This window comes from Flavobacterium sp. JLP, assembly GCF_015350755.1.
GTDB lineage: Bacteria > Bacteroidota > Bacteroidia > Flavobacteriales > Flavobacteriaceae > Flavobacterium.
The window spans coordinates 115,343-173,013 of record NZ_JADKPS010000001.1; the positions used below are offsets into that span (position 1 = coordinate 115,343).

Annotated in this window: 52 protein-coding genes and 1 pseudogene (2 of these 53 running past the window's edge); 15 read left to right on the plus strand and 38 right to left on the minus strand. The window is 32.5% G+C overall.

Features of this window, described 5'->3' with window-relative positions; genetic code table 11:
• Window positions 1–1,444, plus strand: the 3' portion of a protein-coding gene (locus IRZ83_RS00540) for a CheR family methyltransferase (RefSeq protein WP_194566074.1). 1,922 nt of this gene lie to the left of the window's left edge; 1,444 of the gene's 3,366 nt are visible here — the last part of the coding sequence; the start codon falls outside the window, past its left edge; the stop codon is at window positions 1,442–1,444.
• Here the strand turns inward: IRZ83_RS00540 and IRZ83_RS00545 are convergent.
• The 6 genes from IRZ83_RS00545 to IRZ83_RS00570 all read right to left on the minus strand — a co-directional run bounded on the left by IRZ83_RS00545 (window position 1,439) and on the right by IRZ83_RS00570 (window position 4,898).
• A complete protein-coding gene (locus IRZ83_RS00545) occupies window positions 1,439–1,888 on the minus strand; it encodes a GNAT family N-acetyltransferase (RefSeq protein WP_194566076.1) in 450 nt (149 codons plus the stop codon). The genes IRZ83_RS00540 and IRZ83_RS00545 overlap by 6 nt on opposite strands.
• A gap of 104 nt (window positions 1,889–1,992) precedes the next feature.
• Window positions 1,993–2,730, minus strand: a complete 738-nt coding sequence (locus IRZ83_RS00550; RefSeq protein ID WP_194566078.1) for an SDR family NAD(P)-dependent oxidoreductase — start codon at window positions 2,728–2,730, stop codon at window positions 1,993–1,995.
• Window positions 2,731–2,807: 77 nt separating this feature from the next.
• A complete protein-coding gene (locus tag IRZ83_RS00555; RefSeq protein ID WP_194566080.1) occupies window positions 2,808–3,377 on the minus strand; it encodes a Crp/Fnr family transcriptional regulator in 570 nt (189 codons plus the stop codon).
• A gap of 66 nt (window positions 3,378–3,443) precedes the next feature.
• Complete coding sequence (locus IRZ83_RS00560) at window positions 3,444–3,905, minus strand: SRPBCC family protein (RefSeq protein WP_194566082.1); 462 nt, start codon at window positions 3,903–3,905, stop codon at window positions 3,444–3,446.
• Between the two features lie 20 nt (window positions 3,906–3,925).
• Window positions 3,926–4,417 carry a hypothetical protein gene (locus IRZ83_RS00565; RefSeq protein WP_157494969.1) on the minus strand — a complete coding sequence of 164 codons (492 nt, stop codon included), beginning with the start codon at window positions 4,415–4,417 and terminating at the stop codon, window positions 3,926–3,928.
• 16 nt (window positions 4,418–4,433) lie between these two features.
• A complete protein-coding gene (locus tag IRZ83_RS00570; protein ID WP_029270300.1) occupies window positions 4,434–4,898 on the minus strand; it encodes a GNAT family N-acetyltransferase in 465 nt (154 codons plus the stop codon).
• 140 nt (window positions 4,899–5,038) lie between these two features.
• Here IRZ83_RS00570 and IRZ83_RS00575 point away from each other — a divergent pair, with 140 nt between their 5' ends.
• Together IRZ83_RS00575 and IRZ83_RS00580 are read left to right on the plus strand one after the other, a co-directional pair.
• A complete protein-coding gene (locus IRZ83_RS00575) occupies window positions 5,039–5,473 on the plus strand; it encodes a PepSY-like domain-containing protein (RefSeq protein WP_194566084.1) in 435 nt (144 codons plus the stop codon).
• Window positions 5,474–5,734: 261 nt separating this feature from the next.
• Entirely contained in the window at window positions 5,735–7,201 is a 1,467-nt protein-coding gene (locus IRZ83_RS00580) for a glycosyltransferase (protein WP_194566086.1), read from the plus strand.
• An 89-nt stretch (window positions 7,202–7,290) separates the two neighbouring features.
• Here the strand turns inward: IRZ83_RS00580 and IRZ83_RS00585 are convergent, their stop codons facing one another.
• From IRZ83_RS00585 to IRZ83_RS00615, 7 genes are all read right to left on the minus strand, one after another.
• Window positions 7,291–7,659: a hypothetical protein gene (locus IRZ83_RS00585; RefSeq protein WP_029270295.1), complete on the minus strand. Its 369-nt coding sequence runs from the start codon at window positions 7,657–7,659 to the stop codon at window positions 7,291–7,293.
• Window positions 7,660–7,857: 198 nt separating this feature from the next.
• Complete coding sequence (locus tag IRZ83_RS00590; RefSeq protein ID WP_194566088.1) at window positions 7,858–8,790, minus strand: transglutaminase; 933 nt, start codon at window positions 8,788–8,790, stop codon at window positions 7,858–7,860.
• A gap of 18 nt (window positions 8,791–8,808) precedes the next feature.
• A complete protein-coding gene (locus IRZ83_RS00595) occupies window positions 8,809–9,660 on the minus strand; it encodes a substrate-binding domain-containing protein (RefSeq protein WP_194566090.1) in 852 nt (283 codons plus the stop codon).
• 54 nt (window positions 9,661–9,714) lie between these two features.
• On the minus strand, window positions 9,715–10,191 hold the full coding sequence (locus IRZ83_RS00600; RefSeq protein WP_194566092.1) for a DUF4265 domain-containing protein: 477 nt from the start codon (window positions 10,189–10,191) through the stop codon (window positions 9,715–9,717).
• 7 nt (window positions 10,192–10,198) lie between these two features.
• On the minus strand, window positions 10,199–11,068 hold the full coding sequence (locus IRZ83_RS00605) for a nucleoside phosphorylase (RefSeq protein WP_194566094.1): 870 nt from the start codon (window positions 11,066–11,068) through the stop codon (window positions 10,199–10,201).
• A gap of 93 nt (window positions 11,069–11,161) precedes the next feature.
• Entirely contained in the window at window positions 11,162–11,494 is a 333-nt protein-coding gene (locus tag IRZ83_RS00610; protein ID WP_029270285.1) for a translation initiation factor, read from the minus strand.
• Between the two features lie 116 nt (window positions 11,495–11,610).
• A complete protein-coding gene (locus tag IRZ83_RS00615; RefSeq protein WP_029270283.1) occupies window positions 11,611–12,561 on the minus strand; it encodes an isopenicillin N synthase family dioxygenase in 951 nt (316 codons plus the stop codon).
• Window positions 12,562–12,733: 172 nt separating this feature from the next.
• On the opposite strand from IRZ83_RS00615, the gene IRZ83_RS00620 reads away from it, so the two are divergent.
• Together IRZ83_RS00620 and IRZ83_RS00625 are read left to right on the plus strand one after the other, a co-directional pair.
• On the plus strand, window positions 12,734–14,710 hold the full coding sequence (locus tag IRZ83_RS00620; RefSeq protein ID WP_194566096.1) for a thiamine pyrophosphate-dependent enzyme: 1,977 nt from the start codon (window positions 12,734–12,736) through the stop codon (window positions 14,708–14,710).
• A gap of 68 nt (window positions 14,711–14,778) precedes the next feature.
• A complete protein-coding gene (locus IRZ83_RS00625; RefSeq protein ID WP_194566098.1) occupies window positions 14,779–16,521 on the plus strand; it encodes a DUF885 domain-containing protein in 1,743 nt (580 codons plus the stop codon).
• 63 nt (window positions 16,522–16,584) lie between these two features.
• Here IRZ83_RS00625 and IRZ83_RS00630 read toward each other — a convergent pair whose 3' ends face one another.
• From IRZ83_RS00630 to IRZ83_RS00650, 5 genes are all read right to left on the minus strand, one after another.
• On the minus strand, window positions 16,585–17,556 hold the full coding sequence (locus tag IRZ83_RS00630) for a zinc-binding alcohol dehydrogenase family protein (RefSeq protein WP_194566100.1): 972 nt from the start codon (window positions 17,554–17,556) through the stop codon (window positions 16,585–16,587).
• Window positions 17,557–17,634: 78 nt separating this feature from the next.
• Window positions 17,635–18,210 carry a Crp/Fnr family transcriptional regulator gene (locus IRZ83_RS00635; RefSeq protein ID WP_194566102.1) on the minus strand — a complete coding sequence of 192 codons (576 nt, stop codon included), beginning with the start codon at window positions 18,208–18,210 and terminating at the stop codon, window positions 17,635–17,637.
• A gap of 27 nt (window positions 18,211–18,237) precedes the next feature.
• Window positions 18,238–18,645 carry a hypothetical protein gene (locus tag IRZ83_RS00640; RefSeq protein WP_029270274.1) on the minus strand — a complete coding sequence of 136 codons (408 nt, stop codon included), beginning with the start codon at window positions 18,643–18,645 and terminating at the stop codon, window positions 18,238–18,240.
• A 192-nt stretch (window positions 18,646–18,837) separates the two neighbouring features.
• The gene (locus tag IRZ83_RS00645; protein WP_194566104.1) at window positions 18,838–20,094 is read right to left on the minus strand and encodes a mechanosensitive ion channel family protein; all 1,257 of its coding nucleotides are present in this window, start codon (window positions 20,092–20,094) and stop codon (window positions 18,838–18,840) included.
• Entirely contained in the window at window positions 20,087–20,374 is a 288-nt protein-coding gene (locus IRZ83_RS00650; RefSeq protein WP_029270270.1) for a DUF3817 domain-containing protein, read from the minus strand. Before IRZ83_RS00650 ends, IRZ83_RS00645 begins: the two co-directional genes overlap by 8 nt.
• A gap of 103 nt (window positions 20,375–20,477) precedes the next feature.
• Between IRZ83_RS00650 and IRZ83_RS00655 the strand changes: the two genes are divergently transcribed.
• The 4 genes from IRZ83_RS00655 (at window position 20,478) to IRZ83_RS00670 (ending at window position 25,443) form a co-directional block, all read left to right on the plus strand.
• Complete coding sequence (locus tag IRZ83_RS00655; protein WP_029270268.1) at window positions 20,478–21,011, plus strand: DUF6155 family protein; 534 nt, start codon at window positions 20,478–20,480, stop codon at window positions 21,009–21,011.
• Window positions 21,012–21,119: 108 nt separating this feature from the next.
• Complete coding sequence (locus tag IRZ83_RS00660) at window positions 21,120–22,661, plus strand: DEAD/DEAH box helicase (protein WP_029270266.1); 1,542 nt, start codon at window positions 21,120–21,122, stop codon at window positions 22,659–22,661.
• Window positions 22,662–22,764: 103 nt separating this feature from the next.
• Window positions 22,765–24,099 (plus strand): DEAD/DEAH box helicase, encoded by a 1,335-nt coding sequence (locus IRZ83_RS00665; RefSeq protein WP_194566106.1) that lies wholly within the window; start codon window positions 22,765–22,767, stop codon window positions 24,097–24,099.
• A gap of 84 nt (window positions 24,100–24,183) precedes the next feature.
• Window positions 24,184–25,443 (plus strand): NAD(P)/FAD-dependent oxidoreductase, encoded by a 1,260-nt coding sequence (locus IRZ83_RS00670; protein ID WP_194566108.1) that lies wholly within the window; start codon window positions 24,184–24,186, stop codon window positions 25,441–25,443.
• Window positions 25,444–25,519: 76 nt separating this feature from the next.
• On the opposite strand, the gene IRZ83_RS00675 is transcribed toward IRZ83_RS00670, so the two are convergent.
• Entirely contained in the window at window positions 25,520–26,749 is a 1,230-nt protein-coding gene (locus tag IRZ83_RS00675; RefSeq protein WP_194566110.1) for a multidrug effflux MFS transporter, read from the minus strand.
• A gap of 144 nt (window positions 26,750–26,893) precedes the next feature.
• On the opposite strand from IRZ83_RS00675, the gene IRZ83_RS00680 reads away from it, so the two are divergent.
• From IRZ83_RS00680 to IRZ83_RS00690, 3 genes are all read left to right on the plus strand, one after another.
• Window positions 26,894–27,310 (plus strand): hypothetical protein, encoded by a 417-nt coding sequence (locus tag IRZ83_RS00680; protein WP_029270259.1) that lies wholly within the window; start codon window positions 26,894–26,896, stop codon window positions 27,308–27,310.
• 481 nt (window positions 27,311–27,791) lie between these two features.
• The gene (locus IRZ83_RS00685) at window positions 27,792–29,708 is read left to right on the plus strand and encodes a DUF294 nucleotidyltransferase-like domain-containing protein (RefSeq protein ID WP_194566118.1); all 1,917 of its coding nucleotides are present in this window, start codon (window positions 27,792–27,794) and stop codon (window positions 29,706–29,708) included.
• Window positions 29,709–29,710: 2 nt separating this feature from the next.
• Window positions 29,711–30,307: a PolC-type DNA polymerase III gene (locus IRZ83_RS00690; RefSeq protein WP_194566120.1), complete on the plus strand. Its 597-nt coding sequence runs from the start codon at window positions 29,711–29,713 to the stop codon at window positions 30,305–30,307.
• A 135-nt stretch (window positions 30,308–30,442) separates the two neighbouring features.
• Here the strand turns inward: IRZ83_RS00690 and acs are convergent, their stop codons facing one another.
• From acs to IRZ83_RS00725, 7 genes are all read right to left on the minus strand, one after another.
• Window positions 30,443–32,509 (minus strand): acetate--CoA ligase, encoded by a 2,067-nt coding sequence (acs, locus tag IRZ83_RS00695; protein ID WP_255526393.1) that lies wholly within the window; start codon window positions 32,507–32,509, stop codon window positions 30,443–30,445.
• A 342-nt stretch (window positions 32,510–32,851) separates the two neighbouring features.
• Window positions 32,852–34,321 (minus strand): ketol-acid reductoisomerase, encoded by a 1,470-nt coding sequence (gene ilvC, locus IRZ83_RS00700; RefSeq protein WP_194566124.1) that lies wholly within the window; start codon window positions 34,319–34,321, stop codon window positions 32,852–32,854.
• Window positions 34,322–34,384: 63 nt separating this feature from the next.
• Window positions 34,385–34,906 (minus strand): acetolactate synthase small subunit, encoded by a 522-nt coding sequence (gene ilvN / locus IRZ83_RS00705; protein WP_029270249.1) that lies wholly within the window; start codon window positions 34,904–34,906, stop codon window positions 34,385–34,387.
• A gap of 90 nt (window positions 34,907–34,996) precedes the next feature.
• Entirely contained in the window at window positions 34,997–36,685 is a 1,689-nt protein-coding gene (gene ilvB, locus IRZ83_RS00710; RefSeq protein WP_194566126.1) for a biosynthetic-type acetolactate synthase large subunit, read from the minus strand.
• Between the two features lie 73 nt (window positions 36,686–36,758).
• Window positions 36,759–38,432 (minus strand): dihydroxy-acid dehydratase, encoded by a 1,674-nt coding sequence (ilvD, locus tag IRZ83_RS00715; RefSeq protein WP_194566128.1) that lies wholly within the window; start codon window positions 38,430–38,432, stop codon window positions 36,759–36,761.
• Window positions 38,433–38,699: 267 nt separating this feature from the next.
• Window positions 38,700–39,818: a 3-isopropylmalate dehydrogenase gene (gene leuB / locus IRZ83_RS00720; RefSeq protein ID WP_194566130.1), complete on the minus strand. Its 1,119-nt coding sequence runs from the start codon at window positions 39,816–39,818 to the stop codon at window positions 38,700–38,702.
• Window positions 39,819–39,891: 73 nt separating this feature from the next.
• Window positions 39,892–41,067 carry a 2-isopropylmalate synthase gene (locus tag IRZ83_RS00725; RefSeq protein ID WP_082447139.1) on the minus strand — a complete coding sequence of 392 codons (1,176 nt, stop codon included), beginning with the start codon at window positions 41,065–41,067 and terminating at the stop codon, window positions 39,892–39,894.
• Window positions 41,068–41,222: 155 nt separating this feature from the next.
• Here IRZ83_RS00725 and IRZ83_RS00730 point away from each other — a divergent pair, with 155 nt between their 5' ends.
• A complete protein-coding gene (locus IRZ83_RS00730; RefSeq protein WP_029270240.1) occupies window positions 41,223–42,767 on the plus strand; it encodes a hypothetical protein in 1,545 nt (514 codons plus the stop codon).
• Window positions 42,768–43,014: 247 nt separating this feature from the next.
• Here IRZ83_RS00730 and IRZ83_RS00735 read toward each other — a convergent pair whose 3' ends face one another.
• Window positions 43,015–44,670 (minus strand): M1 family metallopeptidase, encoded by a 1,656-nt coding sequence (locus IRZ83_RS00735; RefSeq protein WP_194566132.1) that lies wholly within the window; start codon window positions 44,668–44,670, stop codon window positions 43,015–43,017.
• A 261-nt stretch (window positions 44,671–44,931) separates the two neighbouring features.
• Here IRZ83_RS00735 and IRZ83_RS00740 point away from each other — a divergent pair, with 261 nt between their 5' ends.
• Complete coding sequence (locus IRZ83_RS00740) at window positions 44,932–45,561, plus strand: carbohydrate-binding family 9-like protein (protein ID WP_228520640.1); 630 nt, start codon at window positions 44,932–44,934, stop codon at window positions 45,559–45,561.
• Window positions 45,562–45,670: 109 nt separating this feature from the next.
• Here IRZ83_RS00740 and hisIE read toward each other — a convergent pair.
• The 11 genes and pseudogenes from hisIE to IRZ83_RS00795 all read right to left on the minus strand — a co-directional run.
• Window positions 45,671–46,288 (minus strand): annotated as a pseudogene (gene hisIE / locus IRZ83_RS00745) (bifunctional phosphoribosyl-AMP cyclohydrolase/phosphoribosyl-ATP diphosphatase HisIE); the annotation flags it as partial.
• Between the two features lie 62 nt (window positions 46,289–46,350).
• Window positions 46,351–47,106 carry an imidazole glycerol phosphate synthase subunit HisF gene (gene hisF / locus IRZ83_RS00750; RefSeq protein WP_029270232.1) on the minus strand — a complete coding sequence of 252 codons (756 nt, stop codon included), beginning with the start codon at window positions 47,104–47,106 and terminating at the stop codon, window positions 46,351–46,353.
• Between the two features lie 108 nt (window positions 47,107–47,214).
• A complete protein-coding gene (locus tag IRZ83_RS00755; protein ID WP_194566138.1) occupies window positions 47,215–47,526 on the minus strand; it encodes an NIPSNAP family protein in 312 nt (103 codons plus the stop codon).
• Window positions 47,527–47,608: 82 nt separating this feature from the next.
• Entirely contained in the window at window positions 47,609–48,334 is a 726-nt protein-coding gene (hisA, locus tag IRZ83_RS00760; RefSeq protein ID WP_194566140.1) for a 1-(5-phosphoribosyl)-5-[(5-phosphoribosylamino)methylideneamino]imidazole-4-carboxamide isomerase, read from the minus strand.
• Between the two features lie 72 nt (window positions 48,335–48,406).
• Complete coding sequence (gene hisH / locus IRZ83_RS00765) at window positions 48,407–48,994, minus strand: imidazole glycerol phosphate synthase subunit HisH (protein ID WP_194566142.1); 588 nt, start codon at window positions 48,992–48,994, stop codon at window positions 48,407–48,409.
• Between the two features lie 91 nt (window positions 48,995–49,085).
• Complete coding sequence (gene hisB / locus IRZ83_RS00770; RefSeq protein ID WP_194566144.1) at window positions 49,086–50,222, minus strand: bifunctional histidinol-phosphatase/imidazoleglycerol-phosphate dehydratase HisB; 1,137 nt, start codon at window positions 50,220–50,222, stop codon at window positions 49,086–49,088.
• A 55-nt stretch (window positions 50,223–50,277) separates the two neighbouring features.
• Window positions 50,278–51,321: a histidinol-phosphate transaminase gene (gene hisC, locus IRZ83_RS00775; RefSeq protein WP_194566146.1), complete on the minus strand. Its 1,044-nt coding sequence runs from the start codon at window positions 51,319–51,321 to the stop codon at window positions 50,278–50,280.
• A gap of 95 nt (window positions 51,322–51,416) precedes the next feature.
• Window positions 51,417–52,700, minus strand: coding sequence for a histidinol dehydrogenase (hisD, locus tag IRZ83_RS00780; RefSeq protein WP_194566148.1), 1,284 nt, complete (start codon window positions 52,698–52,700; stop codon window positions 51,417–51,419).
• Between the two features lie 68 nt (window positions 52,701–52,768).
• A complete protein-coding gene (gene hisG / locus IRZ83_RS00785) occupies window positions 52,769–53,626 on the minus strand; it encodes an ATP phosphoribosyltransferase (protein WP_194566150.1) in 858 nt (285 codons plus the stop codon).
• A gap of 307 nt (window positions 53,627–53,933) precedes the next feature.
• Entirely contained in the window at window positions 53,934–55,334 is a 1,401-nt protein-coding gene (locus tag IRZ83_RS00790) for a sensor histidine kinase (RefSeq protein ID WP_194566152.1), read from the minus strand.
• The gene (locus IRZ83_RS00795; RefSeq protein ID WP_029270212.1) at window positions 55,335–56,000 is read right to left on the minus strand and encodes a response regulator transcription factor; all 666 of its coding nucleotides are present in this window, start codon (window positions 55,998–56,000) and stop codon (window positions 55,335–55,337) included. It abuts the gene before it with no gap.
• A gap of 203 nt (window positions 56,001–56,203) precedes the next feature.
• Between IRZ83_RS00795 and IRZ83_RS00800 the strand changes: the two genes are divergently transcribed.
• On the plus strand, window positions 56,204–57,671 hold the 5' portion of the coding sequence (locus tag IRZ83_RS00800; protein WP_194566154.1) for an LTA synthase family protein. It continues 623 nt past the right edge of the window; 1,468 of the gene's 2,091 nt are visible here — the first part of the coding sequence; it begins with the start codon at window positions 56,204–56,206; the stop codon falls past the right edge of the window.

Here is a 57,671-nt window from a genome sequence, read left to right on the forward strand (position 1 = left end):
TCTCCTAAAGATTGCAAAACTGGAAAAAGAGTTGGCAAAAATACATGCTGATGTTAATGCTATCAGCGAAGAGCAGGAAGCCTCAAACGAAGAACTTCAGAGTGCCAACGAAGAATTGTTGAGTGGTAGTGAAGAGCTGCAAAGTCTTAACGAAGAACTGGAAACTTCTAAAGAAGAATTACAATCCAGCAACGAAGAACTTTTGCAGATTAATCAGGAACTTTTAAACAAACAGCAGGAAATTAATATTTCTAAAAATTACACAGAAGCAATTGTAGCTACTCTTAGAGAGCCTATTGTCGTGTTAGATACTGATTTAAGAATTAAAAATATAAATCGCGCATTCTCAAAAAAATATAATATTGCAAAAGAGGAGGCGACCGGCAAACTAATTTATGAAATTCAAAATCATCTTTTTGATAATATTTCCATGCGCGAAATGCTTGAAAAGGTGCTTAAAGAAAAAACACAGCTGGATGATTATCAAATAGCTGTAAATCTATTGCCGTATGGCGAAAGTATTATGTTGTTAAACGTAAGACAAGTAACTAATGAAGCTAGTAAGAAACAATTGATTCTGCTGGCAATCGAAGATATTACTGAAAGAAGAATAGCCGAAAATAAGCTGAAAGTATTATCAGACGGTTTTGAAGCAAAAGTTCTTGAACGCACTTCAGATTTGCTTACTTCTAATAAAGAATTGGAAAGTTCTATTAAAAAATTGCATACTGCCAATGTTCAATTGCAAGAGTATGCATATGTAGCAAGCCATGATTTGCAGGAACCTTTGCGCAAAATATTAATGTTTATAAGCCGACTCGTTGGCATGGAGGAGAATATATCTGATGAAGCACATATCTTGATCCAAAAAATCAGTAAATCCTCTAAAAGGATGACAACACTTATTAAAGATTTACTAGCTTATTCTTCTTTAGATGATCCTGAAAAACAATTTGTAAATACAGATTTAAACTTAGTTTTAGCAAATATCCTAATTGATTTTGAGCTTTTGATTGAAGAACATAATGTTAAAATAACTACGGAAGAACTCCCTACTATTAATGCTATTCCGTTGCAAATGAACCAGCTTTTTTATAACCTAATCAGCAACGCTCTTAAGTTTTATAAAAATGACGGTTCTGTTTCTAAAGTAAAGATAAGTTCAAAGAAACTTTCATCTAAACAAGTTCAAAAATACTCCACTTTAGATCCAAATCTTGATTATTGTGAAATTATAGTAAAAGATAACGGAATAGGTTTTGACAAACAATATGAGAGTAAAATTTTCACTATTTTTCAAAGACTTCATAATAGTGAAATGTACACAGGAACCGGAATCGGATTATCGATTGGTAAAAAAATTGTTGAAAATCACAAGGGTATTATTTTTTCTAAAGCAGAAGAAAATATTGGAGCTGAATTTCATATCATTTTGCCACTATAATTTACTGTAAACATTAGGGTTAAATAACTCCATATAGATTTCTGGTTTAGGTAATTTATTAAATCCATATTTTTCATAAAGCCAATCTGCGGTTGATGTCAGCAAAATCCATCTTCTAAGGCCTTGCAGGTTTGAATGGGCTATAACTGTGTCCATCATTTTTTTTGAAAGTCCTTTTCCGCGGTAATTTTCTAAAACATAAATATCGCCTAAATAAGCAATTGTAGAAAAATCTGAAATTACTCTCGCAAATCCAATTTGTTTGCTGTTGTGAAATATTCCAAAGTTCAATGAATTTTCAATAGAAATTTTTACCTTCTCAAACGGAATATTATCACTCCATCCTGAATATTTTGATAAAAAATCATGAATTGCGACAACATCCATTTTGTTTTTGTCTGTCGTAATAAAGTATTCATCAAAACTAAATTCAACTAATTCCATGTGATTTGATTTATATCCGTAATTTAAATGTTGATCATTAACGAATATAAGAAAAAAAAAGCCCATTATTTCTAACGGAGCTTTTATGTTATTTTTTAGCTTATTTACCACGGACTTACTTCAGTTTCATCTTCAATATCATTACTGAAAAACTTTCCTGTTGGTCCATTTTGATGTATATAAGTATGCTTAATGATAAATGTTGCAGCACTTTCTACCGTTCCTGGCCCGCTGTGATGGTTAAAATCTGTAGCTGTATAACCTGGATCGATTGCATTGACATTGAATGGCAAATCTTTCAGTTCGTATGCTAACGCAATTGTGTAAGCGTTTAAGGCTGCTTTTGATGTGGCGTAGCTTGCAGGTTTAATATCAAAATATTTCCAAGTAGAATCGCTGTGAAGTGTTAAAGAACCAAGTCCAGAAGTAATGTTGCTGATTCTTGGGCTTTCTGATTTTTTCAGCAAGTCTAAAAATGCTTGTGTAACACTGATAACACCAAAGAAATTTGTATCAAACACAGTTTGAATGTCGCTAATTGCAGTAGTCGAAGCATTCTGAGGAAAATCTCCGCTGATTCCCGCGTTATTTATCAGAATATCTAATTTGCCCTTCTCTTTTTCAATTGTGTTTTTTGCAGCTAAAATTGAATCAGGTTTTGTAACGTCGATTTGAATAGCTTGGATATTTTCAAATCCATTTTCCTTAAGCTCTTTTACTATCGCATTTCCTTTTTCAAGATCTCGTGTTCCTAAATAAACAAATAATCCTTTTTTAGAAAGTTGTTTTGTTGTTTCTAATCCAATACTTCTGTTGGCACCAGTTATTAATACAGTTTTCATTTTATGTGTTTTTAAATTATTGAAGCAAAGGTCTTTCGTTTAAAAACAAAATCATTTGTCATTTGGCAAAAAGCGATTTACTGTATATTTTTTCTAATTCGGCTTAAAGATGATTGTGTAATGCCTAAATAAGACGCCACATAAGAAAGTGGAATACGGTTGACAACATTCGGATAGATTTTTAAAAACATCAAATAGCGCGTCGTTGCGTCTTCAGTAACTAACGGACTTCTTCGTTCTACTTTTTGTCTTAATGCTCTGGAGATAATTTTGTTTACGATTGCTTCCCACGGAATAATAGTATCTAAAAGTTCTTGCCAATCTTTTTTAGAAAAAACCAGCATCTTACAATCTGTGATTGCCTGTACATAAGCATTTGAACAAATTTCATTGTCAAAACTCTCTAAATCGACTACCAAATTATTTTCATCAATAAAATATTTGGTAATTTCTTCGCCTTTATTATTGTAATAGCAAACTCGTACAATTCCGTCTAGAATAAACCCAACTTCTTGTGCAATTTTGCCCGCTTCAGAAAAATATTCATCTTTGGGCAACAATCTTTCGGTAGCTTTTTTTGAAATTAAATCAAGCTGCTGCTGATTTAAATCTCCAAACTGCAGTATAAAATCTATAAATGCTTTCATATGCGAAAGGTAAGTAAAGTTTTTTATGGAGAATTTGTCATATGACAAAAAGAAAAAAAATAGATTTTATAACGTCATTTTTTTTAGTTCCTCTTCAAGACGGTCAAAGTTTTCTTCATTTTTATCTACCACAAAAGGTCTTAATTTGTTTGATTCTTCTGGCGTTTCAAAAACCATTCTAAAAACGATTTTAGTTTGATTGCTCGAGAGTGCATCAAAAGTTGCAACGACATTAAACAAAGGCTTAGAAATGCGTATCCAAGCAATTTCAGCAGGTTTTTCAATTTTTACAAATTCGCATTCATTCTGAAAATTTCCTTGTTCTGGAGCGTGCATTACAAATTTCCATTTCCCGCCCGGACGCAAGTCAAATTCACTAAAAGTATTAGTAAATCCTTTTGGCCCCCACCAATTCTTTAAATGATTTGGATTTGTCCAAGCTTCAAAAACAAGTTCTTGCGATGCGTTCACGATTCTGCTGCTAACAATTTCGCAGTCTGGAGTTGTCGGGAAGGTTACAGCTTTCATTTTATAAATCTTTTAAATAATTATTTTGAAATTTTAAAATCTCGTATTCGTATCATGTTGATCATATAAGGCCACATCTCGTTTCCTATTGCGCCTGGATAAGCGCCAACATTTGAGGTTTCTTTAAATTCTTCTTCTTCATTCAATTGAATTTCAGAAAAATACTTCAATGAAAGTTTTGTTCTGTTTTTAAAAAGAAGTAAAACCTTCATGTTTTTATTTTTTTCTGCTTCTGTATCGCCATTCGATCCAAGGCAGAAATAAAAGTCAATTGTTCCTTCTTCACCATCTTTTTCAAATAAATCATCATGATCAAAACTATCAATTATTTCGGTAAATTGTTCAAATTTTATAATAGAATAGGTAATATTTTCAGGATCAGCTGTATTTAATTTAATGGTAAACTTCGCACCAATTGGAAATTCAAAGCCTGATTCATAAGGGCTTGGCAATTCTTGTGCAAAACTGGTTAGGCTTAAAAAGAAAGTTAGAAAGGCTATTATTGGTTTCATTTTCATAATTATATTTTTAAATTCGATTTTCATTTAATTGCAATTGCATTATCGGTAAAAACCTGTCCTTAATTGAGGTTTCAATTTCTCCTATTTTCACAAAACCAAATTTGGTATAGAATAATGCAGCATTTGGTTCAGCGTTCAATACTATTTTATTTATTGGTTGGCTTTTCAATATTCTTAAAAAATCATTCATTAGCTTTTTTCCAAAACCTTTTCCGATGTATGTTGGCAGAATAAATAAATTATCAAGTTTTACAGTTGTTTTATCTTGATAAACGAATGAATAATAGCCTATTATATGATTTTCCAGAACCAATTTATAAACTGAATTGGTTTCGATATATTCTTTAGTGACAGTTAAAAATTCAGACCATATTTCAATTTGTTCATCAGAATATCCCCAATACGCTTTAGATTTTTTCGTTATTGCGGTTAAAACTTCATGATCGGAGCTATCTGCTTTTTGAATTATCATTCTTAAAATTAGTCAAAATATTAGATTAAATATAGCTAAAAAAGCTCTAGTTAAAAAACTAAAGGTTTCTTAAATTGATTTGAATGCAAGTTTAGTTGTTGTAAATTAGCTAGATACGATAATTTTTAAATTTACAGACCATGAAAAAGAAGATCATATTTGTCGCCTTGCTGCTCGGTTTTGTAATATCAGCCAGTGCTCAAAAGAAGATTGAAATTTCTGAACTGCCAAAACCAGCTCAGGAATTTTTGAAAAAATATTTCAGCAATACATCAGTTGAGATTGCTAAAAAAGATGCCGAACACGGAGAAAAAGGCTTTGAAGTCATATTGAAAGACGGCACAGAAGTCGAATTCTGGAAAGACGGTTCGTATCGAGAAGTTGATGGAGACGGAAAACCTATTCCGACTGGTTTTATACCGAAAGTAATTAATGATTATGTGGCACAGCATTATCCAAACGAAAAAATCACACACATTGATTACGGACATAAAGATCTGGATGTCGATTTAACGAACAAAATTGATTTAGAATTTACCAAAGAAGGTCAAATTTTAAAAGACAAAAAAGAATAGTCGATGACATTGCATTTTATTTTTAAACCTTAAAAATAGTTGGTTTTTTGGAGGTTTTTTTTATAATATCCAAGTATAAACTTTTTACAAGTGTGTAAACTTTATACAGATTTGTTTTTATCAGAAATAGATAAAGGCCTCACTTTCAAATTGAAAACTTTATGGCACGGGCATTGTAAAATGGGGTAGTATCCATTTGTGTATACAAATTAAATTACATTAAAATAAAAGCCATACAGATAAAAAAATCAATAGCCCGATATGAAAAGTGAAACAATTATTTCAGACCAATTTTATTCATCAAACAGCGATACCATTAACAAGGAACTTTCTTTAAACAGTTCTCTTTTTCGTGTAAATAGCAAATCAGCAAAAAAAGAAAATCAAACTTCAAATTCATTAGGTACAATAGTGCTTGTAGGTACTTTTATCTTAATGCTTACTGGTGCATTTTTAGTTTATAAATTACAGCCCGACTTTGATCAGTTTCAAATCGAAAGGATAAATTCTTCATGGGGTTTTCCTTTTCTAATTGTTGCAGCTGCATTATTCTTCTTTCAGACAGGTTCTTTCTTCTATAATTTGTATCTGTATTTTAAATACAAACCAATTGAGTCTGTTTCAGATGAATTATTGCCAACATGTACTGTAATTGTTCCCGCATACAACGAAGGAAAATTAGTTTGGGATACCCTATTAAGTCTTGCAGAAAGCGACTTTCCTGAACAAAAACTGCAAATACTTGCTGTTGACGATGGAAGTAAAGATGATACTTGGTATTGGATGCAGCAGGCAAAAATTAAATTAGGAGATCGTTTATCGATATACCAACAGCCAGAAAACAAAGGAAAACGCCATGCTTTATACCGCGGATTCGAGCTTGGAACGGGTGAAATTTTTGTAACAGTCGACAGTGATTCAATTGTAAAAAAAGATACTTTGCGAAATCTTGTAAGTCCGTTTGTAGTTAATAAAAAATGTGGGGCCGTAGCTGGAAATGTTCACGTTTTAAATAATAAAAAAGCGTTGCTTCCTAAAATGCTAAATGTAAGTTTTGTAATGAGTTTCGAATTTATGCGTTCAGCAGAAAGCATGTTAGGATCTGTTCTTTGTACTCCGGGCGCTGCAGCTGCATATCGCAGCGATGCTGTCTTTGCTTGTCTACCAGAATGGATCGATCAAAAATTCATGGGGCAGCCATCAGACATTGGCGAGGACCGCGCCATGACGAATATGATTTTAAAACAAGGATTTCATGTCTTATTTCAAAGAAATGCATACGTTTTAACGAATGTTCCTGAAGAGTATACAGGTTTATATAAAATGTTTATCAGATGGGGAAGAAGCAATGTACGTGAGAATATCATGATGGCGCAATATGTATTTAAAGATTTTAGAAAAGAATCTAAATTTGGCGCAAGACTTTTATTTCTAAATCAGTCATTAAAAATCATTATGGCATATCCGTTCTTACTATTTATGTTGCTTTTTATTGCTGTGCATCCTCTATTATTTGTTAGTTCTACGCTTTTAAGTATATTGATTGTATCGAGTTTTTCGGTTTTATTCTATGCAAAAAGATACAGTTTTTCAGATGCTTTTTGGGCTTATTCCTATAGTATTTTTTACACTTTCAGCTTATTCTGGATTACACCTTATGCAATTGCTACAGCTAACAAGAGAGGTTGGCTGACACGTGGTTTGACTGAAGCTAAGCAGCAGGTATAAATTATAAAGTTAAAAGCTCCTAAAAATTAATTTTAGGAGCTTTTTTTATTGTTGTGGTTATGTATTTAATTGAGATAGAATAATTAAGATTATATTTTAGTAAGTGTAACTTTCATTTCTTTTAAGTCTAATATCAGTTTATCATCTGTTATAGTACTTTCGCAAGGATACGGAGTTCCTGTTTCATCTTTTATTACTAAACTTTTTCCTCCTTTTGTCAATGCATAAGTTCCATCTGTTATTGGTCGCTGTAGATATCCTGTTACATGTCCGTCTTTTGTAAAGGTTAGATTTCCTGATGTAAGGATTACATGTTTAGCCGAATCTGAAAGTGGCATTTTAGCTTCTACAGCAGTGATTTTCCAAGAGTTTACCAATTTGTTTCTTTTGCTGTGACATGAAATCATTAATACTGCTAATAATGCAACTCCGAAGATAAATAATTTAGATTTTTTCATGATTATTTGATTAAGAATTAGTTATGAAAAGTTACGAAAAAAAATAATATGTAAAATATTTATAATCAAATATTTACATATTAGCTATTTTAGCTGTAAATCTTGGATAAGAATTGGATCTTTTAGTAAAATCTTGCCTTAAGTGAATATTTTTTTGTCCAAAGCAACAACTAATAACTTAAAACTGAGACTGAAAACTTAGTTAAGCGTCAATTCTCCTAAAATCTCCTCGTATAAAAACGGACCGCCTGGGTAGGTGGCTGTATAGTCAAGGTTCATCCAAACCTGGCCTCGCTCATCAATATGATAGTGAATTTTTTTACCCTGACTTTCTTTTACAAAAAGAACGTTTTTTATCAGGTAGTTGACTTTTTCCAAGTCGATTAATGAACCAATTAAAATTTCTGGATAAATATGGCCTTTTGTATGAATAAGGCGAGGAGTACCGCCGATTGAACGAATTGCTGCAGCCATTAAAATAGAATGGTCATCGCAATCGCCAGAAAAGTATTCTAACGATTCACTTGCAGTTGCTATATAATCACCTTCTTTAGGATCATTTACATAATTCCAGTGACTGTTTATTTCTTTAAAAACAGCAAAACATTGAACCGTAGTTCTATAATCTGAATATCCTTTTATACCTTTAAAATGCTTTGTAGTAGCCATAATGGCAAAATTTCGAACCTTTGGATTCTGATATTCTATGGCATTTATGATTTTTGATTTATTTGGAAAAGGAAGAAGCTTTGCTACAATAATGTCTTGCGGAAAAGGATTGTCAGACATTGTATAAATCATTGAATTATAATCTTCAGAAATCTCACTAAAACCATAATTTCCGATAACACTTCCGTAGAATAAAATCAATAAATAAACAGCGATACATAAAATAATTATGGTTCGCAAAAGCATTAAAAGAAAGAAAATTGCAATAAAAACGAATATAAAGATAAATACACGGTCTAAATTGAAAGCCCAATTTAAATCGCGTAAATTTTGATGCAGAATGATAAAAATCGGAATGGTAATCAAAAGACTCAATAACGAAATAATAACCCTATCCCAAGGTGATTTCACCTGTAATTTGGATTTTAATCGCGGAAAGTCAATTTTAGGGAATTTCATCATAAGAATTAAAAGCAGTTTTTACAGCGCTTTTACCGTTTCAACAAAAGTACTTTTTTTATCAATAATTCCCAGATCAAATAGTTGATTTTGAATTTTAATAAATGCTTTTTCACTCAAATGTTTTTGAGACCATTGTGTAAGCTTCAGCCATTCCTGAATATCTTCAATTTTTTGATTGAAAAGTTCTGCCAAAGTTTTGTCTATATCTGGAATTTGAGCAAAATCATGTGTAGTTTTATTAATGATTTCAAGGATTTTCTCTACAATTTTTGGATTCTTTTTCAAAAACTCGTCACGAACCGTAATTACAAAAGAAGGCCAAGGAGTAGGGCAGTCACCAACACGTCTAAAAATACCTTTGTCGACTAGAGGTTTGGTCATAAAACGTTCCCACATAAAATAATCAGCATTTCCGTTGGTTAAAGCTTCAACAGCTCCGTCAATCGTATTTATAATTTCAAATTGAAGATTATCTGTTTCCCAGCCTTGTTCATTTGCATTAACGTAAGCCATTAGCTGAGATCCTGAACCTATTCTAGAAATGGCTACTTTTTTGTTTTCAAGATCTTTTATAGAATGAAAATCTGATTTTGCGCCAACATGAATTCCCCAAATCAAGGGCGACTGCACATAAATTTGAACAATTTTACTCGGATTTCCGGCAACAATATCTTTTACAATTCCCTCTGTCAAAATAACGGCAATATCAGCTTCTCCATCACGAAGCATCTGGCACATTTTTCCAGTTCCTTCGGGAATATCTTTCCATTGTAAATCAATATTTTCCGCTTCAAATTCGCCATTTTCAATACATAATTGCCATGGCAAATTGAAGTGTTCAGGAACACCTACAATTTTTACAGTTTTCATTATAATTCAAGTTTAAGTTAAGTTTGGTATGCGTATTCTAAGTGGTTTTGTTGTTTAATTTTTTAATAAATCGGCTCTGTGTTTTTCAGAAAGGCAAGGTTCTGCAAAATCTATAATGGACTGCGTTAAATATTCGCTCAAAATACTCTTTACAATCGAATAATCAATCTCTTTTTTTACTTCAACAGCAAATAAAGTTTCGTTTAAACTTTCTGATCCACAATCAATTAATTTTAATTTTTCTTTTATTATGGCAGCATCAAAGCCTTTTTCTAAAATTACAACCTGAAGAATAGAATTACCAAAACTTTCGATCGTTTTTTTATATATAAGGCGCTCTTCATCTTCATCATATTCTGCCAAGAAAATATCTTCTGTTGCTATTAAAGGCCCAAAAAATGGAATGTTATCTAATTTGAAAATTCCTTTCTCTAAATCTATTATTTCTGCCCACATTGTTTCTACAACTGTATCTTCTAATAAATCGCTGTAATATCTAAATAATATTTTTTTATGCGTTTCCTGTTCCATTATCTAATTACTTCTGAGCCAGTTTATTCAAAGTATAAGCAATCAATTCATCAACAGCTTTATAAGGATCTTCGCTAAAAGTTCCTGATGCACGATTGGCGATAATCGCATTTAAAGATAAGGCATTATGACCTAAAAGCGACGATAATCCGTAAATAGCAGCCGTTTCCATCTCTAAGTTAGTAATTCTGTTGCCATCAAAATTAAAATTATCCATTTTATTGTTTAATTCTTCATCCTGAATATTCAAACGTAAAACTCGGCCTTGCGGACCGTAAAATCCTCCAGCAGTTGCTGTAATTCCTTTAAATATTTTATCTGATTCTATAATTTTTTCTAATGTTTCAGAACACTGAATTACATAAGGCTTTCCTTTTCTAATATCCCAATTGGTATGCATTATAAAAGCATCTTCGATAGCATCTTGCGAAACTTCATCAATTACGTAGGAGCGAAGCATATTGTCAAGTCCAAGTCCAAATTTAGACATCACAAAGCTGTCAACAGGAATATCTGCCTGCAAAGAACCGGAAGTTCCAATTCTGATAATATTTAGTGAAGTCAGTTTTTCTTTTGGCTTGCGAGTTTCTAAATTAATATTGACCAAAGCGTCTAATTCATTAAGAACAATATCAATATTATCTGGGCCAATTCCGGTAGACATTACAGAAATTCGTTTTCCTTTGTAAATTCCGGTTTGGGTTTTAAATTCTCTTTTTTGAGTCGAAAATTCAATCGAATCAAAAAACTGAGTAATTTTTTCTACACGATTCTGATCTCCAACAAAAATTATGTCGTTTGCAATATGTTCTGGACGAAGATTTAAGTGATAAACACTTCCGTCTGGGTTAAGTATTAATTCTGAGTTTTGTATCATATTTTTAAGATGCTAAAGTTCTAAGATGCTGAGATTCTAAGTTTTTTTTCACATTCCAATAACTTGAAACCTGAAACCTGAAACTTGAAACTTTCACCCTCCAACTCTTTTGGTTTTAAATCCTTTATCTTTTAAAATAGCCATAATTTTATCGCGATAATCTCCTTGTATAATAATCGAAGCGTCTTTAAAAGTACCGCCAACGCTCAATTTTGTTTTAATTTCTTTGGCTAGAATTTTAAAATCTTCGTCAGATCCTTCGTAGCCTTCGATTATTGTGGTTGCTTTTCCTTTTCGTTTTTCGAATTTGCAGATCATGGGCTCTTTTTGAATATAAAGAACATGATCTTGTTCCTGAACTTCTTCAGGCTCGTTCGATTCAATATGATCCGGAAATAAGTTTTTTAACTGATCTTGTAAGTCCATAAATTTTTATTCTAGAAATCCAATTATTAAGGTTTTTAAAAATTAAATTCCAAATTCCAATGAAAGTTTGGAATTTGGAATTTTATCCCGATGCTTCGGGAGGGGATTTACAAAAATTACTTTTTAATTAATCCCAAATCTACTAGACGCTCATATAAATAATCGCCTGCAGTTATGTCTTCAAATTTCTTAGGATTTTCAGCATCAATACAATTTTCAAGACAATCCAAACGCATATCGCTTACTGGGTGCATGAAAAACGGAACAGAATAACGTGAAGTTCCCCATAATTCTCTAGGCGGATTTACCACCTGGTGAATTGTAGATTTTAATTTATTGTTAGTATGTCTAGATAACATATCTCCAACATTTATTACTAATTCATCGTCTGCTGCGATAGCATCAATCCATTCTCCGTCATGATTCTGCACTTGAAGTCCTTTTCCTTGAGCACCCATCAAAAGCGTAATCAGGTTAATGTCACCATGTGCTGCAGCACGAATAGCATTTTCTGGTTCAGAAGTAATTGGTGGATAGTGAATTGGTCTCAAAATAGAGTTTCCTTCTTTAGCATATTGATCAAAATAAAACTCATCTAAACCTAAATGCAATGCCAAAGCTCGCAGCACATAAACACCTGTTTTTTCAAGCATCTGATACGCCTCTTTACCCACAGCATTAAACTTAGGCAATTCTTTAACTTCAACATTTTCTGGATATTCAGAAGCATATTTTGAATCTTTATCAACATACTGACCAAAATGCCAAAATTCTTTCAAATCTCCCTCTTTACGTCCTTTAGCATGTTCTTTTCCAAAAGATACATAACCTCTTTGTCCGCCAATACCGGGAATTTCATAATTATGCTTAGTTTCTACTGGCAAAGCGAAAAATTTTCTAATTTCGCTATAGAGTTCGTCTACCAATTGGTCGTCAAGAAAATGACCTTTTAGGGCTACGAAGCCAATGTTTTCAAATGCACTGCCGATTTCATTTACAAATTTTTGTTTACGTTTCGGGTCGTCCGAAAGGAAATCACGTAAGTCTACACTAGGAATGTTTTGCATACTTTACATTTTTTATTTTAAGATGAAAGGTGTCGAAAAACCTTTCAATAACAAAGGTAGAGAATATTTTAGAATTGAATTTTAAAAGTTATATTAAAATCGAAATATTATAACAAAAACAGATAAAATTGTTATAATTTTCTATATTTGAAACACTAAAAAACACAAACCAATGATCTTTTACAGACAAAATCTTACTGATGCTCAATTATTAGATTTATATAGAAAAATTCTTAAACCTCGTTTGATCGAAGAAAAGATGCTCATCTTAATTCGTCAAGGAAAAGTATCAAAATGGTTTTCTGGAATAGGGCAGGAAGCAATTGCTGCAGGAGTTACCGCAGTTTTAGATGAGTCTGAATACATTTTGCCAATGCACCGAAATTTAGGCGTTTTTACTTCTAGGAATATTCCGTTGCACAGATTGTTTTCGCAATGGCAAGGAAAAGCAAATGGTTTTACTAAAGGAAGAGACCGCAGTTTTCACTTTGGAACCCAAGAATATAATATCATAGGAATGATTTCGCATTTAGGTCCGCAGCTCGGAATAGCTGATGGAATTGCATTAGCACATAAACTGCGAAACGAGAAAAAAGTTACGGCGGTATTTACTGGCGAAGGTGCTACAAGCGAAGGAGATTTTCATGAAGCACTCAATATAGCAGCTGTTTGGAAATTGCCTGTGATGTTTATTATTGAAAACAATGGCTACGGACTTTCGACACCAACAAACGAACAGTATTCTTGCGAAAATTTAGCAGATAAAGGAATTGGCTATGGTATTGACAGTTATATTATTGATGGAAATAATATCGTAGAAGTTTACAATACGCTTTCACGTCTAAAAGCACACATGCTGGAAGATCCACATCCGGTTTTGTTAGAGTTTAAAACTTTTAGAATGCGCGGACACGAAGAGGCAAGCGGTACAAAATACGTTCCGCAAGAGTTGATGGATGAATGGGCAATTAAAGATCCTGTAGATAATTACAAAAAATACTTAGTAGATCAAGGCATTCTTACTGCAGAATATGATGAAGTTTTACGAACTGAAATCAAACAAGAAATCGATTGGAATTTAACCATTGCAAATGCTGAGCCCGAAATAGTTCCTACTTATAACGGAGAATTAGATGATGTCTACAAACCATTTATTTATCAAGAAGTTAGTTTTGATCCAGTAACACAGAATATTCGTTTTATTGATGCAATTAGCAACAGTTTAAAACAGTCAATGGAGCGCCACGAAAACTTAATTATAATGGGTCAGGATATTGCTGAATATGGAGGTGCTTTTAAAATTACAGACGGCTTTGTAGAGCTGTTTGGAAAAGAGAGAGTTCGTAATACACCAATCTGCGAAAGTGCCGTAGTCTCTGCCGGAATGGGATTATCAATTAACGGTTACAAAGCAATTGTCGAAATGCAGTTCGCTGATTTCGTTTCAACTGGTTTTAATCCGATTGTGAATTTGCTGGCAAAATCGCATTACCGCTGGGACGAAAAAGCAGATGTTGTCGTTCGTATGCCTTGTGGCGGAGGAACTCAGGCAGGGCCTTTTCACTCACAGACTAATGAAGCTTGGTTTACTAAAACTCCAGGTTTAAAAGTGGTTTACCCAGCTTTTCCGTATGATGCAAAAGGCTTGCTTAATACGTCAATAAATGACCCGAATCCGGTTTTGTTTTTTGAACACAAGCAATTATACAGAAGCGTTTATCAAGATGTTCCTACTGATTATTACACAATTCCATTAGGAAAAGCTGCAGTTTTGAAAGAAGGAAATGCAGTAACTATTATTGCATTTGGAGCGCCAGTTCACTGGGCTTTAGATACTTTGTCAAAATATCCAGAAATTGATGCTGATTTAATTGATTTAAGAACACTGCAGCCTTTAGATACCGAAACAATTTTTGCTTCTGTTAAAAAAACAGGAAAAGCTATTATTTATCAAGAAGATACTTTATTTGGCGGTATTGCCAGCGATATTTCGGCTTTGATTATGGAAGAGTGTTTTGAATATTTGGATGCTCCTGTGAAAAGAGTGGCCAGTTTAGATTCACCAATTCCTTTTACTAAGGCTTTAGAAGATCAATTTCTTCCAAAAAATAGATTTGAGGAAGTTTTATTGGAGCTATTGAAATACTAATTACAAATTAAGATATTACTTTGCACGAACAGCATTTTTTTTATCTTTAAACAATAAATTTTTAACTTATGAAAAAACTGTTCGTATCTATTTTTGCAATGTCATTGCTTTTTTCTTGTAATAAAAATGCTAAGGGAAATGATGGTAAAGCTTTAGACGGAAAATTTGACAAATATAAAGATGGTTTTGTTACCGCTTTATGGAAAATTAATCCAAGCTGGGCCTCTGGTGCCGGTTATCACAAATATGACAGTATTTTAATTGTGCCTGATGCCAAAGACACAAAAGTACAGCTTGATTTTGCCACTGCAAATTTAGATTCGCTAAAACAATATGATATTGAAAATTTGTCTGACAATAACAAGACTGATTTTCAAATGATTAAAAATCAGTTAGAAGCAACTATTTTCAGCATTAAAGAATTAAAATCATCTGAGTGGAATCCGTCAGAATATAATGTTTGTGGCGCTTTCGCGGAAATTTTAAACGGAAAATACGATTCGCTAGAAGTTCGCCTCCGCGCTTTTAATATCAAAATGAATAATATTCCTGCTTATTATGAAGCGGCCAAAAAGAACATCAAAAATCCAACAGTTGAGCACACTGATCTTGCCATAGCACAAAACATTGGCGGTTCTTCTGTTTTTGAAACCGATTTAAATGCTGCTTTAGAAAAAAGCAAATTAAGCGCAACTGAGAAAAAAGAAATTCAAAATAAGGCAAAGGTTTCAATAAAAGCAATTAAAGATTATGCTGACTGGCTTAAAGCTTTACCAAATAAAACGCCTCGTTCTTTTAGGTTAGGAAGCGCTTTGTATGCTAAAAAATTCAATTTTGACATTCAGTCTGGCTATACCGCAGATGAAATTTATAAAATTGCGGTTGATCATAAAAAAGATCTTCATGATAAAATGTTCGTTTTGGCAGATAAGCTTTGGACAAAATATAAAGGAAACGAACCAAAACCAACTGATAAATTAGATTTAATCAAACAGGTAATTGATAAAATCTCGTTGCAGCATACAACTCCAGAAAAATTTCAATCTGAAATAGAAAAACAAATTCCAGAATTGACAGCTTATGTAAAAGCAAAAGATTTGTTGTATATCGATCCTTCAAAACCGCTTGTGGTACGCAAAGAACCAGCTTACATGGCAGGAGTTGCAGGTGCCTCTATATCTGCGCCTGGACCTTATGATAAAAATGCAAATACTTATTATAATGTAGGAAGCATGTCAGGATGGACGCCCGAAAACGCTGAAAGTTACTTAAGAGAATACAACGATTATATCCTTCAAATTTTAAACATTCACGAAGCAATTCCGGGTCATTACACGCAATTGGTTTACAGTAATCAATCGCCAAGTATTATCAAATCTATTTTAGGAAATGGTGCAATGGTAGAAGGCTGGGCCGTTTATGCTGAAAAAATGATGCTGGAAAGCGGTTATAAAAATTCTGATGAAATGTGGCTGATGTATTATAAATGGAATTTAAGAACCACTTGTAATACTATTTTGGATAACAGCGTTCATACAAAAAACATGTCTAAAGAAGATGCGATGAAACTGCTGACCAGAGAAGCTTTTCAGCAACAAGCAGAGGCAGAAGGGAAGTGGAAGCGTGTTACCTTATCTCAAGTTCAGTTATGTTCTTATTTTACAGGTTATACCGAGATTTATAATTTAAGAGAAGAGCTTAAAAAAGAACAAGGAAAAGATTTTAATTTAAAGAAATTCCACGAAAAATTCTTAAGTTTTGGAAGTGCTCCAGTTAAATACATCAAAGAATTGATGTTGGCTAAAGAATAGATTTTTAAAGATATTTCAAGTAAAAAAGGTTTGACGAAATTAATTGTCAAACCTTTTTCTTTTTTAAATAGTAACAACCAAGCGTTTGCCGTCAGGAACTTTGGTATCCCACATTTTTTCAATGTCAGCTAAATTAACTTCCTGAATATTAATTTTTAATTTGCCTTGAGCCGCCAACAAAAACATTTCTGGAAGAATTTCTGAAAACAATAATTTCACTTCTTCTTTAGTCCAGCTTCCTAATCCAGATCCTGATAATTGAAGATCAACGCTTCTTAAAATACCCGCTGATAACTGAATGCTATCACCAGCCATAGAACCAACAGAAACGTAACGAACTTTGTGCGTAAATGAACCATTACCTTTTATAGATGCAAAAATCAATTCGGCAGAGTGACCCCACAAATAATCTATAATAATATCAATTGACGCATTTTCATGAATTGCTTTAAGCTGATTTACAATTATTTCATCGTCTTGTTTTAAACATACAATTTCATCAGCTCCTAATTCTAAAAGGCTTTGAAGCGTTTTTTCATTTCTTCCTGTAACAATTATTCTTTTTGCTCCATAATGTTTAGCAATCTGAATGGCGATTTGACCTGTAAACCCAGTTGCTCCGTTTATCAAAACTGTTTCTCCGGGTTTTATTCCAGCTCTAAAACGAAGCGCCATTGCAGAACCTGCAACTGCATTTGGCATAGATGCCGCAATTGAAGTACTTATTCCATCTGGAAGCAGAACCATTCTGTTTTTTTCTACAATAGCTTTTTCGGCAATTGTACCACTTATACCACGTGCGTAAACTCTTGTTCCATCATCTAAAAAACCTACGCCATCGCTTCCGACTACAAATCCGTTTTTATATTCATTTTCTGTTGAATAATGTTTTCCGCTGGCTTTGCCTTTATCTAAATTGGTAATAGCTACTGCTTTTACCGAAATTAGAATTTCGTTTTCGTTATTTGAAACTGGCGTTTCAAATTCTGCATATTTTGGCATTTCGCCTTTTTTATAAACTACTGCTGCTTTCATAATTATTAAATTTTATGATGCAAAACTATACTGCAGTTTATAGGCAGGCGATAACATTTGTTATCAAATGAAATTGAATTACTTTTTTTGGACTAACTTACTTTTGATTCGGCTTAAATGAACGGTAGTTATACCAAGATACGATGCAATATAATGCTGTGGTACACGCTGAATTATTTGAGGTTTTTCTTTAATTAAATCAATATAACGCTGAGTAGGGGAGTCTTTTATGAATGAAACAAAATGTTTCATATAATCGAATGTACGCTGAAAAAGCATATTAAATAAACGATCTCTTAACTCGGGAATTTCTTTAATTTCTTCCAGAATTTTATCCAAATCCTTTTTATGAATCCACCAAACAACAGAAGGTTCGATCGTTTCAATAACAACTGGACTCTGGAATTTTTTCATGAAACTTTCGATTGAAGCAACACTTTGATTTTCAAAAAAGAATTGCGTAGTAAGATCTTTTCCATTATTATTAAACCAAACCCTGATACAGCCTTTTTCTATGATAAAAAGTTTTTTAGAAATTTCGCCTTCTTCTAAAAGAACTGTTTTTGCAGGAACTTCAAGCCGATTGAATGAATTGGTATATTGAATCCATTTAGCGTCATCTAATGGAAATTTATCTCTGAATTGGTTGAACATTTTTAATTATAAATTTTAAAAAGGATATCAATTTGAGTTCGATTCCAACTCAAATAACTGTACCTGACTTTTCAATCGGTCAACCAATAAATTCATCATTCTTTTATTTAAGCTTGAAGAATTTTGAATATAAGTTTCGTATTCCTCAATCGTAAAAAGAGCCATAATAATTCCTTTTAAAGAATTTCTGAACTTAATATCTTTTTGAATTGAATTTTCGATCGTTTGAATTTTCTTTTCAACAGTGTATGAATAAAAGTCGGCTTTGTTTTTATTTACATAATTTATAAAAACTGCTATAAATAAATCGTTCTGAAGTTTTAAAATAGGCCTGATTGTCTGATTTTGGAACAGCTCATCAGCGGAAGATTGAGCACTAACGGTTCCTAAAGTTTCGCCTCTGAATTCTTTTAAAAAAGTGTCTCTATCTGCCATGTTTTTTCTTTTAAATTTAGAAAAAAATCAGATACAAAAAACAAGAATATTAAAAGTTTTAAGTTTTTTTGTTTCAAGTTTCAGGTTTCAAGTTTCAAGTATTTACCTTTAGCAGCCTGAAACTTGAAACCTGAAACTTGAAACCTGAAACCTGAAACTTGAAACCTGAAACTTGAAACTTGAAACAAAAAATTATTTTAAAGGACCCAAACTTGATGGGAGTTCAAATATTTCAAGATCAAAATAAATGACAGATGCCATTATATGGTCAAAAATATCAGACATTATATATTCGTAATTCGCCCATCGCTTATCGCTTGAAAAGGCATAAATTTCTAAAGGAACTCCATGCGCACTCGACTGCAGCTGACGACACATAATATGCATGTCTTTATTCAATCCAGGATGATCCATTAAATACTGCATAATGTATTTTCGAAATAAACCTAAATTCGTCATATTTCGGCCATTAAGCGCTAATGATTTATCAATTCCTTTAAGATTGTTGTACTTTTCTATTTCGGCTTGCCTAGTTTCAATATAAGAACTGATGAGCTGCACATTTTTCATATGATTTAGATCATCATTATTCAAAAATCGAATACTGCTGCTTTTGATCAAAACGTGTCTTTTAATACGTCTTCCATCCGATTTTTGCATACCGCGCCAGTTCTGAAAAGAGTCTGAACTCAAAGCATATGTTGGAATGGTCGTAATCGTATTATCAAAATTTCGAACTTTTACAGTTGTTAAATTAATTTCGATTACATCTCCGTCGGCTCCAAATTTATCCATCGTAATCCAGTCGCCAATACGAACCATATCGTTGATTGCAACTTGAACACTTGAAACAAATCCTAAAATAGTATCTCTGAAAATCAGTATAATAATGGCAGAAAGTGTTCCTAAAATGGTCAATAATTCACCCTTCTTGATTCCGAATAAAGTTGAAATAATCATAGCAACCCCGAAAATCCAGAGCACAATCATAATAACCTGAACGAAACTGTCAATTGGTTTGTCGCTGTATTCTGGCTTCTGTTTTAAATAATCTCGTAAAGCATTGAAAATCGTTCTAATGATCCATAAACTGATCAAGACGATATAGATACCAACGATTTTTCCAAACAGCGTTTCCCAATATTCGTACTTGTCCAAAATAATGGGAACAGCTTTATAAATAAAGAAAAACGGAATTAAATAGGCTGTGTATTTTGTGGTTTTGTTATGAATTAAATAATCATCAAATTTTGTTTTGGTGCGTTGCGCAAAAACGGCAGTCAAAGTAACTAGAACAAATTTTGCAACATAATATATGGCAAAAGCCAGAGCCACCATAATGGCAATATTAAAAATTAAGCTGATATAAGACGCAAAATTGCGGCTCATACCCCAATCTCTAAAAAGCGGATATAAGAAGTTAAATATTTTATCCAAAAGCTTATGCATTATTTTCTAGATATTTTTTCTCAATATAAAAAGTCCCAAACGGAACAAGAGAAGCGATCAAGATGATTCCGAAAGTTTTTAAATCCCAATTTTGAGATTTTTTTAGCAGAAAAGCTAATATAAGATATCCTATAAATAACACGCCATGTGTCATTCCAAGCGGTCGCAATATAGTATGATAAAGTTCTGGATTATTGTTTTTGATAATTAGCATATTAGCAAATAATACTAAATAAGAGATTCCTTCTAAAATTGCGGTAACTTTGAAAATCTTGAGCATGTATCTTTTTTTTGAGTTTATACAAGCAAAATTAAGTATTATCGTTGGTTTTTGCAGCATGAATCAAGAAACTAATTTATTTTTGTATTCTTAAACTTTGATAATGAGTAAACGCGATTTAAAAAAATATTTAGCAGAATTAAATAAAGAACAGCTTGCAGAACAAATTCTTGAGCTGTACGAAAAATTCAGTCCCGTAAAAGTTTATTATGATTTCGTTTTTAATCCGAAAGAAGATAAATTATTGCAGGAAAGCAAAGTCAAAATTTCTCACGAATATTTTCCAATAAAAAAGCCTGGAGCTCGGTGGAAACCAAAAGCTAAAATGCGCCGTTCAGTGGCTCAAAAAATAATCAAACATTTTATAATGTTGGGAGTTGACCCGTTTGTTATTGCAGATATTATGCTTTATAATATTGAAATTGCTCAGACTTTCTCATCTTCAAATTTTATAAAGCAAGAATTGTTTTACAAAAGTATACTTAATTCTTTTGAACAGGCTGTAAATTTTTTAATTTCAAATGGAATTTTAGCTGAATTTAAAGATCGGATTAAGTCGATTCAAGAGCAGACAATGCAGCAAAAATGGAAAAATAAGTACGATTTTGAAGCTATTTTAGAGAAAATCGACTTATAAAAGCACTTCTCATAAAAAATCTTATTTAAAAAAATCATTTATTTTAGGTTAAAATAAGATGAATAACTGTTTTTTAGGTGTATTTTTGCAAAAATCCAAAAATAAACAATGTCTCAAAACACTTTAGAAATAGAAAGAGAAGAGAAAAAAGAACTTTATGCATACCAAAAAGGCGATATTGATGCCATTTTTGAACGTTTAGATAATGCTCCTTCGAAACATCATTTATTGTACCAGCTGCCAACAGGTGGAGGAAAAACAGTGATTTTTTCCGAAATCGTTCGTCGTTATTTATCTAATAACGATAAAAAAGTAGTTGTTTTAACACATCGTATCGAACTTTGTAAGCAAACTTCAAAAATGTTGAAAGGTTTTGGTGTTACCAATAAAATAATCAACAGTAAAGTTAAGGAGCTGCCTGATCAGAATGATTATTCTTGTTTTGTAGCCATGGTTGAAACTTTAAAAAACCGTATTAATGATGAAAAACTGCATCTTGACAATATCGGTTTGGTTATTATTGATGAGGCACATTACAATTCATTCAGAAAATTATTAAACTCATTCAAAAACGCTTTTATTCTTGGAGTGACTGCAACGCCTTTGAGTTCGAATATAAAATTACCAATGCACCAAAGTTATGATGAACTTATTGTGGGTGACACAATTAGCTCTTTAATTGACAAAGGTTTCTTAGCTAGAGCAACTACATATAGTTATGATGTTGGTTTAACTTCGCTTAAAGTGGGAATTAACGGAGACTATACTGTAAAATCATCTGATGATTTGTATACTAATACGTTGATGCAGGAAAAACTTTTGCATGCATATACAGAACGTTCTTTAGGTAAAAAAACATTGATTTTTAATAACGGTATTCATACTTCATTATATGTATATGAAACCTTTAGAGAAGCAGGTTACGATATCAGACACCTTGATAATACAAGCAGTTCTGAAGAACGTAAAGATATTTTGGCATGGTTTAAAAAGACTCCGGATGCGATCTTAACTTCGGTTGGAATTTTGACAACTGGTTTTGATGAGCCAACTGTAGAAACAATTATTTTAAACAGAGCGACAAAATCGCTTACATTATATTATCAAATGATTGGCCGTGGATCTCGTAAATTACCTGGTAAAGACGAGTTTACAGTTATTGATTTAGGAAATAACGCTGCACGTTTTGGATTGTGGAGCGAGCCTGTAAACTGGCAGCATATCTTTAAGTCTCCAGAATTTTATTTAGAAAACCTTCGTGATGATACTGAGATTGAAATGTATTTTAAATACAGTATGCCACCAGAATTGCGTGCTAAATTTAGTAAAACTGCTGATGTTACTTTTGATGTTGATGAAGAGCATAAACTGATTATCAAACAAAATTTACGTTCTAAAGTTGTTTTAGATAAGTCATTAGAGCAGCATGCAGCAATGTGTGTGGATAATACAGAAACGTTGCAAGAAGCAAAATCACTAGGAAAAGAACTTGATGATGATATCGAATGCCGAATTAAACGTTATGCAAAATGCTTAAGCCAATGCAGTAAAAACTACCGTGAATGGCTGGTTGACGATTATAAGTTAAAATTGGTTTTACTAATCGGTAAAAAATACCGTGAGAAAATCATGAACGAGCCAGATGAATAAAAAATTAAAAAATGTTTCAAGTTTCAGGTTTCAAGTTTGATGAAACGCAAAGACAACCTGAAACCTGAAACTTGAAATAAAAAAATATAACAAAAAATAAAAAATGTCTAAACAATTCTCATCAATAGGAATTTCAGCACCAATTTTAAAAGCGTTAAGCGAATTGAAGATTGTTGAACCAACAGAAATTCAACAAAAAACAATTCCGCTTTTATTATCTGAAAATCATGATGTTGTTGGTTTAGCCAAAACAGGAACAGGAAAAACAGCTGCTTTTGGGTTGCCACTATTGCAGTTAATTAATACAGAATTAACGACGGTACAAGCTGTAATTCTAGTTCCGACGAGAGAACTTGGTCAGCAAATATTTAAAAATTTAGAGGATTTTGGAAAACATATTCCAAATATCTCTATAGCTTCAACTTGTGGCGGAATCCCCATAAAGCCACAAATTGAACGTTTAACTTCACCAACGCACATTGTAGTAGCAACGCCAGGACGTTTGATTGATTTGATTCAAAGAAAAGCAATCGACTTAAAACAAACACAATATTTAGTTTTAGATGAAGCCGATGAAATGGTTTCGATTTTAAAAGAAAGTTTAGACGAAATTGTTGCTGAACTTCCTAAACAACATCGAACATTATTGTTTTCAGCAACTTTGCCAGGAACAATCAAGCAACTGATTCAGAATTACTTAAACAAAAATGTAATTCAGGTTAGTGCCAATATGGAAACTGTTGGAAATCAAGGAATTGATCACGAATACATTGTTGTAGATCCAATTGAAAAATTAGATGTTTTAATGCATTTTTTAAATTCAAAAGATGGAGAACGCGGCATTATTTTCTGCAAAACTAAAGCTGCAGTAAATAAATTGGCTAAAAATTTAGCTATAAACCGTTTTTCTTCGGGAGCGCTTCACGGCAGTTTATCACAAGGAATTCGTGACAGAATCATGGAGCAATTTCGTGAAGGCCATATCAATATTTTAGTAGCAACAGATTTAGCTGCAAGAGGAATCGACGTTAAAGAGATTTCTTATGTTGTAAACTATCATTTGCCTGACACTTACGAAACTTATGTTCACCGAAGCGGAAGGACAGCAAGAGCAGGAGCTAAGGGTCTTGCATTAACTGTGTTACAAGAGGAAGAAGTAAATGAAATCCCTGAATTTGAAAGAGAATTAGGTTTGAAATTTACGCAATTTAAAAAGCCATCTCTAGTAAGTTTAGAAGAAAACAATACGCTTTTATGGGCGAAACAAATCTTCAAAACAAAGCCAAACCATGATATTTCGGCAGATTTAAAAACAAAAGTTAAAACAGTTTTTCATCATCTTACTAAAGATGAATTAATTGAAAAATTGATGGCTAACTACGTTTTGCAAAACAAAGTTGAAGTGACTGAAAAACCTGTTAAAAAATTCAAAAAGTAATAATTGTAACTTTTGTCTTTGAATTTTAATGTTGTATATTTATAAGGTATTATTTTATAAAACCTATTTAAAGAGACAGCATCTATGAATATAGTCATTATAGGAGGAGGTTTTGCAGGAATAAATCTAGCAAAAGAACTTGTAGACCAACCTCAGATACAGGTAACACTTGTAGACAAAAACAATTACAATTTTTTTCCACCACTTATATATCAAGTTGCTACGGCTTTTTTAGAGCCTTCAAGCATCAGTTATCCTTTTAGAAAATTTTTTGCAGGCAAAAAAAATCTGCAGTTTCGTTTAGGCGAATTACTTTCTGTAGTTCCCGCTGAAAATAAAATAATTCTAAACAATGGCGAATTGTCTTATGATTATTTGGTTTTTGCAACTGGCGCTGAAACCAGTTATTTTGGTATGGAAAACGTGATGAAAAACGCAATTCCGATGAAAACCTTAAATGATGCCATCGAAATGCGAAATACGTTACTTAAAAATCTTGAAAAAGCCGCTATTACAAAAGATATTCGCAAACGTCGTAAATTATTAACGATCGTTGTTGCTGGAGGAGGACCAACAGGAGTAGAGGTTTCGGGTATGTTTGCCGAAATGAGAAAAAACATTCTTCTTAAAGAATATCCGGAATTAGAAACATCAGCAAGTAATGTTTATTTAGTCGATGGAGGAGATGCTTTACTGTCTCCGATGAGTAAAGAATCTCAAAAAGATACTTTAGAAGCGTTGAAAAAATTAGGTGTAGTCGTAAAACTAAACACTAAAGTTGTTGATTATGTAGATGATACCGTATTTTTTGAAGGAGGTGAAACAATTAAAACTAAAAATTTAATTTGGGCAGCTGGAGTTTCAGCAAAACTTTTTGACGGAATTCCAAAAGAAAGTTATGGACGAGGCAGGCGAATGGCAACAGATCAATATAATAAAGTAAACGGTTTAAAAAATGTTTATGCTATTGGTGATACAGCAATAGCCGCGGGAGACAAAAATTTTCCTGACGGACATCCGCAAGTTGCACAGGTTGCGATCCAGCAAGGTTTAAATTTAGCAAAAAACTTTAAAGCTTTAGTTCAAAACAAGCCTTTGAAACCATTTGCTTATAATGATAAAGGTTCGATGGCAATCATCGGAAAAAACAAAGCTGTAGTTGATTTGCCAAGTCCGAAATGGCATTTTAAAGGATTTTTTGCATGGATTATTTGGCTATTCATTCACTTAATTTCTCTAATCACTTATAGAAATAGATTAAATACTTTTTATAACTGGATGGTTGCTTATTTCGCAAGAGATCAATCTCTTAGAATGATTATTAGACCAGATAAAAGAAGTTAAATTTCATAAAAAAGCCAGAATCTCGATTCTGGCTTTTATCTTATTATCAAAGTATTAAAAAATTGGAATCAAAAATTTAATGCGTAACGACAGTATTATCGTCTGCAGACAATTCTACTTTTTCTTTAATAAATCGCTTTCCAATATTTAAAACAATAAAAGCAATTATAGTTGTTGCTGCCATAATAACAACCATTGGTGTAATAGAATTCTTTACAACAACACCAACAGCAAATGATGCCAAAGCTCCCAAACCAAGCTGAATTGCACCCATTAATGCTGAAGCACTTCCTGCATTTTTAGCAAAAGGAGCCATTGTAAGTCCGGCTGTATTTGGATTTGAGATTCCTAAACAGGCTAAAAATAAAAACAGCATAGCGATTGTTTCATATAATCCCAGTAAATCATTTAATGAGAGTACTAAAAAAACAATACTTATAACTGATTGCGAAATTAAAGCTCCAAAAATCATTTGTTCACTTGTGAATTTTTTCAATAAAAGCGAATTTAATTGGCTCGAACCAATAAAACTGATAGACATAAAAGCAAAAATCCAACCGTACGTTTTGGCATCAACATTATAAATATCCATAAAAACTATAGGTGAGGCTGCTACATATGTAAATAATCCAGAAAAAGCAATTGAACCTGTAAATGCATAAGTAAAAAACTGAGGTTCTTTCAACACCTTTAAAAAGTTTGAAATAATGGGTTTTGGTTTTAAGGAAATTGAAGTGTCCGGTTTATAACTGTTTGGTAAACCTAATTGTGAGGCAGTTAAAATAGCGATTCCCATACACATTAAAATAAAAAAGACAGTATGCCAGCCATAATCTTGAGTAACGTAACCTCCAATAGTTGGCGCTAACATCGGCGAAAGCCCGAGAACAAGCATCAACAATGAAAATACCTTTGGAATATCTTTCACCGGAAATAAATCTCGTACCATGGCTACCGAAGCAACTGTTGCTGCACAGCTGCCAACAGCTTGAATAAAACGAAGCAATATAAAAGTATCAATATCTGAAACATACACACAACCCAAAGAAGCTAAAATGTAAACCAGCAAACCAATAAATAAAGGTTTTTTACGTCCAAAACGGTCTAATAAAGGTCCGTAAAGTAATTGTCCTGCAGAAATTCCAATAAAATAACTGGATAAACTCATCGAAACCTTAGCTACAGATGTATGCAAGTCTTTTGCAATACCAGAAAAACCTGGTAAATACATATCGATTGAAAAAGGGCCAAGTGCTGTTAAAGAACCTAAAATAAGTATGAGCTTAATATATTTTTTTGTTGTCATTTTCTTAAAATATTGCTTAAAATTTTGTTTAAAGATAAATATACACTACCTTGTTGAATATAATTTATACTTTTAATATAAAAAGTGGTAATTATGTAAGTTTTCAAAAATGTTTTGAAACAATAAATCTAAAAATTTTAAATTATGAAAAAATTCACTTTACTATTAGCTCTTATTTTTACAACAATTTCATTTTCTCAAACCATTACATCAAAACTTGAAGATGCAAATGTAGCGCAATATGCCTTGCTTACAAAGGTAAATGAGTATTATCCAGACATTACATTAAACAAAGCCATTACAAATTTTTATGCTGATGGAAAAATTATCGATTCGCAACAGCAATTTGACTTAAAAGGAACAAAATTTTCAAGTTATAAAATCGGAATTGAGCCAGATAACAGAAAATTGTTATTTGAATACATTTCTGATGAAACTGGAAAAGTTTATGGAGATGTTCAACTTTTTAAAGGAAATGTACTAAGAACAACTTTCTCTGAAAAAAATAATGAGATTGAAGTTTCTCTTAATGGAAAATCTGTTTATCTAAAGAAAATCTAAATTTAATATTTGAGAATTTAAAATATCAAATATGTTAGAAAAGAGGCATCACAAACGTGATGCTTTTTTTATTTTAATAATTGTTGAGAGCCTAGAAACATTAAATTACTTGCATTTATAGGTTATGTATTTTGAACTATAATTTATATTATGTAAAATAGAATATTTTAAAACCTGCTCTAATTGCATTGTAAAAACATTACATGAATAAGACTTTTAACTGTAAAAAACTTTTACAAGTTTAATTCAAACCTACTCTCAATGAATAACTTTGTCTAGCTAACTTAAATATCAAAACAATATTGACATACACAATACATCGATTATTTAGAATTTAATCTTAAAAAAAACATTTTAAAGCCTTTAAATCAGCATATTTTAACATTTCTTTAAAATAATTACATTCTGTCAAAGATGCTTTCATTGTAAGAGTTTATTTTATTATTTTTACATTCGATACTTTAAAAAAATTATCATCCGTATGAATACAATTGCTGAGCATATTGCAGATTTTTTAAAAGAATACCCGCCATTTGATAATTTGACTTTTCAGGAATTATCTGATATTGCAACGAATATCCGTGTACTAAATTTAGAAAAACATACTGTACTGTTTCAAAACAACGATGCGCTTCATGATAGTTTTTATGTCGTAGCTTCTGGCGTTATAAATTTAACGACAATTGCTGATGCTGAGGAAACCATTATTAATAAATGTCACGAAGGAGATATTTTTGGCTTGAGACCTTTTTTTGCCAAGAATAACTATATGATGACGGCGAAAGCCCGCGAAGAAAGTATTATTTATGCGATACCAATTGCGGTTTTTAGACCATTTGTAGCTAATAATTCTGATGTTCTAAACTTTTTGCTTGAGAGCTTTGCAATAAACTCAAGACATACTAAAGACAGCGTTAGTTCGAACGGAAAGATAATTTCTGATACTCCATTTTATGCAGATCAGGGTTCGGAAATGCAATATATTCAATCACTTGCGTATAACAATTCACCTTTAACGACCGAAGCGACGCATATTGTAAAAGATGTTGCTATTTTAATGACAGAATCTATGGTAGATAATATCATTGTGTGCGAAAAAAATCGCCCAATTGGTATTGTAACCGCAACAGACTTAGCTTCTAAAATTGCAACTGGACGTTATCCTATTACAGAAACAATTGACAAAATTATGTCTTCGCCTGTAGTTACTGTAATTGAAAACGTTTCTTTAGCAGAAGCGCAATTACTTATGCTGAAACACAATGTAACGCATTTATGTGTTACCAAAGATGGCACAAGTAAATCTACTGTAAAAGGAATTATTTCTGAACACGATTTAATTGTGGCTCAAGCTAGTAATCCTGGCGTTTTAATTAAAGAAATTAAACGTTCTCAACAACCAAAAGACTTAAAACAAATTCGTGATAGATTATCGGATTTGATTCAGAATTCGATTCAGAAAAATATTCCGATTTCACATGTAAGCAATATTGCAAGCGAGATTAATTTGGCCATAATAAAGCGTTCTGTTGAGTTGTCTATTTTGGATTTAGGCTCACCTCCTGCTCGATTTGCTTGGTTAAGTATTGGAAGTCAAGGGCGTAAAGAACAGCTTTTGCTTACAGACCAAGATAGTATTTTAATTTTTGAAGATGTTGCTCCTGAAAAATACAGAGAGGTAAAAGATTACTTTTTAAGATTGGCAAAAAGAACAACTTCAATATTAGAAAAAGTAGGTTATGAATATTGCCCTAACGGACATATGGGAAGCAATATGTTATGGTGTAAGTCGTTGACTGACTGGACAAAACAATACAACAGCTGGATGAATACTCCAGGTGAAAACAGCAATGATTTGAGCAGTATTTTCTTCGATTACGAGATTGTTTTTGGGGAGCCAAAAATTGAAGAAGTAATAGAAAATGTTATCTTTAAAAATGCTGTTAACAATACTTTATTCTTTGACTTTTTAGGAAATGACGCGTTGAAAAAGAATTCTCCCCTGAGTTTTTTCAAAAAATTCATTGTTGAAGAAGAAGGACCGCATAAAACAAAATTTGATATTAAAACTCGTGCTCTGATGCCTTTGATTGATGCTGCACGTTTACTAATTTTAAATGCAAATATAAAAGGAATAAAAAATACCTATTTGAGATTCAAACAATTAGCGATAACAGATTCTAAAAACGCAGAAATATACCTAAGCTGTGCTGATGCTTTTTTAACGCTTTCTAAATTTAGAACTGTTGAGGGATTAAAAAATGATGATTCTGGACAATATATCAATTTAAGAGAAATGTCTAAAACAGACAAAGAGAAGTTAAAAAATGCTTTAACCCCAATGAAAGACCTTGAGGAATTAATTAAAAGTAAATTTCAACTTACGCAATTCTCATAAATATGCTAGACTGGCTGAAAAATATCAATAAAGAATATCCTGATTTTTGGAAGGATTACTTAACAAAATTCGAAACAAAACCTAATAGATTCGTTGTTATGTCAACGGAAACTTCTGGCTTGAATCCGAATAAGGATGTTATTTTGTCTTTGGGAGCATTTTCTGTTATTGATGACAGTATTGTAATTAAAGATAATTTTGAATCTGTTTTATTGCAATACAAATTTCTTGAAGACAACGGACTTTCTAATGAATTTATCATTGAAAGTAAAATGATCAAAATGCAGGAACCTGAAGCTGTAGAAGCTTTTATTAATTTTTTAGGAAATGCTATTTTGGTTGGGCATCATATTAATTTTGACATCGAAATGCTAAATTCAGCATTAGAACGTTTGGATTGTGGCCGATTAAAAAATGAAGCCTTAGATGTTGATGTCATGTACAGAAAATTGATGGACGTTAATGACAAACAATTTTCATTAGATGATTTATGTGAAATTTTTAAAATTCCAAAAAGTGACCGAAATTCTTCAGCAGAAGATGCTTATAAAATTGCGCTTTTGTTTTTAAAATTAAAATCGCGATTGGGAATTAAATAAAATGTTTTAACCAAATACGTTATTCTGTATCACAGACTTCAACTTCGCTTAATCTGAGAATTGATCTTATCGTTTTAAGTATAAAAAAATGCCTCTTAAATTTAAGAGGCATTTTCGTTTTTATTTCTATCAGAATTATGCAATTCTGTCTTTCATAATTTCTTCTACTATTTCAGGATTTAATAATGTTGAAGTATCTCCAAAATTAGAATAATCTCCTTCTGCTATTTTACGTAAAATTCTACGCATAATTTTTCCAGAACGTGTTTTTGGCAAACCCGACACAAACTGAATTTTGTCTAATTTAGCAATTGGTCCGATGTGATCAGAAATATACTGATTAATCTCTTTTGACAAATTCTCCTTATTTCTAACTTCTCCAGTTTCTTTTAGAATTACGTACCCGTATAAAGCATTTCCTTTAATATCGTGTGGAAATCCAACAATTGCAGATTCAGCAACTGCAGGATGCTCATTAATTGCATCTTCAATAGGAGCTGTTCCTAAATTATGTCCAGAAACAATTACAACGTCATCTACTCTACCTGTAATTCTGTAATAGCCAACTTCATCTCTTAAAGCTCCGTCTCCTGTAAAATATTTTCCAGGGAAAGAAGAGAAATAAGTGTCTTTGTATCGTTGGTGATCGCCCCAGATTGTTCTGGCAATTCCTGGCCATGGAAATTTAATACATAAACTACCCACAACTTGGTTACCTTCAATCTCATTGCGTTTTTCATCCATCAAAACAGGCTGGATTCCTGGCAAAGGCAAAGTTGCATATGTTGGTTTCGTTGGCGTTACAAAAGCAATTGGAGAAATCATGATTCCGCCAGTTTCTGTCTGCCACCAAGTATCAACCACCGGACATCTTTTATCTCCTACGTGGTCATTAAACCAGTGCCAAGCTTCTTCGTTTATCGGTTCACCAACAGATCCAATTACTTTTAAAGATTTTAGAGGGTATTTTTGAATATAATCTAAACTCTCTTTTGCTAACGAACGAATTGCTGTTGGCGCTGTGTAAAATTGTGTGATTTTATGTTTTTCGATAATATCCCAGAAACGGCTAAAATCTGGGTAAGACGGAACTCCTTCAAAAATTACAGTTGTTCCTCCGTTTAATAAAGGTCCGTATAATATATAGGAGTGCCCAGTAATCCATCCAATATCTGCAGTACACCAGAAAATATCATTTTCTTCGTGGCTAAAAACATTTTTGAATGTGTAAGCTGTGTAAACCATATATCCGGCTGTGGTATGTACCATTCCTTTTGGTTTACCTGTTGATCCTGAAGTGTATAAAATAAATAAAGGATCTTCAGCATCCATGATTTCAGCTACACTGTTATCTAAAGCTACATCTAATAGTGGCTGTAACCAAATGTCACGACCTTCTTTCATCTTAATTTCAGTCTGCGTTCTTTTTACAACCAAAACTTTAGAAACAGATGGGCAAGTATCTAATGCTTCGTCTACAATTCCTTTAAGATCAATTGTTTTGTTTCCTCTGTAACCTCCATCAGAAGTAATTACCATTTTACACTCACAATCATTAATTCTTGCAGAAACTGCAGAAGCTGAAAATCCAGCAAAAATAACAGAGTGAATAGCCCCAATTCTAGCACAAGCTAAAACAGAAACTGCTAATTCTGGAATCATTGGCAAATAGATACAAACTCTATCGCCTTTACGCACGCCTTGCTCGCGCAAAACATTCGCCATTTTTGAAACTCTTTCGTATAATTCGTTATACGTTATATGTAAAGCATCTTCAGAAGGATCATTCGGTTCAAAAATAATTGCCGTTTTTTCTCCTCTCTTGCTTAAATGTCTATCGATACAGTTTTTTGTAATGTTGACTTTTGCATCCGTAAACCATTTTACTTCGGCATCAGCCATATTAAAATCAACTACTTTTTCCCATTGTTGGTACCACGTAAAATTTTCTTCAGCTATTTTCCCCCAGAATTTCCTTGGCTCTCTTATTGACTTATTGTAATGTTTAAAATATTGTTCTAAATTTTCAATTTTATAATAACTCATATGTTTCTGAATTTTTTTTATAAATGTATTAAATATCAACGTATTCCTAAAATTATTTAATTCATAAATTTTGGCAAAAAAAAACACAAAATAAAAAAAATATCCTTTTTTTATGAATTTAGTATAATTTTTTGCTTTTTCTGTTAAAATGAACATTGCAAAAAAGGCATAGTAAAAAAATACTATGCCTTTTTAATTTTAACAATTTCAATAACAATTAATTTCGTAATACTGTAATTACAACACTTTGACTTTTTAAAAAATAGAAAAGCATTTTTTTATTAATTATAATAGAAATTTCTACAAGTATATTTATATCTAAACATACCCCAATTCGGGATTACCTTCACTTAACTTACGAATTCTTGAAGTTAAGTGAATAGCAATGTGCAGCTATATCCTATTATTTTAATATGTGCTTACTAATTCAAAATATTAAATAAAACAGAGATACAGTGCAAATCCCTCACATACGATTGTGTGGTAAATCCCAATTTATTATCCAATTTTTTTCATTGCAGTCATAGACTCTCTCAACCATGCTCCTACTTCTTCGATAGGATGCTGACGAATTTCTTTGTTTACTGCGATTAAAACAGCATTATCTACTCCATTTGAAGTTGAGAATGGTTTTCCTATTATATTTGTTTCTACTTTTTTCATGAATTCAGTCAATAATGGCTTACAAGCGTGATCAAATAAATAACAGCCATATTCTGCTGTGTCAGAAATAACACGGTTCATTTCGAACAATTTCTTTCTTGCGATAGTATTTGCAATTAATGGTAATTCGTGAAGTGATTCATAATAGGCAGATTCTTCGATTATTCCCGCTTCTGTCATTGTTTCGAAAGCTAATTCTACACCAGCTTTTACCATTGCAATCATTAAAACACCATTATCAAAATACTCTTGCTCAGCGATTGGAGCTTCTTGCGGTGCAGTTTTCTCGAAGTTAGTTTCTCCTGTTGCAGCTCTCCATTTTAATAAATTAACATCATCATTAGCCCAGTCAATCATCATAGTTCTTGAGAATTCTCCAGAAATAATATCATCTTGGTGTTTTTGGAATAAAGGACGCATAATATCTTTTAATTCATCTGCCAATTCGTAAGCTTCGATTTTTGCAGGGTTAGAAAGACGATCCATCATATTTGTGATACCACCATGTTTCAAAGCCTCAGTGATAGTTTCCCATCCGTATTGAATTAATTTTGAAGCATATGCAGGATCAATTCCTTTTTCAACCATTTTATCAAAACATAAAATAGAACCGGTTTGCAATAATCCGCAAAGGATAGTTTGCTCACCCATTAGATCTGATTTTACTTCAGCTACGAAAGATGATTTTAAAACTCCAGCTTTATGTCCGCCAGTTGCTACAGCATAAGCTTTTGCCTGATCTAAACCTAAACCATTAGGGTCGTTTTCTGGGTGAACGGCAATCAAAGTTGGCACACCAAATCCTCTTTTGTATTCTTCACGAACCTCAGATCCTGGACATTTAGGCGCACACATAATTACGGTAATATCTTTACGAATCTGCATTCCCTCTTCAACGATATTAAATCCGTGAGAGTAAGCTAAAGTCGATCCTTGTTTCATTAATGGCATAATAGCAGTTACCACAGCTGTATGTTGTTTATCTGGAGTAAGGTTGCAAACTAAATCAGCAGATGGAATTAATTCTTCATACGTACCTACAGTAAAACCATTTTCAGTAGCATTTTTATAAGAAGCTCTTTTTTCAGCGATTGCATCTGCACGTAATGCATATGAAATATCTAAACCTGAATCTCTCATATTTAAACCTTGATTCAAACCTTGCGCACCACAGCCTACAATGACAACTTTTTTTCCTGCTAAAGCTGCAATTCCGTCTGCAAATTCTGATTGCTCCATAAACTCGCAAACTCCTAATTGTTCTAATTGTAATCTAAGTGGTAATGTATTGAAATAATTTGCCATTTTTTTTTAATATTTAATGAATGTGTAATTTTAATAATTGATTATAATGTAACTAAAATGATCCTATTTGAATGTTTCTAATAAGGTTGAAATTTCCATTTTTTCTTTAGAAACTGATATTCTGCCCGAACGTACAAATTGCATAATGCCGTAAGGTTTAAATTTTGCATACAGTTCTTCAATTTCAGAACGTCTTCCTGATTTCGAAATCACAAAGAAATCACGAGAAACAGTGACAATTGTAGCTTGACTTTCTTTGATGATATTTTGAATCTGTTTTTCATCAAACAATAAACTTGACTGAATTTTGAATAATGCGTTTTCTAAATAAATAGTTTCTTCGTCTGTGTGATAAAATGCTTTTATCACTTCAATTTGCTTTTCTATTTGGCCTACAATATTCTTAACCCATTTCTCTGTTGTATTTACTACAATAATAAATCTTGAAACGTTTTCTATTTCTGATTCTGAAACGTTTAAACTTAATATATTAATGTGACGCTTTAAGAATATTCCCGATATTCTATTCAGCAACCCAACGTTATTTTCTGAATATACCGATATGGTAAATGTTTTATCTTCCATTTTTGTTTTTTAGTTTATTTTATTTCAGTTTTCTAGTTTCACGTTCTCAACAAAACTTGAAACTTTAAACCTGAAACTTGAAACTTCTTTTTAGCTTAATCTAATTTCAGAAACACACGCTCCTGTTGGAATCATCGGAAAAACATTGTTTTCCTTTTCTACCATAACCTCTAAGAAATAAGAATCTTTTGAAGCCAGCATTTCTGCTACAGCTGCATCTAAATCTTCTCTGTCGGTTACTTTTTTAGATTTGATGTAATATCCTTCAGCAATTGCGGTAAAATTTGGATTAATCATATTTGTTGAAGCATATCTGTTATCAAAAAATAACTCTTGCCATTGACGCACCATTCCTAAAAATTCGTTGTTTAAAACCACGATTTTTACTGGAACCTTAGTTTGGAAAATAGTTCCCAATTCCTGAATTGTCATCTGGAATCCTCCGTCTCCAATAATGGCTACAACTTCACGGTCCGGTCTTCCCATTTTGGCTCCAATTGCAGCCGGAAGTGCAAATCCCATTGTTCCTAATCCTCCAGAAGTAATATTACTTTTGGTCGAATTAAATTTAGCATAACGACAAGCAAACATCTGGTGCTGACCAACATCTGATACGATAATTGCATCACCGTTTGAATGTTTGTTGATCATTTCCATAGCTTCTCCCATCGAAATTCCTTTATTATTTGTCGGATTTAATTCTTCTTTTATAACAGAATCAAATTCGATTTTATGAAATTCTTTGAATTCATTGTGCCAAGCATCATGAGAATTTTTCTCTATTAACGGCAATAAAGCATTTAAGGCTTCTTTTACATCTCCTAAAACAGCAACTTCAGTCTTCACATTTTTATCAACTTCAGCAGGATCAATTTCAAAGTGAATTACTTTTGCTTGTTTTGCATATGTTTTTAAACTTCCTGTAACGCGGTCATCAAAACGCATTCCTAACGCAATTAAAACGTCACATTCATTCGTCAGCATGTTCGGACCGTAATTTCCGTGCATTCCTAACATTCCAACGTTCAATGGATGATCTGTAGGTAAAGCTGAAAGTCCTAAAATTGTCCAACCTGCAGGAATTCCTGATTTTTCGATGAATGCTTTCAGTTGTTCTTCGGCTTGACCGAGAATAATTCCTTGACCAAAAACAATAAAAGGTTTTTTAGCACTATTGATTAAAGCTGCGGCTTCGGCCACTTTCTCTAATTTTAATTTCGGAACCGGAACATAACTTCTGATTGCCGTACATTTTTCATAACTAAAATCAAACTCATCAAACTGAGCATTTTTAGTAATATCAATCAATACAGGACCTGGACGGCCAGAACGTGCAATATAAAAAGCTTTTGCAATGATTTCTGGAATCTCAGAAGCCTCTGTAATTTGATAATTCCATTTCGTAACCGGAGTTGAAATTCCGATAATATCAGTTTCCTGAAAAGCATCAGAACCTAATAAATGTTTCCCTACTTGTCCTGTAATACAAACTAATGGAGTCGAATCGATCTGAGCATCGGCAATTCCGGTAACTAGATTTGTTGCCCCAGGGCCAGAAGTTGCAATCGCTACTCCCACTTTTCCTGTAGCTCTGGCATAACCCTGAGCTGCGTGCGTTGCACCTTGTTCGTGACGTACTAAAACATGGTGTAATTGATCTTGAAATTTATATAATTCGTCATAAACTGGCATGATGGCACCTCCTGGATAACCATAAACCAAATCTACTCCTTCTGCTAATAAACATCTTATAACGGCTTCTGCCCCTGATATTTTCATAGTATATTTTGTTTTCAAAAATCAATTTCAATATTCGTTGATATTGCAATTGATTTTTTGAGATTGTTATTTATTAATTATCGGTAACGCAACCTGTTGATGCACTTGATACCGATCTGGCGTATTTAAGTAAAACTCCTTTTGTAACTTTCAACGGTGGCTGTACCCAAGCCGCTTTTCTTGCTGCAAATTCTTCGTCAGATATCTTTAGGTCGATTGTATTTTTTACAGCATCAATAGCAATTAAATCACCATCTTTTACTAGCGCAATACCTCCGCCATCATAAGCCTCTGGTGTAATGTGTCCTACGACAAAGCCATGTGAACCTCCAGAGAATCGACCGTCTGTGATTAGTGCACAGCTGCTTCCTAATCCGGCTCCGATAATCGCAGATGTAGGTTTTAGCATTTCAGGCATCCCCGGACCACCTTTTGGTCCACAATACCTGATGACGACTACACTGCCTGGTTTTATTTTTCCGGCTTCAAGACCCGGAATTACTTCAAATTCACCTTCAAATACAACAGCAGGCCCTTCAAAATATTCTCCTTCTTTTCCGCTGATTTTTGCAACAGCACCTTCAGAAGCAAGATTTCCGTATAAAACCTGAATATTTCCTGTTGGTTTTAAAGCTTTTTGAATTTCATGAATTACCTGTTGTCCGTCTTGTAAATCTGGAATACTTGCTAAGTTTTCTGCAACAGTTTTTCCAGTTACAGTTAAACAATCTCCGTGAATTAATCCTTCTTTCAATAAATATTTCATTACTGAAGGAATACCTCCAACAGCGTGAATATCTTCCATCATATATTTACCACTTGGCTTCATGTCAGCCAAAACTGGTGTTCTATCATTAATTGCCTGAAAATCATCTAAAGTAATTTTGATATCAACAGCATGAGCCATTGCAATCAAGTGCATAACCGCATTTGTAGAACCTCCTAAAACTGCTACAATTGTAATAGCATTTTCGAAAGCTTTGCGCGTCATGATATCTTTTGGCTTGATATCTTTTTCTAATAAAACTTTAATCGCTTCTCCTGTCGCAAGACACTCATCTCTCTTTTCTTGGCTTAAAGCTGGATTTGAAGAACTGTAAGGCAAACTCATTCCTAATGCTTCAATTGCAGAAGACATTGTGTTTGCAGTATACATTCCGCCACACGCACCAGCGCCTGGGCATGCGTTTTGAATAATTCCTTTAAAATCTTCTGGAGTTATTTCTTTTTTTACTTTTTTTCCTAAAGCTTCAAAAGCTGAAACAATATTTAAAGATTCACCTTTCCACTTCCCTGAGTGAATCGATCCTCCGTAAACCATAATCGACGGACGGTTAACTCTTCCCATTGCAATAAGAGCTCCAGGCATATTTTTATCACAGCCAGGAATTGCGATGATACTATCATACCATTGTGCTCCCACAACTGTCTCGATAGAATCTGCAATTACATCACGAGAAACCAATGAAAAACGCATTCCTTCAGTACCGTTCGAAATTCCGTCACTGACACCAATAGTATTAAAAATAAGTCCGACTAGACCTGCATCCCAAACACCTTTTTTAACATCTTTTGCTAAATCATTCAAGTGCATGTTGCAAGTGTTGCCATCGTAACCCATGCTCACAATGCCAACCTGTGCTTTTTTCAGATCTTCTTCAGTTAAACCAATCCCGTACAACATCGCTTGCGCGGCTGGTTGTGTTTGATCTTGAGTGATGGTCTTGCTGTACTTATTTAATTCCATTATGTATTATTTTATTTTAATTTTTGTTCAAAAAAAAACCTTCCAAATATTGGAAGGTTTGTAATATAGTTTTTCAATTATATTTATACCATTCCCGATGCAGATGTGTGAATCACATTGACAGCAACGACAGAAATAATAATAATTGAGATTTGCATCATTTATTTTTTAGTGTTCCAAAAGTATAAAAACTTATAGGACTAAAAAAATAAAATCTCAACATTTTAAATACTTCTTGTTAATTCATTCAGCTTTTATAATAAAAAACTAAACAATTGTCGATTGTCCGATATGAACGTTATCATTATTAAAATATAGCAAGTCGTCTTTGCTGAAAATAAAATTAGAAACAAACTCCCCTACTTCATTTGTGCCGAATTTTGAATCTGGTTTTAAATCAACAGTAACCACTTTATATTCAATTGCTTTTTCTACCGCTTTATAAATTACATTAGCTTCTTTAGTCAATCCAAAATGCTCTAATAAAAGTGCTGCTGCTAAAATCGAAGCAATAGGATTGGCAATGTTTTTTCCTTTTGCCTGCGGATATGATCCGTGAATTGGTTCAAACAAAGCATTTTTTTCTCCTAAAGATACTGATGGAAGTAAACCAATAGATCCTGTGATTACACTAGCTTCATCAGATAAAATATCTCCGAATAAGTTCTCAGTCAAAATCACATCAAATTGTTTCGGATTTAAAATCAGCTGCATTGCTGCGTTGTCAACAAATAAGAAATCAAGCTTAACATCTGGATAATTTTCGCTCACTTTCTGAACTACTTTTCTCCACAATCTTGAAGTTTCCAAAACATTTGCTTTGTCGACCATTGTTAGCTTTTTACGTCGTTTTTGTGCCGATTTAAAAGCTAAATGTGCAATCCTTGTAATTTCTTCTTCTGAATATTCACATAAATCTGAAGCATGTGTCCCTTCTTCATTAAGTGTTTTCGTTCCAAAATAAGCACCGCCTGTTAATTCTCTGAAAATTGTAAAATCAGCTCCTTCAATAATTTCTCTTTTTAAAGGAGAAGCATCAATTAATGCTTTATAAGGTTTAATTGGGCGAATATTTGCAAACAAACCTAATTCTTTACGAAGCCTCAATAAACCTTGTTCTGGTCGAACTTTTGCATTCGGATTATTATCATACTTAGGATCGCCTATTGCACCAAGCAAAACAGCGTCAGTATTTAAACAAAGATTTAGCGTTTGTTCCGGAAGCGGATTTCCAGTTTTATCAATAGCAACTGCACCCATGAGTGCTTCTTCAAAAACAAACTCATGATTGTATACTTCGCCAATAGCGTATAAAGCTTTTTTGGCTTGTAAAATTACTTCTGGTCCTATTCCGTCTCCTGGTAAAACTGCTATTTTCAAATTCATAACGTCTCGTTCTTTATGTATTTAAATCTTTATTATTTTTCTCTTTCTTCTTTGCTTTATTTTCTATTCTTAACTAGCTTCTGATTAAATCACCTTCGATTTTCGAAGCTTCTATAATCTGATGAATGTCTGCGTCAACCACTTCTTTTTTGATATCAGCAAATTTCAAAAACTCAACATATACAATATCCAATTGTACTTTAGTAAGTTCATAACCTACTTTTTTCGCGCGGTAAGCCAAAGCTGCTCTTCCGCTTCTTGCTGTCAAAATAATTGATGATTCGTTTACACCAACATCGAGCGGATCCATAATTTCGTACGTTGCTCTGTTTTTAATAACACCATCTTGGTGAATTCCAGAACTGTGTGCGAATGCATTTGCACCAACAATTGCTTTGTTTGGCTGCACAATCATTCCCATGCTTTCAGAAACTAAACGGCTCATTTCGTTTAATTCTCTTGTATTGATATTAGTATCTAGGTTTAAGTATGGATGTTGTTTGAAAATCATCACCACTTCTTCAAGTGCTGTATTTCCTGCTCTTTCTCCAATACCATTAATAGTACATTCTATTTGTCTTGCTCCATTTATTGCTCCTGCAATTGAGTTTGCAGTTGCCATACCTAAATCATTATGACAGTGGCAAGAAAGGATTACGTTTTCAATTCCTTTTACGTTTTCTTTTAAATATTTAATTTTTGCTCCGTATTCTTCTGGAAGACAGTATCCTGTTGTATCAGGAATATTTAAAACGGTTGCGCCAGATTTTATTACTTCTTCACAAACCTTTGCCAAGAAAGCGTTATCTGTTCTACCTGCATCTTCGGCGTAGAATTCGACGTCTTCTACATACGATTTTGCATGAGAAACAGCAAACTTTGCTCTGGCAATAATATCTTCTCTTGTGGTATTTAATTTATGGAGTATATGAGATTCTGATGTTCCAATTCCTGTGTGGATTCTTGGTCTTTTAGCATGTTTTAAGGCAGCAGCAGCAACATCAATGTCATTTTTTACGGCTCTTGTCAGTCCGCAGACGGTTGCATTTTCTACAATTTTACAAATCTCAGAGACTGATAAAAAATCGCCCGGGCTTGACACAGGAAAACCTGCTTCGATGATATCAACTCCCATTTTGTCTAGTCGTTCTGCGATAACTAATTTTTGTTTAGTATCTAACTTACATCCTGGAACTTGCTCGCCATCGCGCAAAGTGGTGTCAAAAATTTGAACTTTCTCTCTATTCATATTCATTTATTTAATGTAATTTCACATCTTGATAACAAATATATATTGTACTTATGCAGTATGAAATTCATTTTAATGAAATTATACTGTTCATAACGCAATTTATAAGGTGTTAAATATTTAATAATCAATAAGTTATATTATTATTTTTTACAATGGCTAACCATCAAAAAGATTTCTTATTTGTTCTCATAAAATCACTTTCTAAATCTGAAAAAAGGCAGTTCAAAATTTTTGCAAGCCGATTAGAAACAAGTTCGAATACTAAATTCATTGAATTATTTAATATTTTAGATAAATCTGAAACGTATGATGAAAAGCTTATTCTAAAAAGCGGAATTATTAAAAAAGTTCAGCTATCCAACTTAAAATCATACTTATACAAACAAATTTTAGTTAGTATTCGATTGAATATTCCAAGCCAGAATATTCGTTATCAATTGCGCGAACAAATTGATTTTGCGGGTATTTTATATAATAAAGGATTGTATAAGCAGAGTTTGAAAATTCTGGACAAAACAAAAATGATTGCGCTTGAAAATGACGAAAAATATATGGCGTATGAAATTGTTGAATTCGAAAAACTAATCGAATCACAATACATTACACGAAGTATTCAAGGCCGTGCCGATGAGTTGGTAATTCAAGCAAAAGAATTAAACTACAGAAACACCATTTCAAGCAAATTATCTAATCTTTCGCTTCAATTATACGGAATCATGCTTAAAACAGGTTACGTAAAAAATGATGAAGAATACAAATACATTGATGATTATTTCAATAAACATATTGCGAAATTAGACGAAAGCAAATTTGGATTTCGTGAGAAGTACTGGTTTTACAATGCAAACTTATGGCGCAGCTTCTTGGTTCAGGACTTTTTAGCGAGTTATAAATTTGCCTACAAATGGGTAAGATTGTTTTATGACAACCCAAATATGATTTATCAGAATCCAGTATTTTTTTTAAAAGGAAATCATTATTTTTTAGAATCACTTTATATGTTGAAATATAAATCGAACTTTAAAAAATACCTTTCACTTTTAGAAGAAACGATTGAAGATGATAAATTCCCGGTAAATGATAATATTGCGTCGCTGTCATTTCTATATGTATACAACAATAAATTAAATCTGCACATTCTGGAAGGTACTTTTGCTGAAAGTGAATATTTGATTCCTGAAGTTTTGGACAAAATAAAACTGCACAGTGAACATCTCGACGAGCATCACGAAATGTTGTTTTATTATAAAATTGCCTCTATTTATTTTGGAAATGAAAAGTATACTGAATGTATTTATTATTTAGATAAAATCATCAATAACAAGAACTTAAGCATGCGCGAAGATTTAATGTGCTTTGCGAGATTATTGTCTTTAATTGCGCATTATGAGTTAGGAAAAGATTATTACTTAGACAATCATCTTAAAAGCACGTATAAATTTCTATTAAAAATGAACGACTTGCACGAAGTTCAAAAAGAGATCATTAAGTTTTTAAGAAACTTGAATAACTTTTATCCTGCAGATATTAAGAACGAATTCAAAAAAATGCATGCCCGCTTTGTTGAGCTTGAAAAGAATACTTACGAAAAAAGAGCTTTTTTATATCTGGATATTATTTCGTGGCTTGAAAGTAAAATTGAAAACCGCAAAATTGCTGATATAATTAAAGAGAAAGCAAAGCTGAATAGCCGTTAATTTAAATTTTAATCCCGAGGCTTTGGAAAAAAATCCCAATAAAAAAAGCTCTGAAAACATATTTTTCAGAGCTTTTTTGTCATTTCGACCGAAGGGAGAAATCACACTCGAAACTCTACAAAGCTTAGCTACTATGCGGAAATACTAGTGTGATTCCTCCCTTCGGTCGAAATGACATACTTTATATACAAAAATCCCAAACTCCACATAATTGGAATTTGGGATTTTAGTATTGGAATTTAAATAACTATTCTACAATATTAGAACTCGTTACATAAAAATCTTTATCAACTTCTAAAGTTCTGTTTTCATTAGTTGTTTTCTCAGATTGCCATTCTGTTGTTGGTTTCAACCAAGTATCAACACCATTTATTTTTACTTTAACAGGCATATCAAATTTTGCAACGCAATTTGTCCAGTGATAACCCAAAGTTCCATTTTTAAAAATATATTCAAAAACAGGAATTTGTGTTGTTGTTAAATATTGAGCAAATACTCTATTGAAGTTAATTCCAGATTGTGTATTAATATAATCTTCAATATCTTTTGAAGTAACTGTTTTATGATAAAAAGTACTATTTAAGCCTCTTAAAATCGATTTCCATTTTGCATCATCGTTAATAATTTGACGAATTGTGTGCAGCATGTTTGCTCCTTTCGGATACATATCTCCTGATCCTTCGTTATTTACATCATAGTGTCCAATAATTGGCGCGTCGTTGCGAATGATTTTTCTACAGCCTCTAACATATTCAGCTCCTGCATCTTTTCCATAATAATATTCTATGAAAAGACTTTCAGAGTAATTTGTAAAACTTTCGTGAATCCACATGTCTGCAATATCTTTATAGGTAATATTGTTTGCAAACCATTCGTGTCCAGACTCGTGAATAATGATAAAATCAAATTTTAATCCCCAGCCTGTTCCGCTTAAATCACGGCCTAAATAGCCATTTTTAAATTCATTTCCATAAGTAACACTGCTTTGGTGTTCCATACCTAAATAAGGCGCTTCAACAAGTTTGTAGCTATCTTCGTAAAACGGATAAGGTCCAAACCAATTTTCAAACGCTTTTAGCATTTTTGGAGCATCTTTAAAATGCTCTTTAGCAATTGCCAAATTATCTCTTAAAACATAATAATTGCAATCTAAATCGCCTTTTTCTCCTTTATATTTTTCTGAAAAATTAACGTAATCACCAATGTTGATATTAACACCATAATTATTAATTGGGTTTGAAACGTACCAATTAAAGGTTTTGGTTCCGTCTTTTTCTTTTTTAACGCTTTTCAGTCTTCCGTTCGAAACATCAGTCAAATCTCCTGGAACGTTTACACTAATTAGCATATTTTCTACTTCATCATACATATGATCTTTGTTTGGCCACCAAATACTGGCACCTAAACCCTGACAAGATGATGCAATAAAATCTTTTCCGTTTTTATCTTTTTTCCAAGTGATTCCTCCATCCCAAGGCGGACGGACAGCTTCTTTAGGTTTTCCTCCAAACGAAATAATGATTTCTTTTGTTTCTCCAACTTTTTGTTTTGCTGTTAATTGAATAAAAAAGGCATTTCCGTCTCTTTGAAATTTCAATTCTTTGCCATCTTGAGTCACTTTATAAATCTGCATTGGTTCCTGCAAATCAATCTGCATTTTATTATATTCTGTCAAAACAGTATATTTTACAGTATTCGAACCCGTAATTGTTTTTTCCGCTGGATTTACTTTTACATCTAAATGATAATATTTTAAATCCCACCAAGCTCTTTCTTTTGTAATGCTTCCGCGTAAAGTGTCCTGATGTGTAAAAACGGTTTCAGACTTATTTAGAAGTCCTTGAGCATTTGCTGTAAAACCAATTAAAAAGGCGATAATAACGCCACCAAAGTATTTTTTCATTATTTATAAATTTGGAATAAGTAGGCTGTTTATCGTTTCCCGATGCTTCTAGGATCGAGACGAAACACATCAACAAAAGTAAACATTCAGATCAAGTTTTTATTAATTTTATAATTTCTATTAGAAAAATTTAATGTTAAAATTCATTATTCTTCTTTATTTTAGCCATATTAAAGTCTTTAATTCTGTTTTATGAAACTTATTCAAATTGTTTATTTTTTGTTTTTTACTTGCTCGATAACAATATATTCTCAAAATAATATGATTCATAAAATAAATGATAAAATAACAATTGACGGAGATTTATCAGATTGGAAAACACCTTTTTTGGGTCCGTTTGTAATTCATAATTCAGGAGAAAAAGCTACACAAAATACAATGGTTTCACTTTCGTGGAATAATGAAAACCTCTATATCGCTTATAGTGTAAACGATTCTAAGATTATTGGCGAAGTTAAAAAGAAGGATTCTGAAATATACAAAACAGATGATTTAGTAGAAATTTTCATCGATCCTGATGGAGATGGTCAAAATTACATAGAAATTGGCGTGAATGCATTTTCAACAAATTACGATATGCTTCTCAAATGCATTTCTGCAGATTGCGGCGGATGGAAAACTTCAATGAATTTTAATATTGATGGGTTAGAAACTACAAGCAAAATAACGAAAGATGGCTTTTGTTCCGAAATTAAAATTCCATTTTCAAGTATAGAACAAATTCAAAATGGCAATTTTTCAAAACCTAAAACAGGTACAAAATGGAAAGTAAATATGTTTAGAATTGATTACGGTGACATTACAGAATATCTTGCATTACAGTCGTATAAAAGCCTGAATTTTGGTTTTCATCAACCTAAAGAATTTGCAGTTTTTGAGTTTGTGGAGTAATTTTTGAAAGGTTTAATTTGTTTCAAGTTTCAAGTTTAAGGTTACTTCACATCACCTGAAACTTGAAACTTGAAACTTGAAACTTGAAACCTCAAAAAAACAAAATATTTTACTTTTGTCGTTTCTTCAAAACATCCACGACATCATTTAGTTGAAAACCTTTTGCTTGTAATAAAATTAGATAATGAAATAGTAAATCAGCACTTTCGCTTAAAAACAAATCATCGTTGTTATCTTTTGCCTCAATTACTACTTCTACAGCTTCTTCTCCTACTTTCTGAGCTATTTTATTGATTCCTTTTTCGAACAAAGAAGCTACATAGCTCTTCTCAGAATCAGCATTTTCTCTACGAATTTTAATTGTATCTTCTAAATGAGAAATAAAACCATAATTTGGATCATTGGGTTCCTGCCAACACGTATCTGCGCCTGTGTGGCATGTTGGCCCAACAGGTTTTGCCTGAATTAAAAGCGTATCGCCGTCACAATCATTTATAACACTCACTAAATTCAAAAAGTTGCCACTCTCCTCGCCTTTTGTCCAAAGCCTTTGTTTTGACCGACTAAAAAAAGTTACTTTTTGTGTTTCAATTGTTTTTTGAAGCGATTCTTCGTTCATATATCCCAGCATCAAAACATTTTTAGTTTCTGAATCCTGGATGATTGCCGGAATTAATCCGTGGGAGCTTTTTATATCTATGTTCATTTTTATTTTAGATTTTAGATTCTCTGAATTCTTGTTATTTTATTTCTTCTTGTTTCTTGCTTCTTGCCTCTTTTCTCTATTTCCTAAAGCCTAACCGCAATCTCATTTTTCCTCAATTCTTCTTTCAAAGCTTTAATTTCGATTTCTTTAAAGTGAAAAACGCTTGCTGCCAAAGCTGCATCTGCTTTTCCTTTTTTAAATGAATCTACAAAATGCTGCATATTTCCTGCGCCGCCAGAAGCGATAATCGGAATATTGATTAAAGTCGATAATTTGGCCAAAGCTTCGTTTGCGAAGCCATTTTTAGTTCCGTCATTGTCCATCGAAGTAAATAGAATTTCTCCCGCTCCACGTTCTGCCACTTCAACCGCCCAATCAAATAAATTAAGTTCTGTTGGCACCTTGCCTCCAACTAAATGCACAATCCATTGTCCGTCAATTTGCTTGGCATCAATCGCCACAACTACACATTGGCTTCCAAATTTTTGTGCCAGATCATTAATCAATTGTGGATTTTTTACTGCCGATGAATTAATAGAAACTTTATCTGCTCCATTATTCAGTAAGATTTCAACATCTTCTACAGACGAAATTCCACCGCCAACTGTAAACGGAATATTGATCTTTTCCGCTACACTTCGCACCATATTCACCAACGTTTTACGACGTTCTTCTGTTGCTGAAATATCCAGAAAAACCAATTCATCAGCACCTTCTGCCGAATAAATTTCAGCCAATTCTACAGGATCTCCGGCATCACGCAAGTCAACGAAATTAACACCTTTTACAGTTCTTCCGTTTTTTATATCCAGACAAGGAATAATTCTTTTTGCTAACATTTTTTTAGTTGTTTCACAGAGATTCACGAAGATTTCGCAGAGTTACACAAAATTTTAGTGAATCTTTGTGTTTGCTTTGTGCACCTTTGTGAAATACTCTAATTTTATTTACTCAAATACAGGACTCAAAAATGTTCTTTCGTAACTAATTATACATCTTGTATCTTCTGCAATTTTAAAAGCTTCTACACACTCCTGATCGTCTTTTGAAAACATTTTTTTTCTGTAATCTTCATAGTCCGCAAAACTCGGAAACGAAAATAAGGCATAAGCGATATTATTTGCTCCTTCCGAAGGCATAAAATAACCGTGATGCTGACCTCCTAACCGATTTACGATTTTAATCCATCGTTTTCCGTAATCCTCAAAAGCTTCTAATTGATAAGGATCTATGACGTATTTCAAGTGACAAGTTATCATATTTTTAATGTGTTAATTAGAAAATTAGTCAATTAGATAATTTTAAGCACAATGTAAAAAATTATCTAATTATCAAATTATCTTATTTGCTAATTATAAAGTTTTCAAGTTGCTTTAAGGTAATTCTTCCCTCGTAAATCGCTTTTCCGATAATCGTTCCTTCACAGCCTAATTCAGCTAATTTTGGTAATTCGTCGAAAGTTGATATTCCGCCAGAAGCAATTAATTTTACGCCAACGGCTTCTTTTAAAATTTTTCCATACAAATCAAAACTTGGACCTTCTAACATGCCATCTTTTGCGATATCGGTACAAATAACATACTTAATTCCTTTCATCTGATAATCCTGAATAAACGGAATCAAATCTTCATCTGAATCTTCTAACCAGCCTGAAACTGCTATTTTCTCGTCTTTGGCATCGGCTCCTAAAATAATTTTATCAGAACCGTATTCGGAAATCCATTTTTCAAAAATAGCTCTGTTTTTTACGGCAATACTTCCGCCTGTTATTTGATTGGCACCACTTTCAAAAGCAATTCTTAAATCATCATCAGATTTTAATCCTCCGCCAAAATCAATTTTTAAAGTGGTTTGTGAAGCAATTTGTTCTAATATTTTATAATTCACGATTTTACTCGATTTTGCTCCGTCAAGATCTACTAAATGTAAATATTCAATTCCGTGCGCTTCGAATGATTTCGCTACTTCAAGCGGATTTTCATTGTAAATTATTTTGGTATCATAATCACCTTTGGATAAACGAACACATTTTCCATCAATGATATCTATGGCTGGTATTATTCTCATTTTATTTTTTTTATTAAAAGATTTAAAATTGAATGATTTAAAGATTTCTGATTTTTTTAACCTTTAAATTTTTCAATCTTTCAATTTTAAAAAGTTCTCCAAAATTTTCTCCCCAACTGCACCGCTTTTCTCTGGGTGAAATTGAGTTCCATAAAAATTATCTTTTTGCAAAGCCGAAGCATATTCTAACTCGTAATTGGTTGTGGCAATGGCTTCATCGCAATTTGGAGCATAAAAACTATGCACCAAATACATGAATTCATTTTCGGAAATATCTCTAAACAAATCCGATTTTAAATTGTAAATCTGGTTCCATCCCATTTGAGGCACTTTTACCTGATTTGAAAACTTAATTACATCAACATCAAAAATTCCTAAACCTTTGGTATTTCCTTCTTCAGATGAATTGCACATCAATTGCATTCCCAAACAAATACCCAAAACGGGCTGTTTCAAATTCGGAATTAAACTGTCTAAACCGCTTTCACGAAGTTTAATCATCGCCGAACTCGCCTCACCCACACCAGGAAAAATAACTTTATCTGCCGCACGAATTTCTTCTGGATTATTACTCAAAACAGCTTTAAAACCAAGCCTTTCAATAGCAAACATAATGCTCTGAATATTTCCTGCACCGTAATTTATGATTACTATTTTCATTTAATTTTTTGTTTGTTTTGTTTCAGGTTTTAGGTTTCAAGTTATGGTACTGAACGTGAAACCTGAAACTTTAAACTTGAAACAAAATTCTTTAAAGCATCCCTTTAGTCGAAGGTAAAATCATTTTTTCTGTATCTCTTTTCACTGCAACTTTTATTGCTTTCGCGAAAGCTTTAAAAATCGCTTCAATTTTGTGGTGTTCGTTGATTCCTTCTGCTTTGATGTTTATGTTGGCTTTTGCTCCGTCAGAGAATGATTTGAAGAAATGGTAAAACATTTCTGTTGGCATTTTTCCAACCATCTCACGCTTGAATTCGGTTTCCCAAACCAACCAGTTTCTTCCGCCAAAATCAATTGCAACCTGCGCCAGACAATCATCCATTGGAAGACAGAATCCGTAACGTTCTATACCTAATTTGTTTCCTAACGCTTTCGCGAAAACTTCCCCTAGGGCAATTGCAGTGTCTTCAATGGTATGGTGTTCATCGACTTCTAAATCTCCTTTTACGAGAATTTCCAAATCCATTTGACCGTGACGCGAAATTTGATCTAACATATGATCGAAAAATGCAATTCCGGTTTCGATTTTGCTTTTTCCCGTTCCGTCAAGATTTAAATCGATAAAAATATCGGTTTCATTAGTTTTACGCGTAATCGAAGCCGAACGCGCTTCTAATTTTAAAAACTCATAAATCTTTTTCCAGTCTGTCGTTTGTAAAATAATGGTTTCGTCTAATTCTTCACGTTTTGATGAAATTTCATTACTTCCCGCTCCATCAGTCATGTTCATAAAAATGGCTTTTGCACCAAGGTTTTTCGCCAATTCAACATCCGTTAAACGATCTCCCAAAACAAAAGAATTTTGTAAATCATATTCAGGATTATTCAAGTATTTGGTCAACATTCCGGTTCTTGGTTTGCGAGTTGGCGCATTATCTTCCGGAAAAGAACGATCAACAAAAATTTCATCAAACAAAACACCTTCATTTTCAAAGGCTCTTAAAATAAAATTCTGCGTTGGCCAAAACGTATCTTCTGGAAAACTATCTGTTCCTAAGCCGTCCTGATTGGTTACCATTGCGAGTTCATAATCCAATTCATTGGCAATTTTAGCCAAATATTGAAATGCTTTTGGATAAAATTCAAGTTTATCCAAACTGTCTAATTGTAAATTTTCCGGTTCTAAAACGATCGTTCCGTCACGATCGATAAAAAGTACTTTTTTCATGTTTTATATTTTTGAGACCTAACAGGTTTTAAAAACCTGTTAGGTCTTCTAGACTTTATAATAATTTCAATTCTTTAATTAAAACTGCATTTTCCGCAGGAATTCCAATCGTAAAACGCAGGCAATTTTCGCATAATGGCTGAGTTGTTCTGTTACGAATTACAATTCCTTTTTCAATTAATTGATCATACCTTTTATTCGCATCATCTACTTTTACCAAAACAAAATTAGCCTCTGTTGGGTAAATTTTCTCTACAAAACTCACTTCAAGTAAAACTTTAAGAAGTTCCTCTCTTTGTTCAATAATAGAAGCTATTTCCTGTTTAATTTTAGCTGAATCATTCAAACGAACAATTGCTCTTTGTTGCGTTAGTTCATTTACATTATAAGGTGGTTTTATTTTGTTTAAAACCGAAATAACAGCTTCAGATGCATAGCAGATTCCTAAGCGAATTCCGGCTAAACCATATGCTTTTGAAAGTGTTTGTGTAATCACTAAATTTGGATACTCGTCTATTTCTGTCAACCAGCTTTCTTTGTCTGAAAAGTCAATGTACGCTTCATCAATCACAACCAATCCTTTAAAGTTTTGAAGTAATTTCACCACACTTTCATCAGAAAAAGAATTTCCTGTTGGATTATTTGGTGAACACAAAAAGATGATTTTTGTATTGTCATCAACAGCATCTAAAATTTTCTCAACTTGTGGCTGAAAATCTGTTGAAAGTAAAACTTCTCTGTTTTCTACCGCGTTTATATTTGCCAAAACGCTGTACATTCCGTACGTTGGCGGCAACGAAATAATATTGTCTGTTTTTGGTTCGCAAAAAGCTCTAAAAAGCAAATCAAGAACTTCGTCGCTTCCATTTCCCAGTAAAATCTGACTTGATTTTACGTTATTATTTTTAGCTAAAATTGCTTTAACTGAATTCTGCTGCGGATCCGGATAACGGTTTACTCCATTTTGAAACGGATTTTCATTGGCATCCAAAAAAATCATTTCTGCAGTATCAAAATCCTCAAACTCATCTCTCGCAGAGGAATACGGTTTTAAGGTTTTTACGTTTTCACGTGTTATGGTATTTATATCGAATTTCATTTTTTCTTTATTTTTAAGAAGCTAGAACCAAGATAAAAGAATTTGTGAAAATCTTGACTCTTGCTCTTTCTTCTATTCTCTTGCTTCTATTCTCTCTATTCTAAACTCTTCAATCTTAAAGTAACCGCATTTTTATGAGCCTGCAAACCTTCGGCTTCAGCCATAATTTCAATAGCTTTTCCTATGTTTTGAATTCCTTTTTCAGATATTTTCTGGAACGTCATCGCTTTCATAAAACTATCCAGATTTACTCCGCTGTAATTCTTTGCGTATCCGTTTGTAGGCAATGTATGATTGGTTCCTGAAGCATAATCCCCTGCACTTTCAGGAGTATAATTTCCGATAAAAACTGAACCTGCGTTTACAATTCCGTTACAATAAAAATCATCATATTCAGAGCAGATAATAAAGTGTTCCGGCCCGTATTCATTGATTAAATCTAATGCAATCTGATCACTTTCAACAAAAATCAATTTCGAATTTTCGATTGCTTTTACAGCTATTGCTTTTCTTGGAAGAACTTCAACCTGAGATTGGATTTCTTTTTCAACATCATTGATCAGTTTTTTTGAAGTAGAAACCAAAATAACCTGACTATCTGTTCCGTGTTCTGCCTGAGACAATAAATCGGAAGCAACAAATGCGGGAACTGCAGTCTCATCTGCCACAATTAATAATTCTGATGGACCTGCAGGCATATCGATTGCAACGCCAAACTGCGTTGCCAACTGTTTTGCCACTGTTACAAACTGATTTCCAGGGCCAAATATTTTAAACACTTTTGGAATAGATTGTGTCCCGAAGGTCATTCCGGCAATTGCCTGAATGCCACCAACTTTTAATATTTTCGTAACACCGCATAAATTTGCCGCGTACAAAATTGCAGGATTTATTTTTCCACTTTTATCTGGTGGCGAACATAATACAATTTCTTTGCAACCTGCAATTTCAGCTGGCACAGCTAGCATTAAGACCGTAGAAAAAAGAGGCGCGGTTCCGCCCGGAATATATAAACCAATTTTCTGAATTGGTCTTTTTTCCTGCCAGCAATTAACACCTTCGATAGTTTCAATTTCAATTCTATCTGTTTTTTGTGCTTTGTGAAATTTATAAATATTATCTTTTGCTAATTGAATTGCTTCTTTTAATTCATTTGAAATCAGACTAATCGCTTCTTCAATTTCTGCAGTTGTAACTTCATAATTATCTAAAGCTATTCCATCGAAAATAGAAGTGTATTTTGCTACAGCTTCATCTCCTTTTTTCTGAACTTCTTTAAAAATTTCTTTAACCGTAACCTCTATATCATCGATCGTTTTGGTTGGTCTTTTTAATATTTCTGACCAGGTTTCTGGTTTTGGATTGTCTATTTTATTCATTTTTTTTATGCTTTATGCTATAAGCTTTTTGAATTATCTTTAATTTCTTTGGCAAAAGCTTAAAGCTTTTAAAGAACCATTTTTTCAATTGGGCAAACTAAAATTCCTTCGGCTCCAGCTTCTTTTAATTGATCAATTACATCCCAAAAAGTATCTTTATCGATCACTGAATGAACACTGCTCCACCCAGGCTCTGCCAATGGCAAAACAGTTAAGCTTCTTAAAACGGGTAAAATTTTTCCAATTGTTTCAATTTTATCGTTTGGCACATTCATCAAAATGTATTTTGAATTTCGGGCTCTTAAAACTGCTTGAATTCTGAATTTTAGAGTATCAATGTGTTTTTGAATTTCTGGAGAAACTTTTGGAGAAACTGCTAAGACAGCTTCGCTTTTCAAGATCACTTCTACTTCTCTTAAATTATTTTTGAATAAAGTGCTTCCGCTAGAAACAATATCTACGATGGCATCGGCAAGACCAATATTTGGCGCAATTTCTACAGACCCTGAAATTTGGTGAATATCAACAGATAATCCGAAAGAATTAAAATATTCGTTAACTGTATTGGGATAAGACGTAGCAATTCGCAAACCGGCTAAATCTTGAATTGAGTTATATTCGAAAGTTTTAGGAACAGCTACAGAAACCTTACATTTTGAAAATCCTAATTTCTGAACGACTTCTATTTGTTTTCCTTTTTCTGCTAGCAGATTATCGCCTACAATCGCAAGATCTACAACACCATCAATTAAATATTGAGGAATATCTGAATTTCTCAAATACAACACTTCAAGAGGAAAATTAGAAGCTTCTGCTTTTAGCTGGTCATTTCCGTTATTGATCGAAATACCGCAGTCTCTAAGAATCTGAATGCTGTCTTCGTTTAAACGACCTGATTTTTGAATTGCAATTTTTAATGTACTCATTTTTTTAGTTTTTTGTTGAATAATAGTCTGAGTACAAAGAATTGGTATAAAAAAACCCGTTTGATGTACTCAAACGGGTTTTAAAATATGATGATTTACATGCATACCATTAACACATCGCTTGAGAGCAATAATGAAAATGATGATGATGTAATTGATTAGAAATCATTGTTGGGTTTATTTTTATTCTTTGATTCGGTTGCAAATATAATAGTTAATTTCATAAAAACACAATATTTAATTTAACTTAATGATAGTTTATTGTTAAAAAAAAATCTAAGTATTGATTTTATTAAGTACTTTTTACTTATGATAGCGTTTTCATTTTTTCGTTAAAACTTAAGGTTACAGTTGTTCCAATTCCTATTTCGCTTTCTATTTTAAACTTTATATGCAGTAGTTCAGTAATTCTTTTTACAATTGACAAACCTAATCCTGTTCCTTTAATTTCTGGATGATCTGTAGAATTTGACCTGAAAAACGGATTAAAAATAGCTTCTAAATCTCCTTTCTCAATGCCAATTCCATTGTCTGAAATTTCACAAATTATTTTTTCATTTTGTTTCGAAAGCAAAATTACAACTTCGCCGCCGGCATTCGTATACTTAGCTGCATTAGAAATGATATTTCTCAGAATTGTAATTACTAAAAAATGATCAGATTCTATATAATAATCCTCTTCAGCATTGAATTTAATATTGATTTTTTTGGCATGAATTTTTTCTGAATTCAATGTCAAAACATCTAAAATTAAGGAATTCAAGTACACTGATTCTGGGATTATATTTTTTTTCTGATTTTCAAAACGAGCCATCAAAAGAAGTTGATCAACCAGCATATTCAAATGGTCAACTTCATTAATACAGTAATTAATTTTTTGCTCATATTCCTTGCTGTCACGTTCTTTACGAATCAAAACTTCAAGCGTACCTTTAATTACAGTTAAAGGTGTTCTTAGTTCATGCGAGGCATCAGAAGTAAATTGTTTTTCACGCTCAATCGCGTCTTCAATTCGATTTAATAAATTATTTATCGTTTTAGAAAGTATGTATAATTCGTCTCTTGTTTTGGGCAGCGGTATTCGGATTTTGAGATTGTCTTTGGTTATAATTTTAGAAGTATTTATAATTGCATTTATCGGTTTTATACTTCTTCCTGCAAAAAATCTGGCGATAAAAAACAAGAATAATAAAATAGCCAGAAAAGACAAGCACATTATTTCGAATAAATTATTAAGAACCATTGTAGAATCTGCCAATGACATTGCTACTATAATATAACCTATTTTTTTCTCTTCGACATGAAGCGGAACCTGAATTTGTCTTATGGCATTATTTCCCAGTTTGGTGTCGAATAACTCATAATCTTCAACAGAATCTTTAAATTCAAGTATTTGTGTTTTGAGATTCGGCGCTTTTTCGATAATATTTTTATTCAAATCTAAAAACTCTACAAAAACAGGATTTACATCAACTGTATTGTGTTCGCGCTCATTCCATTCTTCTTTATCAATTAGGATTATTTTGCCTTTTTCGACTTTAATTTCCTTTAAGTGGTTCTGAATTTCAACATTGATATTTTCATCTACATGACTATAAACAGTATGTTTTACAATAAAATAAATAACCGAAAAAGCCACTAAAATCAGCAAACCAGTGGTAATAATATAATTTAATGCGATTCTGTTTTTAAACGAAAGCTGTGCCATCTATAAGTCGTTTGCGATATAACCAATACCGCGAATTGTTTTAATATAATCTTCTTCAATTTTTAAATTGAGTTTTTTTCGAATAGCATTCATAAAAACATCAATTACGCCAGTATCATATTCAAAATTAATTTCCCAAACATCTTTTAAAATCTGATTTCTTGTACAAACTTTTCCTTTATTTTTAACTAAATAAGTCAACAACTCAAATTCTCGCTGTGTAAGATTTACTTCTTCTTCATTCTTAAAAATAATATGCTTTGATAAATCAATTTTTATAGTTCCGAGAGTTAAATTTTCAGTGTCTGTCTTATTTCTAAAGTGAATTTTAATACGTTCAACCAATTCTTCAAAACTAAAAGGTTTCTTTATATAATCATTCGCTCCGGCCTTTAATCCTTCAATAGTTTCCTGAACTGTATCTTTTGCAGTCAAAAAGATAATTGGCGTTTTTTGATCTTTAATTCTAATGGCTTTGCATAAATCTAAACCATTAATTTTCGGAAGCATCCAATCTAATAAAATCAAATCAAATTTCTGATTCTGAATCAATTCAAAACCTTTCGAGCCATCAATTGCCGTTGCAACTTCATAACCTTCTTCTTCAAGGCCTTGCTTCAAAAATTGAATAATTCCCAATTCATCTTCAACTATTAAAATATGCATGTATATTTTTATTAAGATTATTTACTTCTTTACTTTGAATTGGTCAAAGATAAATATTTTAATATTCAGAAAATCCTTAAAATCATCGGAATACAACAACAAATGTCATCTTAAGTAAACTTTAAGTTAACACTAAGCAAGGTAAAAGCATAACTTCATCTAGAACTAATTTATCGGAATTAATTTTGTAAAAAATAAATTCCATGACATTTTACAAAAAGTTTTCTCCTTTTTACAATCTTGCTTTATTTTATTTTGTTGTTAGTTTTATATTGCGAATTGTTTTGTTTTTTCACCCCATAACTCAAACTTCATTTACAATTCTTGAGAGCCTGAAAATATTTAGTTTAGGATTGATCTCAGATTTTTTTGTCTTTATTGTAGCCAGTGTTTTTCTATGGTTATATTTAATTTTTATTTCAAATTCTAAATACAGCAAGCCTTCAGGATATATTATTCTTGGCTTTTTTGCGATTGTATTTATTTATATAGCTTCAGGAAAAAGTATTTTCGACGAATACGGAGGTGCTTTGCCAAGAATTGTCTTAATTTTTATCGGAATTAAAATGGCTCTTTTTGCCTTGTTGCTTTTTCTTCCAAAATTGAGAGACAAAATCAGGTTTTGGCTCTTTGCTTTTGTGATTTTTTTATATGTTTTGCTGATTCTTCAGAATGGCTTGAGTGAATACTTCTTTTGGAATGAATTTGGTGTAAAATACAATTTTATAGCCGTTAATTACTTGATATACACCAATGAAGTTATCGGAAACATTATGCAGTCTTATCCTGTAATTCCTTTATTTTCTGCCCTATTTTTAGTAACTGGAATTGTTACTTATTTTATTTTAAAAAACTCTAAAAATTATATAAGCGACATTCCAACGTTAAGCGAAAAAATAAAAATAACAGTCATTTATCTTGGTTTATTTTTAATTTCAATAATCGCAATTCCAACTCTATCTAAAACTGAAAATTCTAAAAATGTTTTTGTTAACGAACTGCAATCTAATGGATTGTACAAGTTTTATTTAGCTTTTCAAAATAATAAATTAGATTATTTCAAATTCTACAAGACGCTTCCTAACAAAGAAGCATATGCTATTCTTAAACAGCAATTTCCTGATATATCTGGACAAAATACCTTCAGAAATATTACGGGAGACTCGCTAGAGAATCATAAAAATGTTGTTTTAATTACTATAGAAAGTTATAGTGCTGAATTCATGAAATCGTATGGAAATCAACAAAATATAACTCCTTTCTTAGATAGTTTAGCCCAAAAAAGTTTACAGTTTACTAATTTGTATGCGGCAGGAAACAGAACAGTCCGCGGACTTGAAGCTGTAACATTATGCTTACCGCCAACTGCAGGCGAAAGCGTTGTAAAAAGAGAAGACAATAAAAATAAATTTTCTACGGGAGCCATTTTTAAACAGAAAGGCTACAATGTTAAATTTATGTATGGTGGTGATGCATTCTTCGATAATATGCAAGACTTCTATTCAGGAAATGGTTACCAGATTGTAGACAAATCGAGTTTTTCTCCAGAAGAAATTACGTTTTCAAACGTTTGGGGTGTTTGTGATGAAGATATGTACAACAAAGCCATAAAAGTCATGAATACAGAAGCAAAAGAAAACAAACCTTTCTTTAATCACATTATGACTGTTA

Excerpts from the sequence above, each read along its gene's own strand:
- IRZ83_RS00545 (WP_194566076.1), bottom strand. The coding sequence starts at position 1,888 with ATGGAATTAGTTGAATTTAGTTTTGATGAATACTTTATTACGACAGAC.
- IRZ83_RS00550 (WP_194566078.1), bottom strand. The coding sequence starts at position 2,730 with ATGAAAACTGTATTAATAACTGGTGCCAACAGAAGTATTGGATTAGAA.
- IRZ83_RS00555 (WP_194566080.1), bottom strand. The coding sequence starts at position 3,377 with ATGAAAGCATTTATAGATTTTATACTGCAGTTTGGAGATTTAAATCAG.
- IRZ83_RS00560 (WP_194566082.1), bottom strand. The coding sequence starts at position 3,905 with ATGAAAGCTGTAACCTTCCCGACAACTCCAGACTGCGAAATTGTTAGC.
- IRZ83_RS00565 (WP_157494969.1), bottom strand. The coding sequence starts at position 4,417 with ATGAAACCAATAATAGCCTTTCTAACTTTCTTTTTAAGCCTAACCAGT.
- IRZ83_RS00570 (WP_029270300.1), bottom strand. The coding sequence starts at position 4,898 with ATGATAATTCAAAAAGCAGATAGCTCCGATCATGAAGTTTTAACCGCA.
- IRZ83_RS00575 (WP_194566084.1), top strand. The coding sequence starts at position 5,039 with ATGAAAAAGAAGATCATATTTGTCGCCTTGCTGCTCGGTTTTGTAATA.
- IRZ83_RS00580 (WP_194566086.1), top strand. The coding sequence starts at position 5,735 with ATGAAAAGTGAAACAATTATTTCAGACCAATTTTATTCATCAAACAGC.
- IRZ83_RS00585 (WP_029270295.1), bottom strand. The coding sequence starts at position 7,659 with ATGAAAAAATCTAAATTATTTATCTTCGGAGTTGCATTATTAGCAGTA.
- IRZ83_RS00590 (WP_194566088.1), bottom strand. The coding sequence starts at position 8,790 with ATGATGAAATTCCCTAAAATTGACTTTCCGCGATTAAAATCCAAATTA.
- IRZ83_RS00595 (WP_194566090.1), bottom strand. The coding sequence starts at position 9,660 with ATGAAAACTGTAAAAATTGTAGGTGTTCCTGAACACTTCAATTTGCCA.
- IRZ83_RS00600 (WP_194566092.1), bottom strand. The coding sequence starts at position 10,191 with ATGGAACAGGAAACGCATAAAAAAATATTATTTAGATATTACAGCGAT.
- IRZ83_RS00605 (WP_194566094.1), bottom strand. The coding sequence starts at position 11,068 with ATGATACAAAACTCAGAATTAATACTTAACCCAGACGGAAGTGTTTAT.
- IRZ83_RS00610 (WP_029270285.1), bottom strand. The coding sequence starts at position 11,494 with ATGGACTTACAAGATCAGTTAAAAAACTTATTTCCGGATCATATTGAA.
- IRZ83_RS00615 (WP_029270283.1), bottom strand. The coding sequence starts at position 12,561 with ATGCAAAACATTCCTAGTGTAGACTTACGTGATTTCCTTTCGGACGAC.
- IRZ83_RS00620 (WP_194566096.1), top strand. The coding sequence starts at position 12,734 with ATGATCTTTTACAGACAAAATCTTACTGATGCTCAATTATTAGATTTA.
- IRZ83_RS00625 (WP_194566098.1), top strand. The coding sequence starts at position 14,779 with ATGAAAAAACTGTTCGTATCTATTTTTGCAATGTCATTGCTTTTTTCT.
- IRZ83_RS00630 (WP_194566100.1), bottom strand. The coding sequence starts at position 17,556 with ATGAAAGCAGCAGTAGTTTATAAAAAAGGCGAAATGCCAAAATATGCA.
- IRZ83_RS00635 (WP_194566102.1), bottom strand. The coding sequence starts at position 18,210 with ATGTTCAACCAATTCAGAGATAAATTTCCATTAGATGACGCTAAATGG.
- IRZ83_RS00640 (WP_029270274.1), bottom strand. The coding sequence starts at position 18,645 with ATGGCAGATAGAGACACTTTTTTAAAAGAATTCAGAGGCGAAACTTTA.
- IRZ83_RS00645 (WP_194566104.1), bottom strand. The coding sequence starts at position 20,094 with ATGCATAAGCTTTTGGATAAAATATTTAACTTCTTATATCCGCTTTTT.
- IRZ83_RS00650 (WP_029270270.1), bottom strand. The coding sequence starts at position 20,374 with ATGCTCAAGATTTTCAAAGTTACCGCAATTTTAGAAGGAATCTCTTAT.
- IRZ83_RS00655 (WP_029270268.1), top strand. The coding sequence starts at position 20,478 with ATGAGTAAACGCGATTTAAAAAAATATTTAGCAGAATTAAATAAAGAA.
- IRZ83_RS00660 (WP_029270266.1), top strand. The coding sequence starts at position 21,120 with ATGTCTCAAAACACTTTAGAAATAGAAAGAGAAGAGAAAAAAGAACTT.
- IRZ83_RS00665 (WP_194566106.1), top strand. The coding sequence starts at position 22,765 with ATGTCTAAACAATTCTCATCAATAGGAATTTCAGCACCAATTTTAAAA.
- IRZ83_RS00670 (WP_194566108.1), top strand. The coding sequence starts at position 24,184 with ATGAATATAGTCATTATAGGAGGAGGTTTTGCAGGAATAAATCTAGCA.
- IRZ83_RS00675 (WP_194566110.1), bottom strand. The coding sequence starts at position 26,749 with ATGACAACAAAAAAATATATTAAGCTCATACTTATTTTAGGTTCTTTA.
- IRZ83_RS00680 (WP_029270259.1), top strand. The coding sequence starts at position 26,894 with ATGAAAAAATTCACTTTACTATTAGCTCTTATTTTTACAACAATTTCA.
- IRZ83_RS00685 (WP_194566118.1), top strand. The coding sequence starts at position 27,792 with ATGAATACAATTGCTGAGCATATTGCAGATTTTTTAAAAGAATACCCG.
- IRZ83_RS00690 (WP_194566120.1), top strand. The coding sequence starts at position 29,711 with ATGCTAGACTGGCTGAAAAATATCAATAAAGAATATCCTGATTTTTGG.
- acs (WP_255526393.1), bottom strand. The coding sequence starts at position 32,509 with ATGTTCATTTTAACAGAAAAAGCAAAAAATTATACTAAATTCATAAAA.
- ilvC (WP_194566124.1), bottom strand. The coding sequence starts at position 34,321 with ATGGCAAATTATTTCAATACATTACCACTTAGATTACAATTAGAACAA.
- ilvN (WP_029270249.1), bottom strand. The coding sequence starts at position 34,906 with ATGGAAGATAAAACATTTACCATATCGGTATATTCAGAAAATAACGTT.
- ilvB (WP_194566126.1), bottom strand. The coding sequence starts at position 36,685 with ATGAAAATATCAGGGGCAGAAGCCGTTATAAGATGTTTATTAGCAGAA.
- ilvD (WP_194566128.1), bottom strand. The coding sequence starts at position 38,432 with ATGGAATTAAATAAGTACAGCAAGACCATCACTCAAGATCAAACACAA.
- leuB (WP_194566130.1), bottom strand. The coding sequence starts at position 39,818 with ATGAATTTGAAAATAGCAGTTTTACCAGGAGACGGAATAGGACCAGAA.
- IRZ83_RS00725 (WP_082447139.1), bottom strand. The coding sequence starts at position 41,067 with ATGAATAGAGAGAAAGTTCAAATTTTTGACACCACTTTGCGCGATGGC.
- IRZ83_RS00730 (WP_029270240.1), top strand. The coding sequence starts at position 41,223 with ATGGCTAACCATCAAAAAGATTTCTTATTTGTTCTCATAAAATCACTT.
- IRZ83_RS00735 (WP_194566132.1), bottom strand. The coding sequence starts at position 44,670 with ATGAAAAAATACTTTGGTGGCGTTATTATCGCCTTTTTAATTGGTTTT.
- IRZ83_RS00740 (WP_228520640.1), top strand. The coding sequence starts at position 44,932 with ATGATTCATAAAATAAATGATAAAATAACAATTGACGGAGATTTATCA.
- hisF (WP_029270232.1), bottom strand. The coding sequence starts at position 47,106 with ATGTTAGCAAAAAGAATTATTCCTTGTCTGGATATAAAAAACGGAAGA.
- IRZ83_RS00755 (WP_194566138.1), bottom strand. The coding sequence starts at position 47,526 with ATGATAACTTGTCACTTGAAATACGTCATAGATCCTTATCAATTAGAA.
- hisA (WP_194566140.1), bottom strand. The coding sequence starts at position 48,334 with ATGAGAATAATACCAGCCATAGATATCATTGATGGAAAATGTGTTCGT.
- hisH (WP_194566142.1), bottom strand. The coding sequence starts at position 48,994 with ATGAAAATAGTAATCATAAATTACGGTGCAGGAAATATTCAGAGCATT.
- hisB (WP_194566144.1), bottom strand. The coding sequence starts at position 50,222 with ATGAAAAAAGTACTTTTTATCGATCGTGACGGAACGATCGTTTTAGAA.
- hisC (WP_194566146.1), bottom strand. The coding sequence starts at position 51,321 with ATGAAATTCGATATAAATACCATAACACGTGAAAACGTAAAAACCTTA.
- hisD (WP_194566148.1), bottom strand. The coding sequence starts at position 52,700 with ATGAATAAAATAGACAATCCAAAACCAGAAACCTGGTCAGAAATATTA.
- hisG (WP_194566150.1), bottom strand. The coding sequence starts at position 53,626 with ATGAGTACATTAAAAATTGCAATTCAAAAATCAGGTCGTTTAAACGAA.
- IRZ83_RS00790 (WP_194566152.1), bottom strand. The coding sequence starts at position 55,334 with ATGGCACAGCTTTCGTTTAAAAACAGAATCGCATTAAATTATATTATT.
- IRZ83_RS00795 (WP_029270212.1), bottom strand. The coding sequence starts at position 56,000 with ATGCATATTTTAATAGTTGAAGATGAATTGGGAATTATTCAATTTTTG.